Consider the following 56,575-nt stretch of genomic DNA (forward strand, 5'->3'; position numbering starts at 1 on the left):
GCTCCGGGGGGCCCGGGTGGGGCGGGGGCGGGCTCGGGTTGGGGCCCGGTGGGGGTGGCGTGGGCTGCGGTACCGGTTCCGGGGTCGGGACCGGGCTCGGGTAAGGATCCGGCGGGGTCGGGCCCGGACCCGGTGTCGGGCCCGGCGGTACCGGATCGGGGTGCGGGTTCGTCATGGTGTCCTCCGGGCAGTCACGGGACGTCGCCTCTGGACTACTCCCCCGCCTACCCGACGGCCGCCCGGCCACTCACCCGACGGCAGCACCGAACGGGTCCAGGTGGGTGGCCGACGGCATGGTGAGCGGCCGCTGACGAGACGCGGCCCGGGTGGCACCCGCGCACTCAGAACCGGCACCGATGGGCGACCACTCACTCGAACCGCCCGGAGTGGATCGCCGCTCGCTCAGAAACGGTCGGGGTGGGCGCGCAGCCAGTCCATCGCGGCCGACACCAGTCGGGGGTCGGCCGGCGGGGCCTCCTCGGGGTGGCGTTCGGCCCACTTCACGACGTACGAGCACAGCGGGGCCACCGGAACGCCCTCGCGCTCGGCGAGGGCGTACAGCTCGCGGGCGAGCGATCCGGCGATGCCCTTGCCCTCGTGGGCGGGCTCGACGATGGTGTGGACGGGGACCAGGGCGCGCTCGGGTGCTTCCAGGACGAAGTACTCGATGTGACCGACGACTTCACCGTGGCCGACGGCTTCCAGTCGGCCCGCCGCCCGGTCGTCGCGGATCTCGGTCTCGCTCATGGGCACGCACGCTCCTGGTCCTCGTCCTGGTCAGGCTCCTACGGCCTGCGGGCTGCGCTGCTGGTCCGAGCCGGGCACCGGTTCGGACGGGTCGGCGCCCAGGGACACGATCCGGTTGCCGGCGTCGACGTGCACGACCCGGGGCCGCAGCGCGCGTGCCTCCGCGTCGGTGACCTGAGCGTAACTGATGATGATCACAAGATCGCCGGGGTGGACGAGGTGGGCCGCGGCCCCGTTGATCCCGACGACCCCGGACCCGCGCTCGCCCTCGATGACGTACGTCTCCAGCCGGGCGCCGTTGGTGACGTCCACGATGTGCACCAGTTCCCCGGGCAACAGGTCGGCGGCGTCGAGGAGGTCGGCGTCGATGGTCACCGATCCCACGTAGTGCAGGTCGGCCTGGGTGACGGTGGCACGGTGGATCTTCGACTTGAACACTGTACGAAACATGAGGGAACTCCCGGTTCGTCTGCTCCCTGCCTGCTTTTGCAGGTCAAGGGCGATGCCCGGAGGCTACAACGTTTCGTATGCGCGGACATCTGCCGCCGGGTGTTCGAGGACTCACATTGACCCTTTGCCGACTTCTATGACGGCGCGCCAGTCGTCCCCGTGCGTGGTCACTCGGCCCGTCGGGGGCAAGGCTCCGAGTCCGCCTGACCAGTGAACGCACAGGTGCCCTGCCAATTCGAGAAGCATCTCGCTCACAGCACCGGCTAATCCAGGCGGGACACCTGATAGTGGCCGATGGACCAGTCGTCCCCTGTGCGGACGACGAGGACGGAGAGTTTCACGTCCAGCGGGGGCCGGTCCGTGAACGAGAACTCGACGGCGAGGTAGCCGAGGACGAGGTCGTCGGCGTGCCGCCTGGTCTCGAGGATCCGGTATGCCGCCTTCATGCCGAGGGGCTGGGAGTCGTAGTAGTCGGCGACGCCCTGGCGTCCGACGCTGTAGGGGTGCAGCCCCTGGAAGACGGCGTCCTCGGTGAAGAGGGCGGCGACGCGGTCGGGCTGGTGCGCGTCGACCGCGGCCTTCCACTGGTCGAGCACTCCGCTCAGGATCTCCGCGTCGTCGGTCGTGGCGGTCATGTCCACTCCTTGGTCCAAGACTCGGTGTACGGTCAGTGTCCGGCGCTCATGCCGCCGTCGACGTGCAGAATCTCGCCGGTGACGAACGGTGCCGACTCCAGGTAGAGCACTCCGTCGACGATGTCGCTCACTTCACCCATCCGGCCGACCGGGTGCAGGGCGGCGAGGAACTCGTGGGTCTCCTCGGGGTGCATGGGGGTCTTGATGGTGCCGGGCGACACGGCGTTGACGCGGATGCCTCGGGTGGCGTACTCGATCGCCAGGGACTTGGTGGCGGACTGCAGGCCGCCCTTGGTCAGCGAGGCGAGGACGGAGGGGACCCGGGCGTCCGGGCTGTCCACCAGGCTGGTGGTGACGCTGACGATGTGCCCGCCGCCCTGGGCGAGCAGGTGCGGGATGGCCTGCTGGGTGAGGTGGAAGAAACCGGCGACGTTGATGCCGGTCACGTTGGCGTAGTCCTCAGCCGTGTAGTCGGTGAAGGACTTCGCGACGAAGATGCCCGCGTTGTTGACCACGGTGTCGATACGGCCGAATCGCTCGAGTGCCGCAGTGACGACCCGCTCGGCGGTCGCCGGGTCCGCGATGTCGCCCTGAACGGTCAGAACGTCGGCATCGTCGACGGGGGCGATGGTGCGCGAGGTGGCCACGACGCCGTAGCCGAGCTTGCGGTAGCCCTGGACGAGGGCGGCGCCGATGCCCTGCGATGCGCCGGTGATGATCGCGACCTTCTGGTGCTGCGTGCTCATGATGACCTTCTCCTGAGGGGATGACCGGTCACTAGCCAACCGGTCGACTATTTGACCGTAGGCCGGGCGGTTCGGCAGTGGAAGGACCGGTTTCCTACCGCCTGGGAGGCACAGCCTCCCAGCGCACGTCAGCCCGGGATCGCGTACGGATCGTCGGCGGGCAGCCAGGCGTCCGGGGCATGGATCCCGAGGTCGCCGACGCCGTCGCACAGGGCGTCGACGGCGGCGAGGACTCCCGGACGGTCCTCGCTCTCGCGCCAGACCAGGGACCAGGTCCAGTAGACCTTCGGCGCGACGATCTCGCGGCGGACCAGGTCGGCCGGGAGCGGAGCGGTCTGCCCCTTGGGCGAGTTCAGGACGGGGCGGGTGCAGCGGCGGACGTGGTCGAAGAAGGCGGGGCCGGTGATGGCACCATCGGAGATCCGTACCGCACGGGCCCCGGTGACCTGCGTCAGTTCCTCGGCGTACACATTCCAGGACGCCCAGGAGGTGATGTCGTCGTCGATCAGTACATCGGTGTCCCGGGCCGCCACATCCGGTGGGTCGCTGGTGTCGCCGCCCTTCGCGACGGCGTAGAGGCGGTCGGCGCCGATCAGTCGCGCCCGCAACCCGAGCCGCTCGAGGTCCTCGGCGCGCACCCAGCAGACGGCGAGGTCGAGGCTGCCGTCGGCAACCCGTGCGGCCTGGGTGTGCGAGGGGGCGACCCAGGCGTCCAGGTGCACCTGGGCCACTGCGGCTGTCCGCGAAGTCAGGTCCGGCGGCAGCCAGTTGACGTAACCGAGCCGCACCGACTCCGAGCCCGACAGTCGGCCGGCCTCGCGCTTGAGGTCGTCGGCCCGCTCCAGCAGGGCACGGGTGTGCGGGAGCAGCGCGGCGCCGGCCGGGGTGAGGGAGACCGAGCGGCGGTTACGGTCGAACAGCCGGACGCCCAGGTCCCGTTCGAGCGCCTTGATCTGCTGGGAGAGCGAGGGGCCCGCGATGAGCAACCGCTCGGCGGCCCGGCCGAAGTTCAGTTCCTCGGCGACGGCGACGAAATACCGCAGCTGGCGCAGTTCCACGCGCGCCATGCTACGCGCGCTGAGAGGCCGCGCCTCTCAGCAGCGAGGCGGCCGGCGGTGCCGGCCTCGGTCGCACGAACGCCTCACCGACGTGCAGGCCGTCAGAAGGCGGACCTGTCACTCCGTGTCGATGCGTGCGGCTGGCCCTGCGAACGCTCGATCGCACCTGACACCCGTCGAAGTGGCGGACTGGGAGTTCTTGCCTCCCAGCAGGGAGTAAACAGGTCGTTGTCCCGGTACGGCTCGAAGGCGCACGATGGGCCCAGTCAGATCCGACGGTCGGCGGCCAGACCCCTGCCACGACCGGCTCGCCGACCGCTTCGGAGCATTCGCCGGCCAGCGCTCGACGGAGTACCGGCGTCTGCGCCGCGCACGGCCCGGAGGCATCCGATGAACCACAAACGCCCTGGACGGGGCCCGACCACCGTGACGGTATTCGTCTTCCCCGGGGTGCGGCTGCTCGACGTGACCGGTCCCATCGAGGTGTTCACCGCGGCCAACGAGTTCGGCGGTCAGTATCAGGTGCGGATCGCGTCCGAGGACGGTACGGGCGTGATCACCTCCGCCGGGACCCGCCTCGGCGTCGATGTGCGGGTCGATGATGTGCGGGAGCCGTACGACGTCCTGCTGATCCCGGGGGGTCCGGAATGGGAAACGCTGATCAAGGACGACGCGCTGTTGGATGCCGTCGGGCGGCTGCATGAGAATGCCCGCTGTACTGCGTCGGTGTGCACGGGAGCGTTCCTGCTGGCGGCGGCCGGACTCCTGGACGGGTCTCGCGCCACGACGCACTGGCGGCACGCACAGCAACTGGCCCTGCGTTTCCCGTCCGTACGGGTCGAACCCGACGCCATCTTCGTGCGGGACGGGCGGATGATGACCTCGGCAGGTGTCAGCGCCGGCATCGACCTGTCCTTGGCCCTCGTCGAAGAACACTTCGGTGCTGCGGTGGCCCGAGCAGTCGCCAAGGACATGGTCGTCTTCATGCAACGACCGGGGGGCCAGTCCCAGTTCAGCGCCCGCTCCCAGGTCCCGCACTCCCGCCACGAGACGCTCCGCCGCGTGCTGGACCAGGTCGCTGAGAAACCCGGGGCCAATCACACCGTGTCGGCCATGGCACGCAGAGCCGGCGTCAGCGCCCGTCACGTGACCCGGCTCTTTTCCGAAGAGGCGGGAACCACTCCGGCCCGGTACGTGGAGCAGGTCCGGTTGGAAGCCGCCCGGGTGCTGCTGGAGACGGGTGACGACGCCATGGCGGTGGTGGCGCGCCGTACGGGGTTCGGCTCACCCGAGTCGATGCGCAGGGCATTCGTGCGGCATCTGGGCGTGACGCCTGGCGCTTACCGGGCCGGCTTTCGCACGACCCGCCTGAGCACGAAGGACTCCGGATCCGAAGCAGTCTCGCCGTAGTCGAGGTGCAACGGCAGCGCCGGTGGGCCGGCGCTCACCTGGAGGCGCCTCGGTGGACACGGGGGCCGCCCCTGGACGACCGTGCTGCGTGCCATGCCCCCGCTCGGGATGTGGCACGGCAGACCGTAGTGGCCCGCTGACGTGCCCGGATGCCCGCGCCCCAGGTACTCGTGGCAGAGGCCTCGGCACTCGGGTGATCCTGCTGCTGAACCCGGCGCGCGAACGGCCCGGGTCTCACCTGCCTCACCACCTCCACCAGCCGGCCGGCCGGACTCCTCCACGGCGTCTCGGGGCGGGCGCCGACGACATACTGCTGCCGGCAAACGCCGCCGGAGTCACCGAGACATCCCGGTCGACCTCGCCCGTTGCAGACCACGGGCTGGACTCGCCGCAGCAGCCGCGCCCAGGCGCCGTCCGCCGACCACGGCCGGTGGCGTGGAGAACGAGCGGATCAAGTGACGTCACACGATCGGCCGGACAGCTCCTGGGTGTCCAGTCCCGGACCGAGGTGCCGGCGCATCAGCGCCTGCGCGGTCGTCTCGGCGGCGGCGAATTCGGAGCGTCCTGCGTCGGTCAGGGTGGCCTCGACCGTCCTGCGGTCTCCGGCACGACGATGGCGATCAATCAGTCCGGCCGCCTGCAGACCCCTGAGGAGGTAGGACATCCGGTCCCCGGATTCCTGGAGGAACGCCGCCAGCTGCGCAACGGGCACGGATCCGCTCGGGGCCTCGGCGAGCGCGCCGAGAATGAGGTGGTCATGGAGCGACAGACCGTGCCGCACCCGCAACTCGGCGTGCACGAGACCCAAGGTCCGCAGGATTCCTGGAAACTGCCGCCGCGTGGTGTCCGGCGCATCGTAGTCGATCATGTTCCTTCCCAGGGGGTCGGTTCTCCGGCCGCAAGCCCGCGGCCGCAGCAGCACAACCAGATTCCCTACCGACGCCGATCCCGGGCTGGACGGACACGAAGCCCTCGGATCAGGAAACGGCGTCACCCGCCCGCACTCCGACTGTGCGACGACGGCAGGCAGCAGGCCGCCACCCGGCCGATGTCCTGATGTGACGCCGTCGTGGCGCGCCCGGCCATCCGTCTCCGCACTCCCGGCGTCATAGCGTCGTCAGTGCGACGCGGTCGAACGGGTCGGCCTCCGCAACGGTTGCGAAGTCCTCCAACACCTGACACGCAGCCGGACGACCGCCATGGCCGCGTCCGCCATCCGAAGACTTCGCACAGGAAAGAAGGCGTCGCGCCATGGCGTCGCAATCAGACACCGCTCGGTCAGCGTCTCACGGACTGGACTTCGGGCTCAACGAATGGGTCGTGGACGAGCAGCGCCGGCGTTACCTCCACGACCCCGGCTCGGTCGACAAGACGTGGAGGGACTTCTTCGCCACCCTGGTGTCCCCGGCCGCCGCGGCCTCCCTGACCGCCTCGGCCCAACAGCACAAGGACACCGACGAGGCGGCGCTCAAGGCGGTACGGGTCGCGGCGCTCATCCACGCGTATCGCGTGCGCGGGCACCTGATGGCCGGAACGGACCCGCTCATGGCGCGGCCCGCCTCCGCACATCCGGAACTCGACATCGCCGCGTTCGGACTCGACGACGCGGACCGGGCGGAGGACTTCGCCGTGGACGGGTTCGCCGGGCGCGCCACGATGACACTCGACGAAGTGCTCGGCGCGTTGCGGGAGTTCTACTGCCGCACCACCGGGTTCGAGTACATGCACATCCAGGACGCCCGGGAACGCCGCTGGCTCCAGCAGCGCGTCGAGGGGCCGCAGCGCCGCCCGGACCGTGCCGGACAGCTGCGGATCCTCTACCGGTTGGGGGCGGCAGAGGCCTTCGAGACGTTCCTGCAGACCAAGTACGTGGGCCAGAAGCGGTACTCGCTCGAAGGCGGCGAGTCGGCCATCGTGCTGCTCGACGCCCTGTTGCTCCGCGCCATCGAGGACGGTGTCCAAGAAGCCGTCATCGGGATGGCGCACCGCGGCCGGCTCAACGTCCTGGCCAACATCATCGGCAAGTCGTACGGCCAGATATTCGACGAGTTCGAGGACGCGGTGGACATCCGGTCGGTCCAGGGCTCGGGGGACGTGAAATACCACCTCGGCGCGGAGGGCACCTACCGTGCCCTGGACGGCGGCACCATCGCCGTCTCGGTCGTGGCGAACCCCTCGCACCTGGAGATCGTGGGGCCGGTGGCCCAGGGCGTGGTGCGCGCCAAGCAGGACCGGGCCGGGGACCAGGGCGAGCCCTTCCCCGTACTGCCGGTCGTCCTCCACGGTGACGCGGCCTTCGCCGGCCAGGGCGTGGTCGCCGAGACCCTGAACATGTCGCAGCTGCCGGGCTACCGCACGGGCGGAACGGTCCACGTGGTCGTCAACAACCAGGTCGGCTTCACCACCCTGCCCGGCAACGGCCGTTCGAGCACGTACGCCACCGATGTGGCACGGATGGTGGAGGCCCCGATCTTCCACGTCAACGGCGACGACCCGGAAGCCGTCGACCGCGTCGCACGGATGGCCTTCGACTACCGCCGGACGTTCCACAAGGACGTCGTGGTCGATCTGGTCTGCTACCGGCGCCACGGGCACAGCGAGGTCGACGACCCGTCCGTCACGCAGCCGATGATGTACGAACGCATCGACGCCAAGGCTTCGGCGCGCACGCTGTACGCCGAGGCCCTCATACGCCGCGGTGACATCGGCGAGCGGCAGGCGGACAACGCCCGCCGCAACTACCAGGATCACCTCGAACGGGCCTTCGCCGAGACCCGGGCGCTGCCCGCTCCCGCACCGGCCGGAGACCTTCCTTGCGCCGACGCCGGACAGGCGGCCACCCAGCGGACGGCGACCGCGATCGACGAGGCGACAGCCCGTCGGGTCATCGCATCGCAGACCGACCTGCCGCAGGGCTTCACCGTGCACCCGCGTGTCCTGCCGCAGCTCCACCGGCGTACGGCGACGCTCGACACCGGCACCGTCGACTGGGCCACCGCGGAGACACTGGCGATCGGTTCGCTGCTGCTGGAGGGCGTCCCGGTACGGCTGGCCGGACAGGACTCCCGGCGCGGCACCTTCGGCCAGCGCCACGCCGTACTGACCGACCGGCGCACCGGCGCGGAGCACACGCCGCTGAACTCCCTCAGCCCGCGGGCCGCGAGCTTCGCACCGTACGACTCGATGCTGTCCGAACTGGCGGCGCTGGCCTTCGAGTACGGCTATGCGCAGGCCCGTCCCGAAGCCCTGGTGCTGTGGGAGGCCCAGTTCGGTGACTTCGCCAACGGCGCGCAGACGGTCGTCGACGAGTACATCGCCTCGTCCGAGCAGAAGTGGGGCCAGCGCTCCGCAGTGACCATGCTGCTGCCCCACGGCCTGGAGGGCCAGGGCCCCGACCACTCCTCCGCCCGGATCGAGCGCTTCCTGCAGCTGTGCGCGCAGGACAACATGACCGTGGCCATGCCCTCCCTGCCGGGCAACTACTTCCATCTGCTCAGGCAGCAGGCGCTGGACGGCCGAAGGCCGCTGGTGGTCTTCACCCCGAAGTCGATGCTGCGGTCGAAGGCGGCCACCTCCGCCCTGGCCGATTTCACCCAGGGCGGCTTCCGCCCGGTCCTGCCGGACGGCACGACGGACCCGGCCCGGGTCACGCGCGTGCTGCTGTGCTCGGGCAAGGTCTTCCACGACCTCGACGCCCACCGGCACGCCGCGGGCACGACCGACACGGCGATCGTCCGCGTGGAGCGCCTCTACCCGTTCCCCGACGAGGAACTCGCGGCGGAACTCGCCCGCTTCCCCGCGGCCGCGGACGTGCGGTGGGTGCAGGAGGAGCCGGAGAACCAGGGTGCGTGGTCGTTCGTCGCGCCGCGTCTGCACCGGCTGACCCGGCGCGGTGTGGAGTGCGTGAGCCGGCCCGAGGCGCCCGCGCCCGCGGTCGGCTCGGCCCGCCGACACGGCGTGGAGCAGAAGGCTCTCGTGACATCGGCCTTCCAGTGACCAGCGGCTCGCGCGGTGCGCATCGGCTGCCCACCGCGCGTATCCGTCGACACCACGGCAGCATCGAGGAGGAGCAGCGGCATGAGCCTGCTGGCGCGCATCAACCAGCCCGCGGACCTGAGGGGTCTGAGCCGTCCGGAGCTGGTCCGGCTGGCCCGGGAGATCCGCGGCTTCCTGATCCGTCATGTCGCGGCCACGGGAGGCCATCTGGGGCCCAACCTCGGCGTGGTGGAACTGACCCTGGCGCTGCACCGGGTCTTCGACTCCCCGCGTGACCGGCTGCTGTGGGACGTCGGGCACCAGGCGTACGTCCACAAGATCGTGACGGGGCGGGCCGGTGAGTTCTCCGGCCTGCGGCAGCGTGGCGGGCTTTCCGGATACCCCAGCCGGGAGGAGTCCGCGCACGACCACATCGAGCACTCCCACGCATCGGTAGCCCTGTCGTACGCCGACGGCATGGCCAAGGCCGCACAGCTCGCAGGAGAGTCGGACCGGCACATCGTCGCCGTCGTCGGCGACGGAGCACTCACCGGAGGGCTGGCCTGGGAGGCCCTCAACAACATCGCGGCGGCACCGGACCGGCCGGTGGTGATCGTCGTCAACGACAACGGACGCTCGTACGCGCCGACCGTGGGCGGACTCGCCCGGCACCTGGCGGCCCTGCGTACCCACGCCGGCTACGAGCGTCTGGCCGGCTGGAGCAGACAGGCGCTTGACGGTGCCGGAGCGCCGGGCCGGGCGCTGCACCGCACCCTGCGCGCGACCAAGGAAGGCATCAAGGAGGGCCTGAAAGCGGGCCTCGCAGAGGGGCGCGCGGAGGCCGTGACGCCGCACTCGCTCTTCTGCGAGCTGGGACTGCACTACCTCGGGCCCGTCGACGGCCACGACATCACCGCCCTGGAAGCAGCCCTGGAACGGGCGAAGGCCCATGGCGCGCCGGTCGTCGTCCACTGCGTCACGCGCAAGGGGCTCGGATACGCGCCGGCCGAGCAGAACGAGGAGGACCACCTGCACGGCATCGGCATCATCGACCCGCAGACCGGGCGGCCTCCGCGGCCCGGTGGTCTGACCTGGACGGCAGTGTTCGGCCGGGAGCTGGTGGAACTGGCCGACGCGCACCCGGACGTCGTCGCGATCACCGCGGCCATGCCCGGCTCGGTCGGTCTCGACGACTTCGCCGCACGCTACCCGGCACGGTTCTTCGACGTCGGGATCGCCGAGCAGCATGCGGTCGCCTCGGCCGCCGGGATGGCCATGGCGGGCCTGCATCCGGTGATCGCCCTGTACGGCACCTTCCTGAACCGCGCCCTCGACCAGGTGCTGATGGACCTCGCGCTGCACCGGCTCGGTGCGACCCTGGTCCTCGACCGGTCCGGAGTCACCGGTGACGACGGACCATCCCACAATGGGCTGTGGGATCTGGCGATGCTCCAGGCCGTCCCCGGTCTGCGCATCGCGGCTCCCCGCGATGCGCACGCGCTGCGGCGGCAGTTGCGGCAGGCGGTGTCGATCACTGATGCGCCGACGGTCCTGCGCTACCCGAGAGGCACGGTCGGCCCGGCCATCGCGGCGGTCGGCCGCGCCGGTGCGGTCGACGTCCTGCGCGAGGCCCCCGGCAGCGGCGGCGTCCTGCTGGTCGCTGTGGGAACGATGGCCTCGGTCGCTCTCGAAGCGGCGGAGCTGTGTGCCGAGCAAGGGGTGGCAATCACCGTGGTGGACCCACTGTGGGTCAAGCCGCTCCCCGACGAACTGCCCGCGCTCGCCGCCGAGCACGCCCTGGTCGTCACGGTCGAGGACGGTCTGCGCGCCGGAGGAGTGGGCACCGCGGTGGCCCAGGCCCTGCAGGAGGCCGGCGTCCACACCCCGGTACGTGCCGTGGGCGTGGCGAACGGGTTTCCTCAGCACGCCACCCGGGCCGAGATCCTCGCGGAAGCGGGTCTGACCGCTCAGGCGATCGCGCACACCGTCGCCCAGAACCTGGCTCGCGCGGCCGTCACCCCGGGACCCACCGGTCCCCGCTCCCACCCCGCGCCCAAAAGGCAGTGAATGCGCGAGCGCGTGCCGGTCGACCGGGTCCTGCCGGAAGGTCCGCGCCGGCAAGGAGCACTGCTCAAGGAGTGGCCGCGGGAGGCCGCACTATCCGTTCTCGCCTCGATGGCCAACCTCAACGCGGGCGTGCTCGCGTCCGGACGATGGGCACCGGCATCGTCTCCACGACCCTGTACGTCAACGACGCCGGCACCGACATACTGCGGTGGGCGGCCTTGGCCCGTTTCGCGGTACTGGTGCCCGCCTACGGCTGGCGGCTGCTGCGCCGGCGCGAGCGGTTCGTCGCGGATCTCCTCGGGCCGCGTGCCTTCGCGGTCGCCGGGGCGTTCCCGGCGTCCGGGACGCTGGGGTGGTGGTGCTGGACTACAGCATTCCGCTCGTGCTCATCGCCCCCCCTGAGGCGAGGCCCTCGCTCGACCAGGTGAACGGCACCTGGTTCCTTCGGTCGGTGCGACCGGAGTCGGTGGCGGTCGCGGCGGCATCGCTGGCCCGGGTGACCCCAGGAGACGTACTGGCTGTGCCGGCGGTGGTGTGCTGGGCCGTCGGCCTGGTGCGGTAGCTGCTGACCGTCGCACTGGTCCTGGCCCGGCTGCTGGACCGCCCGGTGCAGCCGGAAGGCCTCATGAGTCCGTGGCACCCGGGGCGCTGCCCTAGGCACGTGTTGCGGTGCGGCACGAACCCGGCTGCCCGTCGGCGGGCGGCCGGGTTCGCGCTGCGTCCGTGTCATGCGGAGCGGTGCACGGGACCTGTCAGCGGCGGGCGCGCTCACGCTGCCGGACGGTGTGGCGCAGGGAGTGCCAGGCGACCACCGCCCAGGCTGCGACGAGCAGGGCGTACAGGACGACAGCGATCCAGACGAACAGCTGCGAGCCGGTGCGGGCGGCGAGCGCGCTGGTGCCGGTGACGCAGGCACCGAGGGGGAAGATGAAGGACCACCAGGTGGGCGCGAAGGGCAGCCCCCTGCGGATCTCCCGTACGGTCAGCGCGGTGGCCAGCACCAGCCACAGCAGGGCGAAACCCCAGATCCCGAGCCCACCCAGGAGCGCTACGACCGCACTCCCGCGGGCGTACGGGTGGGGCAGCGCGCTCGGCGCCGCCGTGGCCAGCGTCCCCAGCGCCGTCACCGCCTGATCCAGCGCCCCCACACCGATCCACACCGTGGGCACCACCGCACCGGCGGGCGCCTCATGGTGCACCAGGCGGCTGTAGACCATGGCCAGCACCAGTAGGACCGCGATCAGGCCGAGACCGAGCATCGAGTAGCAGCACAGCAGCAGGGCCAGCCGGACCTGTCCGGCCGGCGCCCGCGGGACGAGCAGCGCGCCCGTCGCGGCGGAAACCATCGGCGGCACCACGGGCAGCAGCCAGCCGCCGAACGCCGCGTCCGGCGTGAACCGGTGCCGCGTGACCATCAGATACGGAACCGTGCAGGCGGTGGCAAGACCCAGCACCGTCCCGGCCGACCACAGCACCCAGTCCACAGCCACCGCCGCACCGTCCCCGATCAGCCGCCGGCCGAGCAGCAGCGTCCCTGCCCCGACGGTGAGCAGCGCCATCGGCGGCGCCCCGAAGAACTGGGCCAGTACCGGATCACCGGCATGCGCCCGCACCGCCCGCTGCCCGGTATAGCTGCCGGCGAGCACGATCAACAGCAGCGCGGTCCCCGCCCAGACCACCGTCGCGGCCTCGCCGAGCCCGGGGAAACCGCGCGGCAGGGTGGCAGCCGCGACGGCGACGATCCCGCTGCCCATTACGGCTGCGAACCAGCCGGGACCGAGTCGGCCCCGCTCCCGGCCGGTCGCCTCGTATGGCTGTTCACAGACACGCACGGCCGACCTCAGGGCCGGGTCGACCTGCGAGGGGGCCGCTGGGCTGGTATTGGGGTGGGGTGTCACGGCGCGGAGATGCCTTCTCTTCTCGTGTCGGATGCGTCACCGCCCACGATCAGCGACGGTGACCGGCCGACCCGCCGGACCGCACCCGGCAGCTGACGGGACGCGGCCGAGACCGTCGGCCCGTTGGCACCCTCGACGTTATGGCGAAGCACGGCTCCCGCCACAGAACAGCACGCGCCATGACGCCCTCACACCAGGACGTCGAGCACCGAGCAGGCCCGTCGCCGCGTCCCGGCCGGATGCCCCGATGTCCTTGTCCGAACGTGTTGTGGCCGCATATGCGGCCATGACCAGACGGACGACTGCTGAAAGCCGGTGAGGCGACCACGCACTGGCACTTCGCCGACCAGCTCGCTCTGCGGCACCCGCAGGTGACCGTAGAGACGGTGGCCGCGCCCCCGTCCGTGGGTGCCTCCCATACATGGAGCGCCAGTACTTCCTGGTCGGCGACCGACAACCGCCGCCAGGCGGCTACCACGTCCATCCGCTCCTCGGTCCGGGTCAAACCGTCGTGGCTGTCATCGCCGCCGTTCTCCATGACGCGCACCGCGGCAGCCGTCCCGCGCTACTGCCCGCGACGGGCGTTGAGCATCGTGTTCCGCGCGGTGCCGAAGAGCCGCGGACGTCGGTCCTCCGGCAGATCGCCGCGACGACGCCACGCGGCGAGGAACGTCTCACCGACGAGGTAGCAGGGGCCGTACCGACCCTGATCCGACGTCAGCCGTGAGATCCCGACACACATGCACCCGCACCAAGCCGCAGGGGCGAACCGGTCAAACACCTGGTCCCCTCCCTGGCCGAGCATCCGGTGTCGGCGACCAGGCACATGGGAGCCCCGCCGTCGGCCTCGCGGTCCTTCCCGCAACGGCGTGGCGGGTCAGGCTCGAAGGTCCGTATCCGAGCGCCTCACGGCAGCTTCTCGGGCCATGGCTCGGCGCAGGGGGAGCGCTGGGACGGTGGGGCGCCGGATCCGGTGTCCCGGAAGCTCGACAGGAGGCAGCACCTTGACAGAGAACCGGGCGGTCCCGGTCGCGACCGAGGCCGATCACGAGCAGTTGGCGTTCGATGCGCCGGGGGCGGCATCGGCAGGGCGACTCGCCTTGCCCGAGCACTTCTTCGACCGGCCCGCCCTCGAGGTGGCTCCCGAACTCCTGGGTGCTCTCGTGGTCTCGCGCTCGCAGCGCGGCGTGACGGCGGTGCGTATCACCGAGGTGGAGGCATACGAGGGGCCGGACGATCCGGCCTCGCACGCGTTCCGGGGCCCGAACCGGACCAATCGAGCGGAGTTCGGGGCCCCGGGGACCTTCTATGTGTACCGGACGCACGCGGTGCACCGGTGCCTGAACGCCGTCTGCGGGCCGGGGCGGCGTCCCGCTTCGGTGCTGCTGCGGGCCGGCACCGTCGTGGAGGGAGCAGACGCGGCGCAAGAACGCCGGGGGCCAGGGGTGCGGCCGCGCGACCTGGCGCGTGGCCCGGCCAACCTCGCACGGGCGTTGGGCATCGCCGATCTGCGTCATGACGGACAGTCAGCATGCGATGTTGCGGCGGAGTTGTTCCTCGCGGAGCCCTCTGGGGGTGTCGCGTCCGCGCGGGTCGGTCGAGGGCCGCGGACGGGAGTGGGCGGCCCTGCTGCTTCATACCCCTGGCGCTTCTGGATGCTGGGCGAGTCGAGCGTCAGCCCCTATCGGGCCCACCCGGGGTCCCGCCGGCGGACGAGGGCGAGGGGCTGACCCCTCCGCCCTCCTGGGACACCTCGGGTGCCAAGGCGCGCAACGACGACCGAAAGTGCGCCTTCGCCGTCCTTATCCGCGGCCACGCACACCCGCCGCCTGCGAGTTGAACACCTCGGAAAATGTCCGTGCGCCGGGACCGCTTGCGACTTCGCCTCCCAAGACGGCGTCTGGGGGCACGTCGGCGGCCCGGCCGAACAGAAAGCGATCAGTGATGACTGGGACCAGTCCCACTCCCGAACCGGATCCGCGCCGGTGGCGCGCGCTCGGGATCATCTGCCTGGTGCAGGTGATGCTGCTTCTCGATGTGACCGTGGTCAATGTCGCACTGCCCCCCATCCAGCACGATCTCGGATTCACGACCACGGGCCTGGCATGGGTCGTCAACGGCTACACCGTCACCTACGGTGGGCTGCTGATGCTCGGCGGGCGCCTGGGTGATCTGCTCGGCCGCAGACGCCTCTTCCTGACCGGCTTGGCGATTTTCGCGCCGTCGTCGGCGAGCGCCGGAGTGGCCCAGCAAGCCGGTGTACTGATCGCCAGCCGCTTCGTACAGGGCGTCGGTGCGGCACTCGTCAGCCCGGCGGCCCTGTCCCTGGTGACGCTGCTGTTCACACAGCGGCAGGAAAGGGCACGGGCCATGGCGATCTGGAGCGGCCTGGCCGGAGTTGGTGTGGTCCTGGGCGTCGTCCTCTCGGGCGTCCTGACCACCATCGCCTCCTGGCGTTGGATATTCTTCATCAATCTGCCCATCGCCGCGTTCGCGTTCTTCGCCACCTTCAAGCTCGTCTCCGAGAGCCGGGCCACCAACCGCGGTCGGCCCGACGTCCTCGGTGCGATGACGGTCACCCTCGGTCTGCTCCTGATCGTGTTCGGCCTCCTGGAGAAGGCCGGCCACGCATGGTTCTCGTTCCCCGTGCTGGGCTGCGTCGGAATCGGTGTGCTCTGCCTGATCGCTTTCGTGTTGGTGGAGACCCACGTGGCCCAGCCCCTGGTGCCCCTCGCATTCCTGCGCTCACGTAACCGGAGCATCGCCAACATCGTTCGCATCTGCTACTACGTCGGCTTCGCCACCCTCTTCTTCTCGCTGAGCCTGTACGTCCAGCGCATACTGCACTTTTCCGCGCTGGCGACCGGATTCGCCTTTGTACCGTTCGGGTTGGTCATTCTCTTCAGCGCCACCGTGCTGGCACCACGCCTCCTTCCCCCGTTCGGTCTGCGAGCCCTGAACGGAGGAGGGCTCGCGGTCACCACCGTCGGCTACCTCCTCCTTGCCGGACTGAGCAGCCACGGCACCTATGCGGTCGACGTACTGCCCGGACTCATCCTCGTGCCGCTCGGCGGCGGCCTCGTCCTCGTCGGATCCACTGTCGCCGGAGTGGACGGCGCCACCGGTGAGGACGCGGGCATCGCCACCAGCATGAACAACGCGTCCATGCAGATCGGCAGCGCCATCGGTCTGGCTGCCCTGGTCTCACTGGGCACCGGCCACGCCGCCGTGCTGCAGCGTGCGGGCGCCGACCCGTCGACCGCTGCCGTGCACGGATACGCCTTCAGCTTCACCATCGCCGCCGGCCTGACGGCCTTCGGCGCGTTCCTCGGCTTCGCCGGAATCCACCCGACGCCGACCGAGACTCCGACGGCGAGGACCGACGCCAGACAGCGCGCGGTCTGACGTGCGCCGAGCGCTCACAGACCAGTACTGCTCACATCTCACGCACAGGCAGGACGACAGGCATGACCGCGAACGACCATCTCGACTACTTCAAGCCGCAACTCGTCGTCATCCCTTGCGGCAGCCGCAAACTGGGCTCGCCCGCGCGCTCCGCAGACATGTACGTAGGTTCCTACCATCGGGCGTGCCGCAAGGCCGCCGATGCACTGCACCCTGACCGGGTGCTCATTCTCTCCGCACGCCACGGGCTCCTCGATCTCGACGACGTCATCGAGCCGTACGACACACCCCATGGTGCAGCCGACGCAGTAACGAGCCAGGCCCTGCTGGAACAAGCAACCGTGCGTGCCATCGTGGGCCTCGACTCCGTGGTGGCCCTCGGCGGTGCACGGCACATCAGCCTGCTGCGCTCCGTCTGGCCGCACGTCCACACGCCGTTGGCCGGAGCACGCGGCATGGGTGAGCAAATGGCCCGGCTTGCGGCATTGCGCGAGGGGCGGGCACTGCATCTGACGTGACGCCTCGTGCGGCGGCCGCAAGCCCGCGCCGGCTTGTGCCGAGGCGTATGGCACTACGGGGAGCCGTCCATCACGCGGCCCACTTGTTGACCGGCCCCGCAACGTCAGGCAGCAGGTGGGCGGGGCGCCAGGTGGTGCTGGCCTCTTGCTCCACGGGGGACCCCGGGGTGTAAGCAAATCCTGGGGTCGGCGACCGTCGGCCCGGGAACCCGTGAAGCGGTGATGCAGGAGCGGGCGGTTGTGCAGGCCGTCCGTCGGCGACCCGGCAGTCCGGGGTGACGATGTAGGACACGGTGTCGGCGATGCCCTCGGGGCACAGCAGCTCCATGCCCTGGACCTGGCGCCCGATGGCCTGCGGCGCGCCATCGCGGAGATGGGCGCTCAGCTCGGTGTCCACGGTGGACGGATACGGGGTCCGCCAGACGCCGCAGGAGGCCGCCCGGCGCATCAGCCACGCCACACTCGCGGTCGGACCAGATAACACCCGCAGGATGTATCAACAATAAGGTGCACAGGTTCAACGAGCTAGCGCTTTTCACAGGGGCTGGACGCCGTCTGGCGAGCAATGCAGGAAATCCTCCGGAAATCGGCTTGCCCGGTTTATTTCGCGAACCGTCTGAGATATTCTTTGGAATTATGGTGCATACTGGTGCTGGCAGAGTCGTTTCCCTCGACGCCCACCGTCATCGGGCAGCCGTGTCGCCATGATCTGGGAAATAGTGGTCCTGGGTTTTGTACTCAGTCTCGACAATCTCCGAGTATCGATCGCGCTCGGCACGCTCCCATTCGGTTTGAAGCGCGCGGTGCAGGTCGCGCTGACCTTCGGGCTGTGGGACGCGATCATGCCCCTGGTCGGGATGTTGATCGGCCGCCAGATCGGGGAGTCCGTCGGGGACGTCGCCGATGTGGTGGGCGCGGCCGCGCTCGGCGGATACGGTCTCTACCTCGTCATCTCGTCCTTCCGGAACCCCGAGCCGGACGAGCTGGACCACCCGTGGGCGTTGTTCGGCATCCCGTTGACACTGAGCCTGGACAACTTGCTCGCCGGGGCGAGCCTGGGGGTTCTTGGGCTCTCGCCGTGGTTCTCGGCCGCCGTCTTCGGCGGCATGACGGCAGTGTTGTCGCTGGTCGGGCTGCAACTCGGGCGGGCCGCGGCACGCCTCATCCGGATCCGCTCGGACCTGATGAGCGGGGTCGCCTTGATCATCGCCGCCGCGACCCTGCCGTTGTGGTTCGTCGACTGACCCGCTCCACCGGGAGGCAGGCCGGCCTGCGAGCAGAGGAGCAGCGGAAGAGCGCAGACCCGCGAGTCGGCATGGAGGGCCTCGACCGCCCCGGCCACCAGATCGTTACCGGGCGGCAGGCGGCAGACCCGGTCGATGCGGACGTGGCACCAGCGGAAGGCCGTCATCCCGCGAGACGGCATCAGCGCCCTCGACCGCCCCGGCCACCAGATCATTACCGGGCAACAGGCGGCCGACCCGGTCGGTGCGGGCGTGGGACCAGCGGTAGGTCGTCGTCCCGCGAGTCCGCGTTGGCGGCCTCGACCGCCCTGGCTACCAGGTCGTGGTCGGGTGACAGGTAACAGACCGGGTCGGTGCGGGCGGCGTCGCCGGTGAGCAGGAACGCCTGGCAGCGGCACCCGCCGAAGTCCACCTCCCGGCGCGGGCAGCTCCGGCAGGGTTCCGGCATCCAGTCGGTCCCGCGGAACGCGGTCATCACGGGGGCCTCGGCCCAGATCCGCTCCAGCGAGTCCTCCCGCACACTGGCCCGCGGCAACGGCAGGGACTGGGCGGCCGGGCACGGCAGAACGTCGCCGTTGGGCGTCACGGTCAGCTGCCGGGAGGCCCAGCCGCCCATGCAGGGCTTCGGGTAGCGGCTGTAGTAGTCGGGGATGACGTAGATGATGTCCATACGGCCCCGCAACCGCTCGTCGGCGGCCCGTACGACGGCCTCGGCCGCTTCGAGCTGGGCCCGGCTCGGCAGCAGGGCGGCACGGTTCCGCCAGGCCCAGCCGTAGTACTGGGTGTTGGCCAGCTCCAGCCGGTCCGCGCCCACCTCCTCGGCCAGAGCGAGCACGTCGGCGACGCGGTCGATGTTGTGCCGGTGCAGAACCACGTTCACGGTGAGCGGCCAGCCCAGCTCCTTGGCCACACCCATCGCCTCGATCTTGCGCCGGAAGGACGGGATCCCGGCGATCCGGTCGGACACGGTCGGTTCGTCGGCCTGGATGCTGATCTGTACGTGATCCAGACCGGCGGCCCGCAGCTGCTCGGCCCTCGGACGCGAGAACCCGAGGGCGCTGGTGATGAGGTTGGTGTAGAGGCCCAGGGCATGGGCGTGCGCGACGAGCTGCACCAGGTCGCGCCGCAGCAGCGGTTCCCCGCCGGACAGGTGGCACTGGAGAACTCCCAGGTTCTCGGCCTCGGTCAGCACCCGCAGCCACTCGTCGGTGGTCAGCTCGTCCTGGTAGTCGGCCAGGTTCAGCGGGTTGGAGCAGTAGGGGCAGGCCAGCGGGCAGCGGTAGGTCAGCTCGGCGAGCAGCCCGAGGGGGCTATCCATCGGTGAGCTCCAACCAGCGCCGGGCGACGAGCCGGGCCAGGAACTGCCTGACCTCGTCGTCGGGGACGGTCTCATAGCGTGTGCCCAGTTCGCCCACGATCTCGTCCACGGTGTGCCGTCCGTCGCACAGTTCGAGGATGGCCGCGCCGCTGCCGTTCAGAACCACCACCGTCTCGGGGTGCAGCAGGACCTTACGCTGCCTGGTGCGGCAGAAGGTGAGCCGGACATGGGCCGCCAACCGGGGCCGGTCCAAGCCGGACACCCCGACGCCGGGCCGGGTCGTGCTGCTGCTCTGGGTCGTGCCGGTATGGGTCGGGTCCATGGTGGTCACTCCACGTAGGCCTGGTCGATGGCGTCCATAAGGCTCCACAGGACATCGCACTTGAACGACAGCGCGTCGACGGCGCGCGCCTGGGACTCGGCGGAGAGGCAGTGCGCGGTGACCACCTCCAGGGCGTGCTCACAGTCGCGGGGGGCCTGCTCCAGGCGGGCGCGGAAGTAGGCGAGGCCCTCGGGGGCGATCCACGGGTACCACCGCTCGAACGCGGCGAGCCGCGCCGCCATCAGGTCGGGCGCGAACAGCTCGGTGAGCGAGGACGCCACCGCCTCCACCCACGGGCGGGTGCGGGCGAAGTTCACGTAGGCGTCGACGGCGAACCGCACGCCCGGTACCAGGTGCCGGTGGTCCCGGACCTCCTCACGGGTCAGCCCGGCGGCCTCGGCGAGGCGCAGCCACGCCTCGATGCCGCCCTCGCCCACGGCAGTGCCGTCGTGCTCGACGATCCGTCGGATCCAGCGACGACGGACCTCCACGTCGGGGCAGTTGGAAAGGATCGCGGCGTCCTTGCGGGGGATGTTCTCCTGGTAGTAGAAGCGGTTGGCCACCCAGCCCCGGATCTGCCGGCCGCTCAGCCGGCCGGCGTTCATCCGGACGTGGAACGGGTGTTGGTCGTGGTATCGCCGCGAGTGGGCCCGCAACGTCTCGACGAAGCCGTCGGCGCCGGTTGTGATGGTTGTCGTCGTCACGCCTCTACCCCTGGTACCTGAAGGCCGTCTGGCCATTTCCGTGCGGCTCTCCTCCGAGGAACGCCGCTCGAGCACCACACCCGGCGAACGAGCCGTCGGGCGGCGCCGGACCAGGTCCGGCGCCGCCCCGCATCCGCTAGTCCTCCAACCGAGCGAGGTACATGGTCACCTCGGCCGCGACTGTGATCTCGTCGAACTCGGGCGTCTCCCACACAGCGAGCTGAGACTCCATGGATTCACCTCCTCTCTGCCGGAACCACGGCAGGCTCCGGTCATGCGCTACGACGGTTCCGGAAGGGCGAACACGATCAGGGCGCTTCCGTGCCCCGCGCCGAGCATGCCGGGGAGGAATCCCTCGGCCCATCCGCCCCATCCGACCGGCACGGCCACGTACTGCCTGCCGTCGACCATGTAGGTGGTCGGGCTGCTGTGGTGGCCGCTTCCGCACTGGAACTGCCACAGCAACTCCCCGGTGCGGGCGTCGAGCGCGTTGAACTCCCCGGAGGGCTCACCGGCGAACACCAGGTCACCGCCGGTGACGAGCGTCGAGGCACACATCGGAAGGTCGTTGCGCCAGCGCCACTTCTCCTCGCCGCCTGCGTCGAACGCGCTGATGGACCCCGCCATGTCCTCGATGTCCACCTGAACGCCCGCACCCCAGTACGGAATGCTCTCCTTGAACTCCCGCCGCCGCCGGGTGGCCGTGGCACCGGTGTCCTGGACCGGGACGTAGAAGAGCCCGGTCTTCGGACTGTAGGCCGCATGGGTCCATTCCTTGGCACCGGCCGGACCCGGGTAGAAGTGGACCGGTTCTCCCTCCTTGTCCGGGTACACCTTGGCCGTCACCTGGCCGTCCCTCGTGATCGCCCCCCATGTGATGCGGTCGACGAAGGGAGTGATCCCGACCCTCGCGCCGTTCGTGCGGTCGAGGACGAAGAAGTAGCCGTTCTTGTCGAAGTGTCCGAGCAGTTTGCGTCCGTCCTGCTCGAACAGGATGCACTCGCCTATGCTGTCGTAGTCCCACACGTCGTGCGGGGTGCACTGGTAGTGCCAGCGGATCTGACCGCTGTCCACGTCCACGGCGATGATGCTGTCGGTGAACAGGTTGTCGCCCTGGCGGACCTCTCCGTCGAAGTCGGGCGCCGGGTTGCCGGTGCCCACGTACAGCAGGTTCGTCTCCGGGTCGAAGGTGCCGGTGATCCAGCAGTTCGCCCCGCCCCGGGCCCAGGCCTCGCCGTCGGCGGGCCAGGTCTCCGAGCCGGGCTCCCCGGGCTTGGGCACCGTGTAGCAGCGCCACTGGTGCTCGCCGGTCTCGAGAGCGAACGCGTCGAGGTGGCCGCGTACGCCGAACTCACCGCCGGAACTTCCGACGATGACCATGCTCTTCACGACCAGAGGGGCGAGCGTGGCGCTCTCCCCGGCCCGGACGTCCCCGTAGGTCTTGTCCCAGACCCGCTTGCCGGTGGTGGCGTCGAGCGCGATCACACGCGCGTTCGCCGTGACGAAGAAGACCTTCCCCTGGGCCACGGCGACCCCGCGGTTCACGTTCCCGCAGCACAAGGACACGTCGAAGGGGACCGCGTGCTTGTACCGCCAGATCTCCACACCCGTCTTGGCGTCGAGGGCCCAGACCCAGCCGTCCCAGCCGGAGAGGAACATGACCCCGTCGACGACGATCGGGGCGGCCTCGAACGAGTAGGTCGACGCGCCCGCGATCAGTCCGGTCGTGCCGGCCTGGAAGACCCAGGCGGGGACCATGCGCTTGACGTTGTCCGTGTTGATCTGGTCCAGCGGGCTGTAGCGTTGCCCGTTGTAGTCGCCGTAGTAGGTCAGCCAGTTGTGGGGCTCCTGGCGGGCGTTGAGTATGCGCTCGTAGTCGACACCGGCCACTACCGGCGGCGCTACGTCTCCACCGGGGGTCTTGTAGTTCAGGGTTCCCTGATCGACGGCCTCACCCGCGTCGACGTAGTCGGCGTAGTCGACGGTCATTTCCTCCACCTCCTGCTTCTGCCTACGGCCGCGGCTGTTCGGGACGGTCGAGGCGAGCCTCCGGCGGAGCGTCTCCCAGGACCACGATGGACCCGGTCAGCCCCCGGCCCTCGTCATTGCCCGTGGGCGAGCCGAACCAGTAGTAGCCCGGACCGTCGAGGTTGAGGTGCGCATGCCCGTGCGAATGGTTCACCAGCCAGATGAACTTCCTGTCGCCATTGCTCGGCAGAAGTGCGCAGTGCGTGTTCTTGTCGTCATTGACGAGCTCCAGCTCGATATCGCCTCCATGGGGCATGACAAGAATTGAAGGATCCCAGGACAGCTCGTCCGGGTGGATCCGAATTGTGGCCTTCATACGGCCGTCCGGTTCCTCGGTGGCCTGCCCTATGCTTCCTGTTCCCAGCACTTGACCCAGCGCTGCTTTGTTCTGTGTGGCCAACCCCAGCTTGTCCAGCAGGTCGGCACGCTCGTGCGCGGTCGTCGTCATCGGGGCTTCTCTCCCCTCATCCGATTCCCTGTGTTTTCCCTCTTTGCGTCGCGTGCCGCCCGGCCGTAATCGGTACTCAAGGAGCGCGCCACGCCGAATGAATAACAGCGGAAAGGATGTGAAATCTGTACTAAGAAACACGCTACGCCGGACGGATCACACCGACAAGGCACGTCCTGGTTCGGGCCGGCTCATGCCGTTCATCCGCGACCATCTGCCGTTCGCAACCGATGTGCCACCGTTGAGAGCAGCCGAGCCGCACCGCGACGCGTCGATCAAGCGAGGTCGTACCGATCGAGGTTCATGACCTTGGCCCATGCGGCGACGAAGTCCCGCACGAACTTCTCCCGTGCGTCGTCGCTCGCGTAGACCTCCGCGACGGCACGCAGCTCGGAGTTCGAGCCGAAGACGAGGTCGACGCGGCTACCGGTCCACTTGACCTCGCCGGTGGCGCGGTCGCGCCCCTCGAAGGTTTCCGCATCCGCGGATGTCGGCGTCCATTCCGTGCCCGTGTCGAGCAGGTTCACGAAGAAGTCGTTGGTCAGCGACCCGGGCGTCGAGGTGAAGACACCCAGCGGCGACTGCCGGTGGTTGGCGCCCAGCACCCGCAGGCCACCCACCAGGACGGTCATCTCGGGCACGCTCAGGTCCAGCAGGTTCGCGCGGTCGACCAGCAGGTGCTCCGACGGCAGCCGGCTGCCCTTGCCACGGTAGTTGCGGAACCCGTCCGCGGTCGGCTCGAGCGCGGCGAAGGACTCCGCATCGGTCCACTCCCGCGTCGCGTCCGTGCGTCCCGGACTGAAGGGGACCTGGACGTCGTGGCCGGCGGCCCTGGCGGCCTGCTCGACGGCGGCGGCTCCGCCGAGCACGATGAGGTCGGCCAGCGAGATCTTCTTGTTCTCGGTCTGCAGACCGTTGAAGGACTCCTGGATCTCCTCCAGTGTGCTCAGCACCCGTGCCAGCGTTTCGGGGTCGTTGACCTCCCAGCCCCGCTGCGGCTCGAGGCGGATGCGCGCGCCGTTCGCCCCACCCCGCTTGTCGCTGACGCGGAACGTCGAGGCCGACGCCCATGCGGTCGAGACGAGCTGGGCGACGGACAGCCCGGAGGCGAGGACCCGGCTCTTGAGCGCGGCGATGTCCGCAGCCCCGACGAGCGTGTGGTCCACGGCCGGGACCGGGTCCTGCCAGAGCAGCGTCTCCCGGGGAACCAGCGGTCCGAGGTAGCGCTGGATCGGGCCCATGTCGAGGTGCGTCAGCTTGAACCAGACCCGGGCGAACGCGTCCGCGAGCTGGTCCGGGTTCTCCAAGAAGCGTCGCGAGATCGACTCGTAGACGGGGTCCGACCGGAGCGCGAGGTCCGTCGTCAGGATCGTCGGGGCGTGTGTCGTCGACGGATCGTGGGCGTCCGGCACGGTGCCGGCCCCGCCGCCGTCCCTCGGGATCCACTGCCACAGACCGGCGGGGCTCAACTCCAGGTCCCACTCATAGCCGAACAGGGTCTCGAAGAAACTGTTGTCCCATCTCGTCGGGGTAGGTGTCCACGTACCCTCGAGCCCGCTGGAGATGGCGTCCCTGCCCTTCCCAGTGCCGTAGCTGCCCTTCCACCCCAATCCCTGCTCCTCGAGGGGGGCGCCCTCGGGTTCGGGGCCGAGGAAGGCGACCGGGTCGGCCGCGCCGTGGGTCTTGCCGAACGTGTGACCGCCCGCGATCAACGCGACGGTCTCCTCGTCGTTCATTCCCATGCGCCGGAACGTCTGGCGAATGTCCCGGGCCGCGGTGACCGGGTCCGGGACGGTGTTCGGGCCCTCCGGGTTGACGTAGATGAGGCCCATCTGGTCGGCGGCCAGGGTGCTCTCCAGCTCCCGGACGCCGTCGTGACGTTCGTCGCCGAGCCAGGCGTGCTCGGGACCCCAGTAGACGTCCTCGTCGGGCGCCCAGACGTCCGCCCGGCCGCCGGCGAAGCCGAACGTCGTGAGGCCCATCGTCTCCAGGGCGCGGTTGCCCGCGAAGATCATCAGGTCGGCCCAGGAGATCTTGCGGCCGTACTTCTTCTTCACCGGCCAGAGCAGCCGGCGCGCCTTGTCGAGATTGCGATTGTCCGGCCAGCTGTTCAGCGGCGCGAAACGCTGCATGCCGGCGCCGGCGCCACCACGGCCGTCGGCGATGCGATACGTACCTGCGCTGTGCCACACCATTCGGATCACGAGCGGCCCGTAGTGGCCGAAGTCGGCCGGCCACCACTCCTGCGACGTCGTGAGCACCGCGTCGACGTCCCGCGCCAGAGCGTCCAGGTCGAGCGTCCGGAACTCCGCGGCATAGTCGAAGTCCTCGCCCATGGGGTCGGCCATGGCGGGGTGTTTCCGCAGAATCGCCAGGTTGAGCCGGTCCGGCCACCAGACGCGGTTGCTCGGGCCCCCCATCGCGTGACCGCGGTGCTCCGCGGGGGCGGTCAGGCCGAGGCCGCCCGCGCCTCCGGCGTTCATCCCGCCGTCATGGGCATCCGGACTGTCAGACACGGGACTCCTCCTTCCGGGAACAGAGGTCGTACCGGGGCACTCAGATGCCCAGCGCACGACGCAGGGCCGGCGCGTGCCGCCGGGAAACCGGCACCATGGCGTTCGCCCGGTCGTCCATGACCAGGGACAGCTCGCCCTTGAGCCCGCGCTCTATCTCGTTGACGCGGCCGAGGTTGACCACATACCGGCGGTGAACCCGCAGGAAGCCGGCATCCGCCAGCTCACCTTCGAGTTTGTCCAGACTCGAAGGTGAGCTGGCTCGCAATCGCCCCTGGTCGGTGGAGAGCCAGACGTCGTTCGCCTGCGATTCGGCGAAGGAGACTTCCGGCAGCCGCAGCAGCACCATCCGGTTGTCCCGCACCGCGACCAGCCGGCGCGGCTGCGCTCCGAGGTGCACGACCGGCTCCGCCTGGGGCAACTGCGCCCCGTCGGTGACACCGAAGGAGACCAGGTTCCCGATGAGGCGTCCGGATGAGAAGACGGGTCGGATGCTGATCGACGTCGGCTCGTCGGCGAGGTGGGCGAAGATCTGCGTCGAGCCGACCCAGTCAGGATTGTGGACCGCCTGCCCAGTGGCATACCGGGCGGCGGTGATCAATTCAGGCATCCCGGGGTTCCATCGCAGCGTGGGGTCGACCGCCGGGGTGCATGCCGGGACACCCAGGAGCACGCTTGCCATGTCGTCGGCGATCACCACCTTGCCCGCGGTGTCGACCGCGGCGAGTGCCGCACTGGACTGTGCTCTGGCCTGGGTGTAGGCCGCGACCAACTCGGCACCGCTGTCCCGGGCTCGCCTCTTCAGGGGGCACTGAGTCATGGCGGCCGCGTTCGCCAGCCAGCTTTCCGTCGACGCGGGAAGCCGGCTGCGCCAGCGGCAGACGTTCAGGACCGCGATCGGTTCTCTGGTCACCACGTCGCGCACCGCGATGCCCGCGCCGACCCAGTCGTGGAGCACCTGGCACCAGTGCTCCGCACCCCTGATCGTCACCGGGCCGTGCGCCTCGAGCGCCGTGCCCATGCCGTTCGTGCCGACCGCGCACTCGGACCAGCAGAACCAGGGCGCCAGATTGGGGTCGCCGGCTCTGGCGAGCGTGGCTTGGTCACCCCACTCGGCCAGGATCCGGCCGGTGGCATCGGTGACGGTGATGACGCCACCGAGGTTGCCCACTTCGTGCGCCAGGGAGGCAGCGCGAAACCCCAGCTCAGCGAATACGACATCGCGCTCCGGCGTATGGTCGAGCTCCGCGACGGCCACCGGGGCCTCTGTGCGGTGAGGATCGACCCGGTACTGCTCTCGGCAGCGATGCCAGGAGATCGCCACCAGGGGCCGGACGTCCGGGACCTCGTCCTCGCCCTGCACGAACCGTTGCCATGCCGCGAGCACGGTGCCGCCGTCCAGGTTCGCCGAGCTGCGCTCAAGCCGATGTACATCGCTCATGGTTCAGAACCACCCTGGTCCATCCCCGACACTCGACGGACGTGCGCACCATGCGCGCCGGTCGCCGCTCGTCGCGGCCGGGTGTGCGGCGGACCGGGCCCTGCGTCCCGCGTCTTCCTGCTTCGTCACTCGTTCCAGGCTGTGTCACCGCACTCCCCACCCTAGGTACCGTTGTCGGCCTGCGCACGTCCCTCTTCAGGCCGCGCGACCGAAAATGCCGCCGGCGGGCTTCGCCCTGCGTCCGCTGCTCCGACCTCTTCTTCAGAGAAGCGTCGAATAGCCCTCATTTCGACCACCCGCGTACTCCTGAGCCGCCCTTCCGTGAGTCGGCATGGTGGCTGGACGCATAGCCGACCCCATAACTATGGTGCCCCGCCACATGTGCCCCTGACCTGCATCTTCCTACCGTGTGCCGACACGTACCCGTCCCCACCGCACACGAGGAAGTGGCGCACATGGCCTCCGGAACCACCGCTCCCCCACCCCCCGCCAGCCTCCCCAGAATCGTCGCCGCCAGCCTCATCGGGACCACCATCGAGTGGTACGACTTCTTCCTCTACGGCTCCGCCGCCGCGCTGGTGTTCAACAAGCTGTTCTTCCCGGGCTCCGACCCGCTCGTCGGCACGCTGCTGTCCTTCCTGACGTACGCCGTGGGCTTCGCCGCCCGGCCGCTCGGCGCGCTCGTCTTCGGGCACTACGGTGACCGGCTGGGGCGGAAGAAGCTGCTGGTGCTGAGCCTGCTGCTGATGGGCGGGGCCACGTTCGCCATCGGCCTGCTGCCCACGCACGCCACCGTCGGCACCGCCGCTCCCGTGCTGCTCACAACCCTGCGGCTGGTGCAGGGCTTCGCGCTCGGCGGTGAGTGGGGCGGTGCCGTCCTGCTGGTGTCGGAACACGGGGACGCGCGGCGGCGCGGCTTCTGGGCCTCGTGGCCGCAGACCGGCGCGCCTGCCGGGCAGTTGCTCGCGACCGGTGTGCTGTCGCTGCTCACCGCCGTACTGTCCGACGACGCCTTCGGCACATGGGGATGGCGGATCCCGTTCCTGCTCTCCGGTGTGCTCGTGCTCGTCGGTTTGTGGATTCGTCTGTCTGTCGATGAATCGCCCGTCTTCAAGGAGGCGCTGGAGCGGGCCGAGGCGCGGCGGGACGGCGCGCAGGAGAAGCTGCCGCTCGTCTCCGTGCTGCGGCACCACTGGCGGGACGTGCTGGTGGCGATGGGCGCCCGCATGGCGGAGAACATCAGCTACTACGTGATCACCGCCTTCATCCTCGTCTACGCCACCACCTCCGCCGGCGTCTCCAAGCAGACCGCCCTCAACGCCGTACTCATCGGCTCGGCCGTGCACTTCGCCGTCATCCCGGCCTGGGGCGCGCTGTCCGACCGCGTCGGGCGGCGGCCCGTGTACCTGCTGGGCGCGGCCGGTGTCGGGCTGTGGATGTTCCCCTTCTTCGCACTCGTGGACACCGGTTCGTTCGGGTACCTGATCCTCGCCGTCACCGTCGGACTCGTGCTGCACGGCGCCATGTACGCGCCCCAGGCGGCGTTCTTCGCCGAGATGTTCGCGACGCGGATGCGGTACTCGGGGGCGTCCATCGGCGCGCAGTTCGCCTCCGTGGCGGCCGGCGCGCCCGCCCCGCTCATCGCCACCGCGCTGCTCGCGGACTACGACAGCTCCACCCCGATCGCGCTGTACGTGATCGCCGCCGCCGTGCTGACCCTGATCGCGGTGGGTCTCGGGCGGGAGACGCGGCACCGCGATCTGGCCCAGATCGACGGGGAGGGCGGGGAGCCCTCCACGGCGAGCCCGGCGGCCGAGGCGCGCACCGTCTGAGCGGCGCCGTCGCCACCCGCGCCGTGGTGGCCGGCCTTCTCCGGCACCGTACCGACGTACTGACCGGCCCCCGCGCGGGGGCCGGTCAGTGCCGTCCAGGGGTCGCCAGCCGGTGCAGGCGCAGGGCCAGTTGGATCTCCAGGGCCCGGGCGGGCGTCTGCCAGTCCTCGCCCAGCAGGCGGCCCACGCGCTCCAGCCGCTGCGCCACCGTGTTCACATGGACGTGCAGCGCGTCCTTGGTGCGTGCCGGGCTCATCCCGCCCTCGAAGTAGGCGTCCAGGGTCCGCAGCAGTTCCGTGCCGCGCCGCTCGTCGTACGACACCACCGGGCCGATGGTCCGCTCGACGAACCCGGCGATGTCCCGTTCGCCCGCGAGGAGCAGGCCGAGGAAGCCGAAGTCCTCGGCCGCCGCGCCGTCCCCGGCCCGGCCCAGCAGGTGCAGCGCGTCCAGGCAGCGGCGGCCCTCGGCATAGGCGGCGGCCACGGTCTCGGGGTTCCCGGCGAGGTCGGTGACGGGTGCGGAGGCACCGACCGTGACCGGCTGGTGGACGGCCGTGCCCAGATGGCGGGCGGTGCGGCGGGCCACGTCCGTGGCGGTGTCGCCGGCGCCGAGCGGCAGCAGCAGGACCGTGCCGCCGTCGCGGGCCGCGGCCAGGCCGTGCCGGGTGGCCGCGAGGTGGGACGCGGCGGACCAGAGCCGGCGGCGGGCCGCGGCCTCCTCGTCGGCGTCGGCCGCCGGGCCGTCGAGGCGGGCGGCGAGGACGACGTGGGTGGCGTCCAGGTCGGCCTGGAGGCGGCTGGCGCGCTCGCGCAGCAGGCGTGGGTCCCGGTCGCGCGCGTCCAGCAGATCGTCCAGCAGTTCGCCGCGCACGCGCTGTTCGGCATCGGCGGCGGAGCGGCGGGCGAGCAGCAGCAGGGAGGTGACCATCGCCGCGCGCTCCAGGGTGCGCTGGTCGACGGGGTCGAGGCCGGGGTGGCCGCGCAGGACCAGCGCGCCGAGGAGCTCGCCGCCGGCGGCCACCGCGGCGATCCAGTCGCTGCCGTGCCGCACCGCGTGCCCCTCGGCGCGGGAGGCCTCCAGCGCCTCGGCCGGTGCCGCCGTGGCCTCGGTGAACTCGACGGTTCCGGCCAGGACCTGGGAGACGGCTGCGGCCACGTCGTGGACTCCGCCGCCGCGCAGGACGAGTTCGGCGAGCCGGTCGTGGACGTCGGACGCGCGCTCGATGACGGCGCTGCGGTCACGGATGATCTCGTTGGCGTGCTCCAGGCCGGCCAGGGCGGCGCGGGTCTCGGTGAGCAGGTTGGCGGTGTCGATGGCCGCCGCGGCGAGCGCCGCGAAGGAGCCGAGCAGGGCGATCTGCTCGCGTTCGAAGACCCTCGCGCGCCGGTCCGCCGCGAACAGGACGCCGATCACGTGCGGGCCGAGCATCAGGGGGACGCCGAGGATGGCGACCAGGCCCTCGTCGCGGACGCCGGCGTCGATGGTGAGGGTGTGCTGGAAGCGGCCGTCCTGGAAGTAGTCGTCGGTGACGTAGGGCCGCGCGGTCTGGGCGACGAGTCCGCCGAGCCCCTCTCCCATGCCGAGGCGAAGCTGCTGGAAGCGGGCGGAGACGGAGCCCTCCGTGACCCGCATGTAGGTGTCGCCGCGGGCCGGGTCGTTGAGGCTGAGGTAGGCGACGTCCGTGCCGAGCAGGGAACGGGCGCGCTGCACGATCGCCTGCAGGACGGCGTCCAGATCACGCAGTCCGGCGAGGTCGTGCGCGGTCTCGAAGAGCGCCGACAGCTCCGCCTCGCGCCGTCGGCGGCCCTCCAGCTCCGCGCGGACGCGCAGGGCGAGCAGCCTGGCCTCTTCCAGGGCGGCGATGCGGTCGGCCGGCTCGCCCTCGGCTCGGGCGCGCAGCACGGGCTGCTCGTAGGCCTCGGCGGAGGCGTCGCGGGCCAGCAGGTCGAGGTACGGGGCCTCGGCGCTGCCGCTGGGTGCCGACTGCAGGTGATCGCGGGACATGGTCACAGGATTCCGTATGGGCCACGCGGCCCGGCAGCCCTGTGGAAAACTCCCGGAGCCGGTGCCGCCGGGCCGGTCAGTGGGCCGTCCACCCGCCGTCCAGGACGAGTGAGGTGCCGGTGACGAAGGACGCCTGCGGGCTGCACAGGTAGGCGACGGCCTCGGCGACCTCCTCGGGTTCGATGAGCCGCCGTACGGCGCTGTCCTTCAGCAGGACCTCGGAGAGCACGCGGTCCTCGGGGATGCCGTGCGCCTGCGCCTGGTCAGCGATCTGCTTCTCGACCAGTGGGGTGCGCACATAGGCGGGGTTCACACAGTTCGAGGTCACCCCATGGGCGGCGCCTTCCAGGGCGGCCGTCTTGGACAGGCCTTCGAGGCCATGTTTGGCGGACACATAGGCGGACTTGAAGGCCGAGGCACGCAGACCATGCACGGAGGACACATTCACGATCCGGCCCCAGCCTTGCGCGTACATGTGCGGGAGGGCGCCTCGAATGAGACGGAAGGGTGCCTCCAGCATCACGGTGAGGACCGTGTGGAACACCTCGGGCGGGAACTCCTCGATGGGCCGCACGAGTTGCAGCCCGGCGTTGTTGACCAGCACATCGGTGCCCGCGGCGGCGCGTTCGGCGGCGTCCAGGTCGGTGAGGTCCACGACCACGGGTACGACGGTGCCCGCGAGGTCGCCGGTCCGCTCCGCCTGCTGGGCCAGCTCGGTCAGGCCGGCCGCGTCCCGGTCGACGGCGCGCACCTCGGCCCCGGCGGCGGCGAGCCGCAGCGCGCAGGCGCGGCCGATGCCGCTGGCGGCACCGGTGACGAGGGCGGTGCGGCCGCCGAGGTCGAGGCTGAGGGGCTGGGATCGGGGGCCGGGACCCGGCAGGGGGGTGGGCGAGGTCATGTGCCGACCCTAAGCGGAGCCCCACGGTCACCACATGTGGTGACCACCCATACTTCAGTCGGCGGTCATAGGGTCAAACCATGTGGGTGCATCCGACATGGCTTGCTTGATCCGGAAGAGCCCGAACTCATGCAGTTCGGGCAGCGCGTCGACCGCGAACCAGCCGACCTCCAGCGACTCGTCGTCGTTGACCCGGGCCTCGCCGCCCACGGCCCGGCAGCGGATGGTGATGTCCATGTACTGGCACGTGTCGCCATTGGGATAGGTCACCGGTTCCAGCGCCTGGACCAGGACGACCCGCTCGGCGACGCAGTGCACGGCCGTCTCCTCGAAGACCTCCCGCACCGCACAGGCCGCGGGCTGCTCGCCCGGCTCCGGGATGCCGCCGATCACCGACCACTTGCGCGTGTCGGTCCGCCGGCCGAGCAGCACTCTGCCCTCGTCGTCGAAGACGATCGCGGTGACTCCGGGGAGCCACAGCAGCTGCTGACCGGCGGTGGCCCTGAGCGTGCGGATGAATTCGGGAGTAGCCATGATCCCGACCCTAACGGGCCGGCGCGCCACGTCAGGGCCGGTTCCGGGCTCGTATGACGGTCATACGGCCGTCGTACGACATGCGTACGGCACGCGTACGGTTACGCGTCACCGGCGCGCCGGGCGCGCAGTCCGGACCCGATCGCCCAGCCGATCCCGCCCGCCGCGACCAGCACCAGGGCGATCTCCGGGAGGATGCCCAGCTCGGTGGCGGGGGTCGTGGACGTGCGCAGCGGCACCTTCTGGACGAGATAGGCGGGCACGAACATGCCGGTCTTCTGGGTGATCCGCCCGTCCGGCATGATGACCGCGCTGACCCCGCTGGTCACCGGCACGGTCACGGTGCGGCTGTGCTCGACGGCGCGGATCCGGGACATGGCGAGCTGCTGGTAGGTCATCTCGCTGCGGTCGAAGGTGGCGTTGTTGCTCGGCACGGAGATCATCTCCGCGCCGTGCGTCACCGTGTCCCGCACGTCCCAGTCGAAGGCGGCCTCGTAGCAGGTGGCGAGGCCCACCTTGACGCCGTCGATGTCGAACACACCCGGCTTGACGCCCCGGCTGAAGTCCTGGTGGACCATCTCGGTCCAGCTCTTGTTGATCGCGCCGACCAGCGAGCGCAGCGGGAGGTACTCGCCGAAGGGCTGGATCTGCCGCTTGTCGTAGGTCTGCGTCGGTCCCTTGACCGGGTCCCACAGGATCTGCTCGTTGAGCAGCTTGCCGTCCCGCTCGACCACGCTGCCGACGGAGACGGGCACGCCGATGTCCTTGGCCGCCTGCTCGATGACGGCGGCGGCGTCCGGGTACTCGAAGGGGTCGATGTCGGAGGAGTTCTCCGGCCACAGGACGTAGTCCGGCTTGGCGACCTTCCCGGCCCTGACGTCGGCGGCGAGCTTGTGCGTCTCGCGCGCGTGGTAGTCGAGCACGGCCCGCCGCTGGGCGTTGAACTCCAGCCCGGCGCGCGGCACGTTGCCCTGGATGAGCGCCACGGTCGCGGTGCCGTCCTCCGCGGCGTCGCTCACCAGCGCGCGGGCGGCGAACGCGCCCACCACCGGTACGGCCACGCTGAGCAGCGCGGCGGTCGCGGCGGCGCGCCGCACGACCCGGTTCCGGCGCCGCTCGGCGATCAGCCGGCCGGCCTCGTACAGGCCGAAGCCGCACAGGACGACCGCGAAGCCGAGCACGGGGGTGCCGCCCACCGCGGCGAGCGGCAGGAAGACCCCGTCCGCCTGGCCGAACGCGACCTTGCCCCAGGGGAAGCCCTGGAACGGCACGCGCGCGCGTGCCGCCTCGCCCGCCGTCCACACGGCCGCGGCCCACACCGGCCAGGCGGGCAGCCTGGAGACGGCGGCGACGCCCGCACCGACCAGCGCGACGAAGACCGCCTCGATGGCGACGAGCGCCAGCCACGGAAGGGGGCCGACCTCCACGCTGGTCCACACCAGCAGCGGCAGCAGGAAGCCCAGCCCGAAGAGGTAGCCGAGGCCCAGGGCGGCCTTCCAGCTCCGGCCGCGCAGCACCCAGCCGAAACCGGCGAAGGCGGGCAGGGCCAGCCACCACAGGGGGCGTGGCGGGAAGCTGACGTAGAGCAGCACTCCGCAGAGCGCGGAGGCGGCGGCCGGGACCAGGCGCAGCAGCCGGCCGCCGCGCGCGCCGGGGGCGAGGCGCGGTCGGAGCTGGTCCGGCTGGTCCACGGAAGTTGCGGTGACGGTCACCCGGGTGAGTGTACGGCGGGTGGCGTCACGGCCGACAGCGCGGTCGGGGGCCGGTACACCGGCGTTCGCCGCTGGTGGGCGGCCTGTTCCGGCGGTGCTCGGCGGTCCTTGTCACGCGCCGGAATCACGGTGTTGCTCCGCGCCTCGTCCCCAAACCGGTCATGAGCCGTTACGGTGTGCCCAGCTTCGGCGGCGCGGCCGGACCCGGCGCGCGGTCGTGGCCTGCCACAGGTCGGGGGACCGGGTACGAGGGGCGACGGGTGGGGTCGACGGGGACGGGGTCCGCGACCGGTGCGTACGGTGCGGATGCCCACAGCACGCGAAGAAACGTTTCCGACGGGACGGGCATGATCCTGTTGGGGGCCTGTGCCGGGTGGTCGCTGATCACCGCGGCGGCCCATGACGGACGGCCCGAGGGCATGCTGCTCGCGGTGCTCGCCGTGGCCGCCGGGTATGCCGCGGGCCGGGTCTCCGGTGCGCTGTTGCCGGTGGCCGCGCCCTGCGCCGGTGCCGTGGCGGGACTCGCCCTGGCCGTGACGCTGCCCGAATTCTCCCCCGCTCCCTGGTACGCCGCCCCGCTCGGGCACGCCGGTGCCACGGCCGCCCTGCTGGCGCTGGCCACCGGGGCCGCGTGCTGTGCCGCCTGGGCGACGGCCGTGCCGGCCCTCCGACTGGCGCTGCGGGCGCTGGCCTGCGCCGTCGTGGCGGCCGGGGCGGTGCTGGGATCGACGGCGGGCTGTGTGGCCAGCGCGGCGGTCCTGCTGTGCTCACTCGCCGCCGGCTCGGCGCGCAGCCGGGGCGCGTGGCTCGTGGGGACGGCCATGGCGGCGGGCCTGGTGGCGGCGGCGATCTGGGCGGTCGCCGGGGACGCGCTGCCCGGCGGCCTCGACGGGGCGCTCGAAAGCCGGTTCAGCGCGCACCGGATCGGGTTGTGGCGGGACGCCCTGTGGCTGGCGGACCGCAACAGCGGTCTGGGGATCGGCCCCGGCCGGTTCGGTGACCTGACGCCGGGGGCACCGCGGACCCTGCTGTCCGACGGCAAACCGCACTCGGCTCCCCTGCAACAGGCGGCCGAACAGGGTCTCGTCGGGGTGTTCCTGCTGCTCGCCGTGTTCTGCTGGGTCCTCCACGCGCTGTGGCGCGCCCCGCGCCCGACCCCTGTGGCCCTCACCGCGGGCGCGGCCCTGACGGCGCTGGCCGTCCTCGCCACGGTGAGCAACGCCCTCAGCTTCACGACGGTGACGTCCGGCGCGGCCCTCCTGGCCGGCTGGGCCACGGCCCGCCCGTGGGCGGGCGAGACGGCGACGCCGAGACCTTGAGCGGGACTCTGTGGGCGCTATGGGCACGAACTCCTGGCGCGGGCGTCCCGGCGTAACGGGTCAGGCCGCCGTACCCGGCTTGATCGTGCGCAGGCGGTCCCGGATGACCCGCACCGCCGATTCCGCGTTGTCCACGGTGATCGTGAACGTGTGGCCGTCCCACAGGCGCAGCACGATGCCCTCGCCACGGCGTACGACGACCGCGGTGCCCTTCTCGGGGCGCCAGCGGTAACCCCAACCACCCCAGTGCCGGGGGGTGACGAGAGCGGTGAAGTCGGCGCCGGCCACCTGGGAGAGCGGGATGCGGCGGCGCGGCAGGCCCATGTGCCCGCAGCGCACTTCGACGCACTCCTTGTCGAGCTTGAGGTCGACGTGCACGAAGGCGAGCGTGCCGAACAGGACCAGCAGGCCGGCCGCGATGCAGCCCACGACCGACATCACGAGCGGGGCGATGCCGGAGCCCCAGGCCGAGTCGACGGCCAGCTCGATGCCGAGCGCCATGCAGGCGGCGCCGACCAGTGCCAGCAGCCACTGGACCCGGTTGGTGGCGCGTCCCGTCCAGACGTCCGGGCGCGGGGTGTCGTCGGCGTCGGGGTGGTCCCTCATGTGTACGAGGTTACTCAGGTTTCGCAGCGCGGGTAGGGCGTGGCACAGGGTGACTGGCCCGGCCGGGGCACGGCGGACCGCACCGCCGGGCCGGTTCCGCGCCGTTCAGCGGACGGGGCTGACGGCCTGGAGGAAGCGGCCTTCCGCGTAGGACAGCGCCGTCTCCGGGAGGGGCGCCTGGCGACCGCTCAGCAGCACCGTGAGCGTGGTGTCGGCGGTGCCGGCCGGAACCGACTCCGCTCCGATCCGGCGCAGGGCCTGGGCGGCCACGGCCCCGGCGGTGCCGTGCAGGATGAGCGGCGGGCGGCCGGGCTGCTGGACGGCCGCCCTGATGCGCTCGGCGACCAGCTCGTAGTTGGTGCAGCCGAGGACGAGCGTGGTGACGTCGTCGGGGGTGCGGGCGGCGGCCGAGGCGATGGCGGCGTCGATCGCCGCCGCGTCCGCGTGGTGCACGGCGTCCGCGAGGCCGGGGCAGGCCACCTCGGTCACGGCCACCCCCGCGGCGAACTCCTCGATCAGGCCGCGCTGGTAGGCGCTTCCCGTGGTGGCCGGGGTCGCCCAGATCGCGACGGGCCCGCCGCCCGCGGCGGCCGGCTTGATCGCCGGTACGGTACCGATGATCGGCAGGTCCGGCTCGAAGCGGGCCCGCATCGCCGGCAGGGAGTGCACCGACGCCGTGTTGCAGGCGACGATCAGGACATCGGGCTCGTGTGCGGCGGCGGCGTCGGCGACGGCGATGGCCCGCTCCGTGATGTCCTCCGGGGTGCGCGGTCCCCAGGGCATGCCGTCCGGGTCCCACGACAGCACGAGGTCCGCGTCGGGTCGCAGTCGACGTACCGCGGCGGCGGCGGGCAGCAGGCCGATTCCGGAGTCCATGAGCGCGATCTTCACCCGGCCACGATAGACGATGCGTCCTTCTGAGCCGGTCGGGTGGGGCAGACTGCGGCCGTGAGCGCCTTCCTCTGGATCACCGTCGTATCACTGGCCGCCTGGTGCTGGCTGCTGCTGGGCCAGGGCTTCTTCTGGCGCACGGACGTCCGGCTGCCGCGGCGCCGGGACCCGGACGTGTGGCCGTCGGTCTGTGTGGTCGTACCGGCCCGCGACGAGGCCGCCGTGCTGCCCGACAGCCTGCCGTCGCTGCTGGCGCAGGACTACCCGGGGCGGGCGGAGGTCTTCCTGGTGGACGACGGCAGTACGGACGGCACCGGGGACCTGGCCCGCGAGCTGTCCCGGCGGCACGGCGGGCTGCCGCTCACGGTGGGATCGCCCGGGGAGCCACCGGCGGGCTGGACGGGCAAGCTGTGGGCGGTGCGGTACGGCATCGGGCTGGCAGGCGCGCGTGACCCCGAATACCTGCTGCTGACGGACGCCGACATCGCGCACGCGCCGGACAGCCTGCGCGAGCTGGTGGCGGCGGCCGACGCCGGCGGCTTCGACGTCGTGTCACAGATGGCGCGGCTGCGGGTGGCGAGCCTGTGGGAGCGGCTCGTGGTCCCGGCGTTCGTGTACTTCTTCGCGCAGTTGTACCCCTTCCGGTGGATCGGCCGGCCGGGCTCGCGCACCGCCGCGGCGGCGGGCGGCTGTGTCCTGCTGCGCGCGGACATGGCGGAGAAGGCGCGCATCCCCGAGGCCATCCGGCACGCCGTCATCGACGACGTGGCGCTCGCGCGCGCGGTGAAGGGCTCGGGCGGTCGCGTCTGGCTCGGGCTGGCCGACCGGGTGGACAGCGTGCGTCCCTATCCGCTGCTGCGCGACCTGTGGCGGATGGTCTCGCGCAGTGCCTACGCGCAGTTGCGGCACAGTCCGTTGCTGCTCCTCGGTACGGTCGCCGGGCTCGCGCTGGTGTACCTGGTGCCGCCGGCCGCCGTGGCCGTGGGCGCGGCCGGCGGAGCCGCGGAGGTGGCGCTCGTGGGGGCGGCGGCGTGGGCGGTGATGGCGGGGACGTACGTGCCGATGCTGCGCTACTACCGGCAGCCGCTGTGGCTCGCCCCGCTGCTGCCGTTCACCGCCTTCCTCTATCTGCTGATGACGGTCGACTCGGCCGTGCAGCACTACCGCGGGCGCGGGGCCGCGTGGAAGGGCCGCACCTACGCCCGCCCGGACGCCGTCGCGGACGAGGGCTGAGCCGGGTCACTTGCGGCCGGGCGTCCAGTTCATGCCCCAGCCGTAGGCGCGGTCTATGGTCCGCTGCGGGCTCGATCCGCGTTCCGGCACCAGATACCGCGCCTCGCGCTGGACGAGCAGGTCGTCGCCGGTGTTGGTGATCAGCGCGAGCGCGCACACCGGGGAGTCGACGGTGCACTCGTCCAGCGAGAAGTCGATGGGTGCGCCGTGCTGCGGCTGGAGGGTGACGGTGGCGTGCAGGTCGGCGAAGGAACGGGCGCCCTCGTAGATGGTGACGAAGACGAGGATGCGCCGGAAGTCCTGCTTGTGGTCGAGGTTGATGGTGAGGTTCTCGCCGGCCGTCACGGCTCCGGTGCGGTCGTCGCCGTCGAGGTGGATGTACGGCGGCCGGTGGAGCGAGCCGAAGGCGTTCCCGAGGGCCTGTACGACTCCCTTGCGGCCGTCGGTGAGTTCGTACAGCGCGCACAGGTCGAGGTCGATGTCGCCACCGCCGCCCCAGCGGCCCCAGCCCGTGGACTGTTTGCGCGTCTGCCAGTTGAGGTTCACCCGCATCGCGCCTGAGGTGCCGCCCTGCTTGGCCAGCGAGACCGAGGGGGCCGCCTTGGTGAGAGTGACCTTGGAGAGGCGCACGGGCTGGGCCGGGGGCGGCGGGGCGGGGGCCGTGGCGGGGCGGGGCGGGGTGGTGACCGGGGCCGGCGCGGCGGGCGGTGCGGTGTGCTGCGGTTCGTCGACGGTGATGCCGAAGTCCGTTGCCAGGCCTTCGAGTCCGCTGCTGTAACCCTGGCCGACGGCACGGAACTTCCAGCCGCCCTGGCGGCGGTAGAACTCGCCGAGGACGAAGGCCGTCTCGACGGTCGCGCCGGGGCTGTCGAAGCGGGCGACCACCTGGCCGGAGGCGGCGTCGGTCACCTCGATGCAGAGGTCCGGGACCTGCCCGAAGGTTCCGCCGTCGGCGGAGGCGGCGAGGACGATCCGTTCGACGGCGCCCTCCACGCGCGCGAGGTCGGCCCACAGGGTGTCGGTGACCCGTCCGCCGGCCGTCCGCTTGCCCTCGTGACGTACCGCGCCGGAGGAGTGCGCGGGCTGGTTGTAGAAGACGAAGTCCCCGTCGGAGCGCACCTTTCCGGCGGTGAGCAGCAGCGCCGAGGCGTCGGCGTCCGGGATCCCCGGGCCGGAGCGCCAGCCCACTTCGACGCGCAGCGCCGTGGTAGGCACCGGTGTGTTGGATCCTTTCGGCATTGACATGTCCGCCCCCATCACGCGTCGGCTTCCGGGTCTCGCCCGTCCGTGTCATCCCTACCCGCACAACCTATTCCCGGGTACGTCGCACGCCCATGAGCGGCGCGGGAAGATCACCGGTCAACCGCCGGTAACCCGGGACGAACTCGGCTTTTACATGATCCAAACATGGATCGGCGTCCCTTTTTGCCAAGTTCGCTCGTATTGGGGATCCCAGGCTCCTACCGACACGGAAAACAACCCTCTTATCGGTCTCCCCAACCAGCACATCGTGGGCTTAACTTATGTGCCATGACCTCCCCCCGCTCCACTTATGGTGGCGGCTACTACTCCGCCTCCTTCCCGGACACCCCGATCTACGACTCGCTCGTCGCCGAGCGAGGCACCCCGCAGATCGCCCCGATCCGGGTCCCCGCCGCCTACGACACGGGCAGCAGCCTGCCCGCTCTGCCGTCGGCCCTCCCCGCCCTCCCGGCGGCCCCGGCCCAGCAGCAGCCCCCCGCCTACGGCTACCCGCAGCAGCAGCCCGCACCGCTGCAGCAGGCGCCCACGGCCTACATCCCGCAGCAGGCGAGCGCCCCGCGCGGCTACCCCGGTCCCCAGGCCCCGCAGCAGCAGCGGCCGATGGCTCAGGGCAACGGGTACGAGGCCATGCGCCCGGCCGCGCCGCGGCCCGCGCCGGCTCCCTACCAGGACCCGTACAACAACCAGCAGTACCGCGGTTACTGACCGCTGGCGCCCCGGCCGCCGGTGCCGCCTGGCACGATGGACGGCATGGAATACGCCGAAGTGGAGTCGATCCACGTCCACCCGGTCAAGGCGTTCCGGGGCGTCTCGCCCCGGGAGGCCGTCGTGGAGCCCTGGGGCCTGGCCGGTGACCGGCGCTGGACGCTGATCGACCACGGGGGAAAGGTCGTCACGCAGCGCGAGCAGCCGCGTCTCGCCCTGGCCGCCGCCGAGCCTCTGGCCGGCGGCGGCCTTCGCCTGTCCGCGCCCGGTCGGCCCCCGCTGACCGTGGAGGTGCCGGAACCGACGGCGACCGTGCCGATGAACGTGTTCGGCACCAAGGTGGAGGGAGTCCCGGCCGACCCGGCCGCGCACGCCTGGTGCAGCGCCTACCTGGGACACGAGGTCCGTCTGGTCCACATGGACGACCCGGCCACCCGTCGCCCGGTCGACCCCGAGTACGCGCTGCCCGGCGAGATGGTCAGCTTCGCCGACGGCTACCCCCTGCTGGTCACCACGGTGGCCTCGCTGGACGCCCTCAACTCCCTCATAGCGCAGGGGCCGGACGCCCACGAGGGCCCGCTGCCCATGAACCGGTTCCGGCCGAACGTCGTCGTCGCGGGCACCGAGCCGTGGGCCGAGGACCACTGGACGCGGATCGCCGTCGGCGAGGTGGTCTTCCGGGCCCCGAAGCCGAGCGGACGGTGTGTGGTGACCACCACCGACCAGGCCACGGCCGTACGCGGCCGGGAACCGCTGCGCACCCTGGCGCGTCACCGCAGGATCGACGGCAGGCTGCTGTTCGGTCAGAACCTGGTGCCCCTCTCCCCCGGCACGATCAGGGTCGGCGACCCGGTGCGGGTGCTGGGGTAGGGACCGGCTCGCGCACGGCCGCCGGTGATGATCCGGCGGACCGGGAACCGGGGGGCGGGTGCCGGTCGTTGAGGGGGCGTGAGAAATTCGTGAGGGGCCGGGTGCGTCAGGTACCGCGGCGGACGTGAGGCGTTCTCACCCGGTCCGGTCCGGGGGCGAGCGCCGATGCCGGGGATCGTGACGGACCGGAAGGGGGTGGGGACATGCGAGCGCTCAGTGGGCTGTGGCGCTGGCGGCACAATCCGCTGTGCCGCCCGACCGACCTGGCCGAGGCATGGGTGGCCCTGGTGGCTCTGCTGCTCATCGCCGTGGCCGCGCCCGTGACCGGCTGCCTGGTCGGTGCCGCCGCCCAGGACTCGCTCCAGCGGTCCGTACGACAGCAGCAGCACACACGCCGTCTGGTCACGGCCACCGTGGTGCGGGACATCGGCGGGGCCCTCCCGGAGACCGACCCCGACGCCACCTCCGCGCGGGACACCGGCAGCCGTGTCCTCGCGGACTGGACCGCGCCGGACGGCACCCGGCAGCACGGCCCGGTCCTGGCGGACCTCAAGTCCCCGCACCGAGGAGACCACTTCCGGCTCTGGACCGACCCGCACGGCCGAATAGCGACCCGCCCACTGGACTCCGCCACGGCGACGACACACGCCGTGCTCGCCGGAGTCGGCGCGGCCCTGCTGACCGGGGCACTGGTCGAGGGCGGCCGCCGCCTGACCGTCTGGCGCCTGGTCCGCCGGCGGTACGCGCGCTGGGACCAGGCCTGGGACCGGGCGGGCCCGGACTGGGGCAAGGCGGGCACCGGCATCTGACGGCCTTCCTGCTCTGGTCAACCCGCCCTGCACGCACGCGCTACGGTGGACCGGCCGAAGCGCATTCGGCGACAACCCGCGGGTGAGCGAACCCCGGGGCGCACAGGTCTCCAGGGGCGCGGACGCGCTGACGGCCCGGGGGCCGAACACGGTCGCGGTCCGGGCACCGGCGGCAGCGCCCCGGCGGGCAGCGAGCCATCAGTACGACGAGGTGGGGGCACAGCAACGCCATGGCACAGGGCACGGTCCAGGTGACGCACACCGGTACTTCGCGGTGGCGGCGCCGCACGGGTGAGTACGCTTCGCTCGCCGCCGCCCTGGAGGCCGCCGCAGACGGCGACGTCCTCACCATCGCCCCCGGCACCTACCGGGAGAACCTCGTCGTCCAGCGGGCGGTGACACTCCGTGGGCCCGAGGGCTCACCCGGCTCGGTGCGGATCGCGCCGGTGGACGGGGTCCCGCTCACCGTGCGGGCCTCGGCCGTCGTGCAGGACCTGCACGTGGAGGGGCAGGACGCGGCGGCGCCCGCGCTGCTGGTCGAGGAGGGCACTCCTGAACTGCTGGACGTGCGGATCGTCACGCGGTCCGCCGCCGGTATCGAGGTGCGCGGCGGCGCCCGCCCGACCGTGCGCCGGTGCACCGTCGACAACCCGGCCGGCATCGGCATCGCCGTACTCGACGGCGGGGGCGGGGTGTTCGAGGAGTGCGAGGTCGTCGCGGCCGGGCAGGCGGGCGTCGCGGTGCGTGGCGGGGGCCATCCCCGGCTGGAGCGCTGCCGGGTGCACCACGCCTCCGGTACCGGGCTGACCGCGACCGGCGAGAACTCCTCGCTGGAGGCGGTGGGATGCGAGATCTACGAGGTGCGCGGCTCCGGGGTGCAGGTCACCCAGCGGGCCACCGCGCACCTGACCGACTGCGAGGTGCACCGCACCACCGCCGACGGCATCACCCTGGACACCGACGCGGTGCTCACGCTCGCCGACTGCCACCTCCACGACATCCCGGAGAACGCGGTCGACCTGCGCTCCCGCTCGGTGCTCACGCTGACCCGCACGACCGTCCGCCGGTTCGGGCGCAACGGCCTGTCGGTGTGGGACCCGGGGACCCGGGTGGACGCCAACCAGTGCGAGATCTTCGACAGCACCGGCGACTACCCGGCGGTGTGGGTGAGCGACGGGGCCACCGCGGTACTGGACTCCTGCCGGGTGCACGACGTGCCGGACGCGCTGTTCGTACTGGACCGCGGCTCCCGCGCGGACGTCGTGGACAGTGACCTGTCGCAGGTGCGCAACACGGCCGTGTCGGTGAGCGACGGGGCGACCGCACAGCTGGACGACTGCCGGATCAGGGAGGCGGCCACCGGTGCCTGGTTCCGCGACCACGGCAGCGGCGGCACGCTCAACAACTGCAGCCTGGACGGCACCCAGACCGGTGTGATCGTCACCAAGGGCGCCGACCCCACCATCGAGCGGTGCACGGTCGACTCCCCCGCGGAGGCCGGTTTCTACGTCTCCGCGGGCGGCCGGGGCAGCTTCCTGAACTGCCGGGTCACCGGCAGCGGCGGCTACGGCTTCCATGTGATCGACGGTTGCCGTACGACGCTGCGCAAGTGCCGTACCGAGCGGTGCGCGCGCGGCGGGTACGAGTTCGCCGACGGCGGCCCGGACGCGGGGTCCGGGACGGGACCGGTCGTGGAGGACTGCACCAGCGACGAGAGCGGCGGGGTCCGGGCGCCCTCGGTCCGGGAGGCGGCCGTGGAGACGGTGACGCAGTCCGCCGGCCTGCTGGGCGCGCTCCCCGGGCAGCGGGCGGCGGAGCAGGCGCCGCCCGTCGCCGTCGCGGAACCGGAGAAGCCGCAGCGCACGTCGAAGGACGTGCTCGGGGAACTCGACGCGCTGGTCGGCCTGGAGAGCGTCAAGCGCGAGGTGCGGGCGCTGACCGACATGATCGAGGTGGGCCGGCGCAGACAGCGGGCGGGACTGAAGGCGGCCTCGGTCAAGCGGCATCTGGTGTTCACCGGCTCCCCCGGCACCGGCAAGACGACGGTCGCCCGGCTCTACGGCGAGATCCTCGCCTCGCTGGACGTGCTGGAGAAGGGCCACCTGGTGGAGGTGTCCCGGGTCGACCTGGTCGGTGAGCACATCGGTTCCACGGCGATCCGCACCCAGGAGGCCTTCGAGCGGGCGCGCGGTGGTGTGCTGTTCATCGACGAGGCGTACGCGCTGTCCCCGGAGGACGCCGGGCGTGACTTCGGCAAGGAGGCCATCGACACGCTGGTCAAGCTGATGGAGGACCACCGGGACGCGGTGGTGGTGATCGTCGCCGGGTACACCGCGGAGATGGAGCGCTTCCTCTCCGTCAACCCGGGCGTGGCCTCCCGCTTCTCCCGCACCATCACCTTCGGCGACTACGGTCCCGAGGAGCTGCTGCGGATCGTGGAGCAGCAGGCCGACGAGCACGAGTACCGGCTGGCGCCGGGCGCGTCCGAGGCACTGCTGAAGTACTTCACGGCGATCCCGAAGGGCCCGGCGTTCGGCAACGGCCGCACCGCCCGGCAGACCTTCGAGGCGATGGTGGAACGGCACGCGAGCCGCGTCGCCCAGCTGCCCGACCCGACCACCGACGAGCTGACCCTGCTCTACGCGGAGGACCTGCCGGACCTGCCCTGAGCCGTCGAGTACGTCAGGCCTCGGCCCGCGGCCCCGGCTCCGGTCGCTGGCCCGGCACCTCCGGACGCAGTCGGGCCAGCAGGCGGGCGCGTTCGCGGGTGAAGGCGGGGTCCGACTGGTAGTCGGAGTGGCCGAGGATCGGGGCCGGCAGCGGGTGGTCCGGGGTGCGGCCGTAGACGAGGGGGTCCCGCAGGGGCTCGTGGTCCACGTCGGGGGCGGTGTCGTCGGGGACGCGCACGGGGCCGCCGATGGGGTCGGTGCGGCGGTACAGGTTGCGCCAGCAGTCGATGTCGTGGTGCAGGGCGGCCAGGGCCGGCGGGCCGAAATGGGCCGGGAACCAGCGGCCGTACAGGCGCTCCAGCGGGGAGCCGTAGGTGAGCAGGGCTACCCGCGCGCGTACGGACGGCGGGAGCTGCCAGGCCGCGGCGGCGGCGAGGACGCTGCCCTGGGAGTGGCCGGACAGCACCAGCCGGCCTCCGGTGCGCCGGGTCCAGGTGGCCATGCGCCAGGTCAGGTCCGGGACCGCGCGCTCGGCGTAGCAGGGCGGCGCGAACGGGTGGGCGGCGCGCGGCCAGAAGGTGCCGACGTCCCAGAGGATGCCGATGGTGCGCCGGGCCGAGGCGTCCTTGTGGCGCGCCTGCCCCAGGTCACGAACAGCAGGAAGCCGAGGCCGACGAGCCAGGAGCCCAGCGCCTGCGAGGTCTCGGCCACGGCCTGGAGGAGGTGGTGGGCGCGGTGGGCCGCCCCGTCGGGCGTCTTCCTCGTGGCCAGGGCTCCGGTCAGTGCCACGGAGCCCAGGACGAGGGTGGTGGCCGTGAGTACGGCGACGACGAGCGGCACCCGGTCGGTGAGGGTGGCCATGGCCCGGGCGTGGGCGATGGCGCGGGTGCGGGACGGGTCCTCGGGCTCGCCGGGGTGCTCGCGGCGGACCCGGTCGCGTTCGGCGCGGGCGAGCCGGGCGGTGTGCAGGGCGAGCCCGGCGGCCAGGAGCAGCAGGACCGCGAGGAGCGCCGGGATGACGGACGCCTGCCAGGTCAGCAGGACGGGCGGACCGGTGAGCAGGGCGCGGGTGCCGTCCAGCCAGTCGGCGACGCGCTGGGCGACCCCGCCGGAGATCACGCCGCCGAGCGCGCAGGCGAGCAGGGCGACGGCGGGACCGCCGAGGCCGCGCATTCCGGCGCGCGGGTCGGGGCGGCGCCGGTGCAGGTACCCGGCCACGGCGGCGAGGACGACGACGAGCAGGCCCTGGGCCAGCATGAGGGCGCCGAAGGAGAGGTCGCCGGGCAGCCGGCCGGTGGACCGCCAGCCGGGCCGGGACCAGCCGGCGTACACCAGCCCGAGCAGCAGCAGGGCGAGCGCGGCGAGCGGCAGGCGGCGGACGAGGTGCCGGTCGAGCCGCTGGTCGAGCCGCCACTCGCTGCGGCCCCGGCGGCAGACCACCGCGACCACCGCCGCCCCGCAGACGAACAGGGCCGCGGCCAGCAGCAGGCCGAGGACGTCCAGGACCGCGGGGCCGCCGGGCCGGTGGTCGAAGCGGGCCGCCGGGGCGGTGACGGCGGCGGCCACCGTGAGCAGGCCGGCCGCGGTGTGCGCCGCGCGCAGCCGGGCGACCAGGCGACGCCCGTACCAGAACCCGGGCCGGGCCAGCGCACTGCCGTGGACGGCGACGCCTGGGTCACCGCTGTCCGCCCCGGGTCCCCCGCAGACCGCGACGGGTCCGCCGCCGTCCGAGGCCGGTCCGCCACTCCGCGGCTCCCGCCCGCCCCCGGCCGGCTCCGGTCCCCCGCCGGCCGAGGCGGATCCGTCGCCATCGGCCTCCGGTCCACCACTCCCCGGGACCGCTCCACCGCTGGCCAAGGCGGGGCCACCACTCCCCGCGCCCCACCCGCCCCTGGCCGGCTCCAGTCCGCCGTCGGCAAGCTCCGGTCCGCCGCCGGCCGACCGAGGCCCCCCGCCGGCCGGCTCCAGTCCCCCGCCGGCCGAGGCGGATCCGCCACCTTCGGTCTCCGGTCCACCACTCCCCGGCTCCACTCCACCGCTGGCCAAGGCGGGTCCACCACTCCCCGCGCCCGACCCGCCCCTGGCCGACTCCGGTCCGCCGCCGGCCGACCGAGGTCCACCGCCGGCCGGCTCCAGTCCTCCCCTGGCCGGCCCTGGTCCGTCGCTCCCCGGCTCCGGTCCACCCTCGTCCAGGGCGGGTTCGCCGGCGGCCGGGCCCGAGTCGGGGGACAGCGGCCGGTGGGATTCGTAGGCGCGCCACGTGCGGTGGGAGAGGTACCAGAGCAGGGCGGTCAGCGTGGTCGGCAGTGCCGCCGCGAGGGCCAGCCGGCGGCCGGGGGCGCTCCACCAGCCGCCGGCGGCGGGGGACAGGAAGCCCAGCCAGGAGTGGCGGCGGACGCAGGCCTGGACGCCCGCGCACTGCCAGGCGACCAGGTCGAGGGCCACCTCGCAGGCGGCGGCCACCAGCAGCACGGTCAGGGTGAGGGCGGACAGGCGCACCAGGAGGCCGTAGAGCCGGACCACGCGCGGTCGGCCGGGTGCCGCGGGGCGCATCCAGTGGGCGAGGTTCACCACCATGAACGGCAGCAGCAACAGCCACAGAGCGCGGCTGCCGTCGCCGGAGGTGAGATTGCACCAGACGTACGCCTCCCGGACCGGTCCGCTCCGGGGCTGGCGCCCACGCTCTCCCTCCGCCTCTCCCCCGTCCGGGGCGGCCGCGGCGTCCTCGGCACGCCGGAAGACGGCGGCCGTGTCGTCGCCGGTGACCCGGACCGTGCGCGGGTCGCCGAGCATCTTCTCCGGTGTGGTCCCGCCGACCCCGTGCACCAGCAGTTCCAGCTCGGTCTCCGGTGGCTCCCCGGGCCGGCCGACGTACGGCACGGCAGGGCGCTGGTCCCGCTGCCCCGCCGGACGTTCCTGCGCGCGTTCCACTGTTCTCGCACTTCCCCCGTGACGCCCTGACGTCTGTGTCGTGCGCGCCTCAGGATCTCGGATCCGGCGGTCGCGTACACCTCTCGTCACGGAATCTCCCCGAACCGTGTGACGGCGGACGGGTCACGACGCGGTGGCGCAACCGGCGCCGACCCGTGAAAAGATGGGACGCCCGCGCACTGCCGGACAGATGGAACTTCCTGGTCGGAGCCGGTGCGCCGGGCGTGTCGGACGGATGGCGGCGAAAGGACCGGAGCGTACGTGAGCGAGAATCAGAACCTCCTCGCGGAGCAGCGCCGCGCCCTGATCCTGGACGAGGTCCGGCGCCGGGGCGGGGTGCGGGTCAACGAACTGACCCGCAAGCTCGGTGTCTCGGACATGACCGTGCGCCGCGATCTGGACGCGCTGGCCCGCCAGGGCGTGCTGGAGAAGGTGCACGGCGGCGCCGTGCCGGTGGTCGAGGCGAGCACGCACGAGCCGGGGTTCGAGGCGAAGTCGGGGCTGGAGCTGACCGCCAAGGAGGACATCGCGCGCGCCGCGGCCCGGCTGGTCAGCCCGGGGGCGGCGATCGCCCTGTCCGGCGGTACGACGACGTACGCGCTCGCGCAGCACCTGCTGGAGGTGCCCGACCTGACCGTGGTGACGAACTCGGTGCGGGTCGCGGACGTCTTCCACTCGGCACAGCGCACCTCGGGGCAGTGGCAGGGGGCGGCGACGGTGGTGCTGACCGGTGGGGTGCGCACCCCGTCGGACTCGCTGGTGGGGCCGGTGGCCGACCAGGCGATCGCCGCGCTCCATTTCGATCTGCTCTTCCTCGGGGTGCACGGCATATCGGTGGAGGCCGGCCTGTCCACGCCGAACCTCGCGGAGGCCGAGACCAACCGGCGGCTGGTGCATTCCGCGCGCCGGGTCGTGGTGGTCGCCGACCACACCAAGTGGGGTGTGGTGGGCCTGAGTTCGTTCGCCGCGCTGGAACAGGTGGACACGCTGGTGACCGACGCCGGACTGCCCGCCGAGGCGCGCGCGGAGATCTCCGAGCACCTGCGGGTGCTGGTGGCGGGCGAGTCCGGGGAAGAGGACGGCACAGACATCTGAGAGCCCGTCAGCTAAGGTGACGATACTCGGTCAACCGCCTGCGGGAGTGTCACGAGGGGGATTCGTCCATGGCTCGTCGTCTTCGCCCGGTGGACCTCGGCTTCATCGGGACCGCGCCCGTCCGCCTGGTCTTCGCACGGAACATCTCCGCCTCGCCCGAGGAGGTCTTCCGCGCGCTCGCCGAGGACGTGCCCGGCTGGGCCGAGTGGTTCGCGGCGGTGACGCGCGCCCGGGCCACCGACGGCGGCGCCGGACGGGAGGTCCGGCTTCGGGGCGGGGCGCGGTTCGCGGAGACGGTGCTCGTCACGAAGGCGCCCGAGGTGTACGCCTACCGCGTGGACAGCACCAACGCGCCCGGGGCCCGTGCCCTGGCCGAGGAGTGGCGCCTCACGCCTCGGGGCACGGGCACCCGGGTGCAGTGGACCTTCGCCGCTGACGGGACGGCGCCGTTCCGGTTCCTCCTCACGCTGGCCCGGGCGGGCCTGGGGCGCGCCTTCCGTGACGCGGTGACGTCCTTGGACGGGTACGCGTCCCGGCGGTGATCAGTCGCCGCGGACGTGGTGCGCCTCGGACACCACCGCTGCCATGAGTTCCGCGTCCAGCGCCGAGACGTCGGCCAGGCGGGATGCGGCGGACAGCGAGTTGAGCAGAACCTTGGTGACGCGCAGTGCCGCCGGGGGGCGGCGGACGATGGGCTTGGCCCAGGCGTCGACGGCCGCGTCCAGTTCGTGAGCCGGCACGACCCTCTGCAGGATGGACAGGGAGTGGGCCTCCGCCGCGGTGAACGCCCGGCCGGTGAGGACGAGTTCGCGGACGCGGGCGGCTCCTACCTCATTGATGAGGCGGGGCAGCAGGCCGCCCCACGCGGTGGGGAGCCCGAGGGCAAGTTCGGGCAGCCGGAAGGTCGCGTCCTCGGAGCCGACCCGCAGATCGCAGGCGAGTGCCAGGGCCATGCCCGCCCCGACGGCCTTGCCGTGGACGCGGGCGATGGTGACGGCCGGGTTCCCGGTCAGGGCGTCGCAGACGCGCCGCGCCTTGGTCCCCGACACGCGGATGCCGCTGCCGGTGGGGTCGGCGGCGAGGTGCCGGGCGAACTCGCCGCGGTCCCCGCCGAGGCTGAAGTCGGCGCCGCTTCCGGTGAGCACGAGCACGCGGACGGCCGGGTCCTGGTCCTGAAGGACCGCCAGGAGGTCGTCCAGCAGGGCGTCGGTGACGGTGTTGCCGTGCTCGGGGGTGTTGAGCTCGATGGTGAGGACCGGGCCCTCCCGGTGGGTCCGCAGGGTCTGCCGTACGGGGCCGGCCGGGAGAGCCGTCAGGGGGAGGGCGGTCATGTCGTCGCTTTCGGGGGAGTCAAGTCGTCGTCGCTTCGGGGCGGATCGTGTCGTCAGGTGCGGAAAGGACGCCTCCGGGGGGTCACGCCGTCACCGTCAGGGAGGTGACGCGCCGGAAGACCATCCGGCTCGCGTACGTCGGGGCCGCGGTCGGCCGCAAGGTGGGGAATCGTTCCAGCAGCTCACTGAGCAGCAGGCGGGCCTCCAGACGGGCCAGGCCCATGCCGAGGCAGTAGTGGGCCCCGCCGCCGAAGGTGAGATGGGCGCCCTTGCGGCGGATGTCGAACTCGTGCGGGTTCTCGTTGCGGCGCGGGTCGTGGTTGGCGGCGCCGTAGAGGACGTGGACGGTGGTGTCCCTCGCGATGGGGACGCCGGCGAGGACGGTGTCGTCGGCGGCGTACCGGGAGTTGAGGTGGATCGGCGGGTCGTAGCGCAGCACCTCGTCGATCGCGTCGTCGATGTGTTCGGGGTGCCGGCGCAGCCAGTCGGCCCGGGCCGGATCCCGGGTGAGGAACCAGACGGCGTTGGTCAGCAGCGTCGCGGTGGTCTCCAGGGACGCGATGGTGATGAACATCGTCAGGTCGTAGAGCGTCTGGTCCGCCGCCGCGCGGTCGTCGGGGTACTGGGCGTCCCAGTAGCGGATCCAGCCGGAGAGGACATCGTTGCCAAGGTGGCGGCGCCGGTCTGCGATCAGGCGGGTGAAGTAGGCCCTCATCTCCAGGGTGGCCTGGGCGGAGACGGCCAGTTCGCTCTTGGTGGGCAGGAGTTCCTGGGCGTGGACCTGCCGGTGGGTGAAGTCCAGGATCCGCGGGTAGTGCTCGGCCGGGATGGCGAGCCACTGGCCGACGGTGTGGATCGGGAGCCGGTCGCCGACCGTGTCGACGAAGTCGGCCTCGCCGTGGGTGCGCAGCCGTAAGGCGAGGCGGTCCAGGAGCCGGGTGACGTGGCCGGCGATCCGGGGCCGCATGGCCTCCAGGGTGCCGCGGTCGAAGAGGTTGCCCAGAGCGCGCCGTTGGAAGGTGTGCACGGGCGGGTTGAGGCGGGAGAGAGTCCGTGTCATCTCCCGTGTCGCCGGCTGCCGCCAGCGCGTCGGGTCGGGCTGGCGCTCCTGCCAGTCGAAGTCGGGGACGAGCCAGTTCCTGCCGCGCAGGACCTGGCTGCACGCCTCGAATCCGGTCACGAAGTAGCCGCCCCAGGGCGCGGGCACCACATCGCCGAGTGCGCGCAGTTCGTCCCAGACGGGGAGGGGGTCGGCCAGTCCTTCGCCGGACCTCAGACGACGAAGGAGGGGGATGACGACTCGGCGGTCGGGGGTGGTACCGCGTATGACGCCAACGGCGGTCACGCGAAGCTCCTCTGTGGCTGGGCGCTACCGTTACCGCCGGAACCTACCCTTCCCCTCTCCTTCGTCATGCGCCTGACAGTGTTGCTCCTGTCACATGCCGCACATCAGACCCGGAAAATGTCCAGGAAACTGCTCCAGAATCCCTTCTTCCGGGCCGGTTCCTGGCGGCCGGCGGAAGCGATGGAGGCCGGAGCCGTGGGCAGCGGCTGCTCCCCGCCGGCGGAGACGGTCCGGTTCTGGAGGGCGGAGACCATGCGGGTGGCCGGGGTCGGGCTGAAGGCCACGGGCAGCGCGACCAAGGCCCGGTGGAACGGCCCCGGCCGCCATTCCAGTTCCTTCTCGGGAACGGCCAGCGTGAGGTCGGGCAGGGCGTTGAGGATCTTCTCGATCGCGGTGATGGCGATGACCTGCGCCGGGTCCTTGGCCGGGCAGGCGTGCGGACCGGCTCCCCAGGCCAGGTGGGCTCCCTTGCCGTGCTTCCGGCGGGCCTCGGCCAGCGCGGGATCGCTGTTGGCCGCGGCGAAGCTGATGACGACCGGCGTGTTGGCCTCGGCCACCACTCCCCCGAGGTCCACGTCCTGCACCGGGTAGTGGGTGGCGTAGTTGGCGATGGGCGTCTGGTTCCACAGCACGTCGTCGATGGCCTCCCCGACCAGCAGCCCGGAGTCGCGCCCGCTGGTGTCGGGCGACAGCAGCAGGAGCAGGGCGTTGCCGATGAGGTTGCGCTCGGGTTCCACGCCGGCGCCCATCAGCATGACGAGCTGGTCCTTGAGTTCCTCGTCGGTGAGCCCGGCGGGGTGCTGGATCAGCCAGGAGGTGACGTCGTCGCCGGGCCGGCGGCGCTTGAGGGCGATCAGCTCCATCAGGCAGGCGTTGAGTTCCTCGTTGGCGCGCAGGGCGTCCTTGCCGTCGAAGATCGCCGACATGGCACTGGTGAGGGTGTCGCCGATGTCCGCCGGGCAGCCGAAGAGCTTGTTGAACAGCAGCAGCGGCAGCAGCTTGGCGTAGTCGTTGAGGAGGTCGGCCCGGCCTCGCTCGCTGAACTGGTCGATGAGGTAGTCGGCGATGGGCTCGACGTCACGGCGGATGCGGGTGATGTTGAGCCGGGCCAGGCTGTCCGTGACGGCCTTGCGCAGCCGCAGGTGCACGGCGCCGTCGGTGAACAGGCAGTTGGGCCGGTACGCCATCATCGGCAGCACCGGGCTGTCCAGCCCGATACGCCCTTCGTTGAGTGCCTTCCACCGGCGGGCGTCCCGGGCGAAGAGCGTGGAGTTCTGCAGCACGCGCAGCGCCATCTCGTGGCCGACGACCAGGGTGGCGTCGACGCCGGGGGCGAGTTCGACCGGTCCGGCCGGAGCGTGGGCGCGCAGCCGGTCGTAGACCAGGTGCGGGTCGGCGGCGAACGCCGCGTCGTGCATGGGGCATCTGGCGCCGGCGGGGGCGGGGGCTGACTGGCGGTCCATGAAGTTCCTTCTGCTGGCTCCGGGCCGAGGGTCCGGGCGGATGGTTCCGGACCGGGGCCGGGGGTCGGGTCCGGGCCGGAGACCGAGGACGGTTCCGGACCGGGGGCCCGGCGTGGGTCCGGGTCCGGGCCCGGGCCGAGGGTCCGGGGCGGAGGCCGGGGGTCGGGTCCGGGCCGGGGATCGGGGGATGGGGGTGTCAGGCGACCGCGGACGGTCGTGTCAGGCGGCTCGGGTGAGCAGGTGACGCACGAGCGCGATCAGCGCGAGGGCGGAGGACTGCCGGTCGCGGGCGTCGCAGTAGACGACGGGGGTGTCCGGCAGCAGGTCGAGGGCCTCGCGCACCTCCGCCTCCTCGTACACCTTGCCCGCCTCGAAGCTGTTGACCGCGATGGCGTACTCCAGGCCGTACCGCTCGACGAGGTCGATGACGGGGAACGTCTCCTCCAGCCGGGCGGGGTCGACCAGGAGCAGTGCTCCCAGCGCCCCGCGGGCCATGTCCTCCCACAGCTGCATGAAGCGCTGCTGTCCGGGGGTGCCGAACAGGTACAGCACGAGGTCGTCGCTGAGCGTGAGCCGGCCGAAGTCCAGGGCCACGGTGGTGGTGGTCTTGTCGGTCACGCCCCTGAGGTCGTCCACGTGGAGCGACGCCTGCGTCATCTTCTCCTCGGTGCGCAGCGGGGTGATCTCCGACAGGGAGCCGATGAAGGTCGTCTTGCCCACGGCGAAATGCCCGACGACCAGGATCTTCGCAGCGTTGGTCACCGCGCTGGAGACGTAGATGGAGCCGGGGGCCGTCTCAGCCGATGAGGGATTGGAGTCCATTCAGAACCTTTTCCAGGGTCGCTCTGTCAACGTTCTGAGCCCGGGGCGGCTCGGCGCGGCGCAGGAGGTGTCCCTGCTCGAATAAATCGGTCAGCAGCAGCCGGGCCACCCCCACCGGCAGTCCCAGGTGGCCGGCCACTTCGGCGACGGACAGATAGCCGCCCGCGCACAGCTTCCAGATCGCCATCACCTCGGGGCCGGCTCCCAGCGGCGGTGTCCGGTCGGGAGCCAGGGTGACCAGGGTGTGCAGCGCCAGGTCGTCCGAGTCCGGCAGCGTACGGCCGCCGGTGATGACGTAGGAGCGGACGAAGTCGCTGGTGACGGAGGCTTCCTCGTCGGGGGTCGTCATGCGCCGGCACCGTTGTCCGAGCGGGGCGCCACACTCATCGCCTTGCTCAGGCCCGCGACCGTCTTCTGCATGCGGAAGGACATGGCCTCCATGTCGACGTCCAGCGCGGCGGAGACGGCGAGGTACGAGCCCTGGCCGGCGGCGATCAGGAAGATCCAGCCGCCGTCGTACTCCAGCAGCGTCTGCTTCCAGATCCCGTGTCCCGCTCCCACGAAACCGGCGACGGCCCGGCTCAGCGACTGCATGGAGCTCATCGCGGCGGCGTTCGTCTCGGCGTCGTCCCGCCCGATGTCGTCCGAGCGCTGCAGCAGCAGGCCGTCGCCCGAGACGAGGATCGCGTGCCGGGCTCCACGGACCTCGAGCACGTCGTTCAGCACCCAGGACAGGTCGATGTTCACTTGTTGTCAGGTCCTTCCGTGGTGTTCGTGGTGCGCCCAAGCTGTGTTCCACGCGCGAACGCCCCGAGCCGCGACGCCGTCACCTCGCTGGCCGGCTCGGACGTTCCTTCCTGACCGGCGGCGTCGAGCGCCGGGACCACCGTGACGGGGCCGTTGCGCCGCCGGCGTTTGGGCAGACCTCCCGTGGTCGTCCCCACCACGTGGGTGGGGCCCACGACCGGGACCGGCGCCAGCCGCTGGGGGGCCGCCTCCGGGCCCGTGGTGTCCTGGGCGTCGGCCGCGGGGGCGGGCGCGTCGGCCGCGAGGAGACTTTCGGGCACACGAATCACTGCACGCACTCCGCCGTAGGGGGACACGGAACCGACGGAGACGGCGAAGCCGTAGCGGGCGGCGAGCATGCCGCACACGGCGAAGCCGAACCGCGGCGGATCGCCGAGACCGGTGATGTCGACGGGACCGTCGACCGAGAGCAGGGCCGCGGCCCGGTCCTTGGTCTCCTGGTCCATGCCGAGGCCGGCGTCGTCGACGATGAAGCACACACCGGTCGGTACGGTCTGGATGTTGACCTCGACCGGGGTGCCGGGCGCGCTGTAGTTCGTCGCGTTGTCCAGCAGCTCGGCCAGCACGACGGCCACCGGCTCGACCGCCTTGCCGACGAGGGAGACGTTCACCTGCGAGTGGACGCTGACCCGGTTGAAGTCCTTGATCCGGCCCTGGGCGCTGCGGGCCACGTCGTAGACCGTGGCGGCACCCTCGCGCCGGCCCAGCCAGCCGCCGCACAGCACGGAGATGCCCTTGGCGCGGCGGCCGAACTGGCTGCCGGTGTGGTCGACCGTCATCAGGTCGGCCAGGACCTCCGTGGTGTCGCCGTACTTCTTCAACAGGCTGTCGAGGAGTACCTGCTGCTCCTCGGCGAGCGACTGGAGCGTTCCCATCGCGGACTTCAGCACCGCCTTGGTCGCCGCCTCCGCGTCCGCCCGGACGTCCGCGAGGTCGCGCTGGTGCTGGGCGCTCAGCGTGGCGATGTGCGCGTGGAGTTCCCCGACATCGCCGCGGGCCTCCCCGAGTCCGGCCTCCAGGTCCTTCTTCGTTCTTCGGAGCGCCATGTTGGTTCTCCGGGCCCGCATCACCGCGACGACCGCAGCGACGAGCACCACCAGCAAGATCCACAACAGTGGATCCTGAGTCAATGACGTCATGAGACTCTCTTCAAGTCGCATCGCGCCGGGAACGTGAACAGCGCGACGGTGCCTTCGAGACTGTCCCCCAGACGCGTTCATGACACGCCGTCAGTCCACTGAAAAGTGGGATGATCTTATCAGTTGCTTAGGTGCAACCGGCTTGCCCGGGGCTCCAATTGAGACGTCACCAAACCCTCACAGCCCGGCCACCAGCCTGTCGCACGGCGACCGCCCGGGGATGGGAGGGGGCGGCTCAGTCCGGCCACACGCCCGTGGCCAGGAACGTGTCGATCGCGGCGGCGTACGGCGCGATGTCCAGGCCCTGCTCCGCGAGCCACGTGTCCGCGTAGTACTTGTCCAGGTACCGGTCGCCCGGATCGCACAGCAGCGTGACGATGCTGCCCGTACGCCCCTCGGCCACCATCTCGGCGACGATCTTCAGCGAGCTCCACAGGCCGGTGCCCGTGGAGCCGCCCGCCTTCCGGCCGATGGCCGCCTCCAGGGCCCGTACGGCGGCGACGCTGGCCGCGTCCGGGACCTTCATCATCCGGTCGATCGCGCCGGGCACGAAGCTGGGCTCCATGCGCGGCCGGCCGATGCCCTCGATCCGGGAACCGCAGTCGCAGGTGACCTCCGGGTCACCGGACGTCCAGCCCTCGAAAAAGCAGGAGTTGTCCGGGTCGGCGACACAGATCCGGGTGTCGTACTGCATGTAGTGGACGTAGCGCGCGAGGGTCGCGGAGGTGCCGCCGGTGCCCGCCGTGGCGACGATCCAGGCCGGCTCCGGGAACCGCTCCAGCCGGAGCTGACGGAAGATCGACTCGGCGATGTTGTTGTTGCCGCGCCAGTCCGTCGCGCGTTCTGCGTAGGTGAACTGGTCCATGTAGTGGCCGCCCGTCTCCACCGCGAGGCGGGCGGACTCCTCGTACATCTTCCGGGAGTCGTCCACGAAGTGGCACTGTCCGCCGTGGAACTCGATCAGGCGGATCTTCTCCGCGCTCGTCGTGCGGGGCATGACCGCGATGAAGGGCACGCCGATCAGCTTCGCGAAGTAGGCCTCGGAGACCGCCGTCGAACCGCTGGACGCCTCGATCACCGGACGGCCCGGACGGATCCAGCCGTTGCAGAGGCCGTAGAGGAACAGGGAACGGGCGAGCCGGTGCTTGAGGCTGCCGGTGGGATGGGTGGATTCGTCCTTGAGGTACAGGTCGATACCCCACCGCTCGGGCAGCGGGAAGCGCAGCAGGTGCGTGTCCGCCGACCGGTTCGCGTCGGCCTGAACCTTGCGGACGGCCTCTTTCAGCCAGTCACGGTAGGCGGGGTCACTGCGGTCGACGTCGAGGGTGGCGCCGGTGCTGATCTGGGGAGTGATGCTCACGGCGGGGCT

The 56,575-nt window shown here is 71.6% G+C and carries 51 protein-coding genes; 18 read left to right on the forward strand and 33 right to left on the reverse strand.

Translation table 11 applies throughout. The annotated features are described in order from the left end of the window. Positions 1–402 precede the first annotated feature (402 nt). The 5 genes from OO52_RS32565 to OO52_RS32585 form a co-directional block, all read right to left on the reverse strand. Positions 403–747, reverse strand: a complete 345-nt coding sequence (locus tag OO52_RS32565) for a GNAT family N-acetyltransferase (protein WP_030651799.1) — start codon at positions 745–747, stop codon at positions 403–405. 30 nt (positions 748–777) lie between these two features. Beyond that, positions 778–1,197 (reverse strand): aspartate 1-decarboxylase, encoded by a 420-nt coding sequence (panD, locus tag OO52_RS32570; RefSeq protein ID WP_030651803.1) that lies wholly within the window; start codon positions 1,195–1,197, stop codon positions 778–780. Positions 1,198–1,460: 263 nt separating this feature from the next. Further along, entirely contained in the window at positions 1,461–1,832 is a 372-nt protein-coding gene (locus OO52_RS32575) for a nuclear transport factor 2 family protein (protein ID WP_030651808.1), read from the reverse strand. Positions 1,833–1,864: 32 nt separating this feature from the next. After that, a complete protein-coding gene (locus OO52_RS32580) occupies positions 1,865–2,578 on the reverse strand; it encodes an SDR family NAD(P)-dependent oxidoreductase (protein ID WP_030651821.1) in 714 nt (237 codons plus the stop codon). A 128-nt stretch (positions 2,579–2,706) separates the two neighbouring features. Next, positions 2,707–3,645, reverse strand: a complete 939-nt coding sequence (locus tag OO52_RS32585) for a LysR family transcriptional regulator (protein ID WP_030651824.1) — start codon at positions 3,643–3,645, stop codon at positions 2,707–2,709. 381 nt (positions 3,646–4,026) lie between these two features. Here OO52_RS32585 and OO52_RS32590 point away from each other — a divergent pair, with 381 nt between their 5' ends. Continuing rightward, positions 4,027–5,046, forward strand: coding sequence for a GlxA family transcriptional regulator (locus OO52_RS32590; RefSeq protein WP_030651827.1), 1,020 nt, complete (start codon positions 4,027–4,029; stop codon positions 5,044–5,046). A gap of 451 nt (positions 5,047–5,497) precedes the next feature. Here OO52_RS32590 and OO52_RS46185 read toward each other — a convergent pair whose 3' ends face one another. Further along, positions 5,498–5,914 carry a MarR family winged helix-turn-helix transcriptional regulator gene (locus OO52_RS46185; protein ID WP_051818759.1) on the reverse strand — a complete coding sequence of 139 codons (417 nt, stop codon included), beginning with the start codon at positions 5,912–5,914 and terminating at the stop codon, positions 5,498–5,500. 383 nt (positions 5,915–6,297) lie between these two features. Here OO52_RS46185 and OO52_RS32600 point away from each other — a divergent pair, with 383 nt between their 5' ends. The 3 genes from OO52_RS32600 (at position 6,298) to OO52_RS46190 (ending at position 11,650) form a co-directional block, all read left to right on the forward strand. Further along, positions 6,298–9,042, forward strand: coding sequence for a multifunctional oxoglutarate decarboxylase/oxoglutarate dehydrogenase thiamine pyrophosphate-binding subunit/dihydrolipoyllysine-residue succinyltransferase subunit (locus OO52_RS32600; protein ID WP_078877445.1), 2,745 nt, complete (start codon positions 6,298–6,300; stop codon positions 9,040–9,042). Positions 9,043–9,123: 81 nt separating this feature from the next. Next, the gene (dxs, locus tag OO52_RS32605; protein WP_030651836.1) at positions 9,124–11,088 is read left to right on the forward strand and encodes a 1-deoxy-D-xylulose-5-phosphate synthase; all 1,965 of its coding nucleotides are present in this window, start codon (positions 9,124–9,126) and stop codon (positions 11,086–11,088) included. Positions 11,089–11,443: 355 nt separating this feature from the next. Further along, a complete protein-coding gene (locus OO52_RS46190; protein ID WP_158712584.1) occupies positions 11,444–11,650 on the forward strand; it encodes a hypothetical protein in 207 nt (68 codons plus the stop codon). 190 nt (positions 11,651–11,840) lie between these two features. Here the strand turns inward: OO52_RS46190 and OO52_RS32615 are convergent, their stop codons facing one another. Next, the gene (locus OO52_RS32615; RefSeq protein ID WP_106972099.1) at positions 11,841–12,842 is read right to left on the reverse strand and encodes a TDT family transporter; all 1,002 of its coding nucleotides are present in this window, start codon (positions 12,840–12,842) and stop codon (positions 11,841–11,843) included. A 565-nt stretch (positions 12,843–13,407) separates the two neighbouring features. Between OO52_RS32615 and OO52_RS51050 the strand changes: the two genes are divergently transcribed. The 4 genes from OO52_RS51050 (at position 13,408) to OO52_RS32635 (ending at position 16,909) form a co-directional block, all read left to right on the forward strand. Beyond that, positions 13,408–13,713, forward strand: a complete 306-nt coding sequence (locus tag OO52_RS51050; RefSeq protein ID WP_158712585.1) for a hypothetical protein — start codon at positions 13,408–13,410, stop codon at positions 13,711–13,713. A gap of 199 nt (positions 13,714–13,912) precedes the next feature. Next, positions 13,913–14,716, forward strand: coding sequence for a DNA-3-methyladenine glycosylase (locus OO52_RS32625; protein WP_078877446.1), 804 nt, complete (start codon positions 13,913–13,915; stop codon positions 14,714–14,716). Positions 14,717–14,822: 106 nt separating this feature from the next. After that, entirely contained in the window at positions 14,823–16,391 is a 1,569-nt protein-coding gene (locus OO52_RS32630; protein WP_158965143.1) for an MFS transporter, read from the forward strand. Positions 16,392–16,453: 62 nt separating this feature from the next. Next, entirely contained in the window at positions 16,454–16,909 is a 456-nt protein-coding gene (locus OO52_RS32635) for a DUF6884 domain-containing protein (RefSeq protein ID WP_030651848.1), read from the forward strand. A gap of 70 nt (positions 16,910–16,979) precedes the next feature. On the opposite strand, the gene OO52_RS52215 is transcribed toward OO52_RS32635, so the two are convergent. After that, the gene (locus OO52_RS52215; RefSeq protein WP_199820050.1) at positions 16,980–17,306 is read right to left on the reverse strand and encodes a hypothetical protein; all 327 of its coding nucleotides are present in this window, start codon (positions 17,304–17,306) and stop codon (positions 16,980–16,982) included. Between the two features lie 307 nt (positions 17,307–17,613). Between OO52_RS52215 and OO52_RS32645 the strand changes: the two genes are divergently transcribed. Next, positions 17,614–18,153 (forward strand): manganese efflux pump MntP, encoded by a 540-nt coding sequence (locus tag OO52_RS32645; protein WP_030651854.1) that lies wholly within the window; start codon positions 17,614–17,616, stop codon positions 18,151–18,153. Positions 18,154–18,367: 214 nt separating this feature from the next. Here the strand turns inward: OO52_RS32645 and pqqE are convergent, their stop codons facing one another. From pqqE to OO52_RS32685, 8 genes are all read right to left on the reverse strand, one after another. Further along, positions 18,368–19,471, reverse strand: a complete 1,104-nt coding sequence (pqqE, locus tag OO52_RS32650; protein ID WP_030651857.1) for a pyrroloquinoline quinone biosynthesis protein PqqE — start codon at positions 19,469–19,471, stop codon at positions 18,368–18,370. After that, positions 19,464–19,793 (reverse strand): pyrroloquinoline quinone biosynthesis peptide chaperone PqqD, encoded by a 330-nt coding sequence (gene pqqD / locus OO52_RS32655; protein ID WP_037630156.1) that lies wholly within the window; start codon positions 19,791–19,793, stop codon positions 19,464–19,466. The genes pqqE and pqqD overlap by 8 nt, the downstream gene beginning before the upstream one ends. A 5-nt stretch (positions 19,794–19,798) precedes the next feature. After that, positions 19,799–20,497 (reverse strand): pyrroloquinoline-quinone synthase PqqC, encoded by a 699-nt coding sequence (gene pqqC / locus OO52_RS32660; RefSeq protein ID WP_030651863.1) that lies wholly within the window; start codon positions 20,495–20,497, stop codon positions 19,799–19,801. A 136-nt stretch (positions 20,498–20,633) separates the two neighbouring features. Continuing rightward, positions 20,634–20,729, reverse strand: coding sequence for a pyrroloquinoline quinone precursor peptide PqqA (gene pqqA / locus OO52_RS50055; RefSeq protein WP_030651866.1), 96 nt, complete (start codon positions 20,727–20,729; stop codon positions 20,634–20,636). A 47-nt stretch (positions 20,730–20,776) separates the two neighbouring features. Next, the gene (locus tag OO52_RS32670) at positions 20,777–22,486 is read right to left on the reverse strand and encodes a PQQ-dependent dehydrogenase, methanol/ethanol family (RefSeq protein ID WP_030651869.1); all 1,710 of its coding nucleotides are present in this window, start codon (positions 22,484–22,486) and stop codon (positions 20,777–20,779) included. A gap of 22 nt (positions 22,487–22,508) precedes the next feature. Continuing rightward, positions 22,509–22,973 carry an MSMEG_3727 family PQQ-associated protein gene (locus OO52_RS32675; RefSeq protein ID WP_030651877.1) on the reverse strand — a complete coding sequence of 155 codons (465 nt, stop codon included), beginning with the start codon at positions 22,971–22,973 and terminating at the stop codon, positions 22,509–22,511. A gap of 275 nt (positions 22,974–23,248) precedes the next feature. Further along, on the reverse strand, positions 23,249–25,489 hold the full coding sequence (gene katG, locus OO52_RS32680; RefSeq protein ID WP_030651879.1) for a catalase/peroxidase HPI: 2,241 nt from the start codon (positions 25,487–25,489) through the stop codon (positions 23,249–23,251). A 40-nt stretch (positions 25,490–25,529) separates the two neighbouring features. Then, on the reverse strand, positions 25,530–26,927 hold the full coding sequence (locus OO52_RS32685; RefSeq protein ID WP_030651882.1) for a DNA-binding protein: 1,398 nt from the start codon (positions 26,925–26,927) through the stop codon (positions 25,530–25,532). A gap of 455 nt (positions 26,928–27,382) precedes the next feature. Here OO52_RS32685 and OO52_RS32690 point away from each other — a divergent pair, with 455 nt between their 5' ends. Continuing rightward, complete coding sequence (locus OO52_RS32690; protein ID WP_030651886.1) at positions 27,383–28,759, forward strand: MFS transporter; 1,377 nt, start codon at positions 27,383–27,385, stop codon at positions 28,757–28,759. 85 nt (positions 28,760–28,844) lie between these two features. On the opposite strand, the gene OO52_RS32695 is transcribed toward OO52_RS32690, so the two are convergent. From OO52_RS32695 to lnt, 4 genes are all read right to left on the reverse strand, one after another. Beyond that, positions 28,845–30,764: a helix-turn-helix domain-containing protein gene (locus OO52_RS32695; protein ID WP_030651889.1), complete on the reverse strand. Its 1,920-nt coding sequence runs from the start codon at positions 30,762–30,764 to the stop codon at positions 28,845–28,847. 76 nt (positions 30,765–30,840) lie between these two features. Beyond that, positions 30,841–31,662, reverse strand: a complete 822-nt coding sequence (locus tag OO52_RS32700; RefSeq protein WP_030651893.1) for a 3-hydroxybutyrate dehydrogenase — start codon at positions 31,660–31,662, stop codon at positions 30,841–30,843. A gap of 54 nt (positions 31,663–31,716) precedes the next feature. Then, the gene (locus OO52_RS32705) at positions 31,717–32,196 is read right to left on the reverse strand and encodes an NUDIX hydrolase (protein WP_030651900.1); all 480 of its coding nucleotides are present in this window, start codon (positions 32,194–32,196) and stop codon (positions 31,717–31,719) included. Positions 32,197–32,297: 101 nt separating this feature from the next. Next, complete coding sequence (lnt, locus tag OO52_RS32710) at positions 32,298–33,908, reverse strand: apolipoprotein N-acyltransferase (protein WP_030651903.1); 1,611 nt, start codon at positions 33,906–33,908, stop codon at positions 32,298–32,300. 347 nt (positions 33,909–34,255) lie between these two features. Here lnt and OO52_RS32715 point away from each other — a divergent pair, with 347 nt between their 5' ends. Beyond that, entirely contained in the window at positions 34,256–35,227 is a 972-nt protein-coding gene (locus tag OO52_RS32715) for a hypothetical protein (RefSeq protein WP_030651905.1), read from the forward strand. Between the two features lie 60 nt (positions 35,228–35,287). Here OO52_RS32715 and OO52_RS32720 read toward each other — a convergent pair whose 3' ends face one another. Both OO52_RS32720 and OO52_RS32725 read right to left on the reverse strand, forming a co-directional pair. Then, on the reverse strand, positions 35,288–35,833 hold the full coding sequence (locus OO52_RS32720; RefSeq protein WP_030651907.1) for a hypothetical protein: 546 nt from the start codon (positions 35,831–35,833) through the stop codon (positions 35,288–35,290). Between the two features lie 105 nt (positions 35,834–35,938). Beyond that, complete coding sequence (locus OO52_RS32725; RefSeq protein WP_030651911.1) at positions 35,939–36,724, reverse strand: glutamate racemase; 786 nt, start codon at positions 36,722–36,724, stop codon at positions 35,939–35,941. Positions 36,725–36,763: 39 nt separating this feature from the next. Here OO52_RS32725 and OO52_RS32730 point away from each other — a divergent pair, with 39 nt between their 5' ends. After that, positions 36,764–37,957, forward strand: a complete 1,194-nt coding sequence (locus OO52_RS32730) for a glycosyltransferase (protein WP_106972100.1) — start codon at positions 36,764–36,766, stop codon at positions 37,955–37,957. Between the two features lie 6 nt (positions 37,958–37,963). Here OO52_RS32730 and OO52_RS32735 read toward each other — a convergent pair whose 3' ends face one another. Further along, complete coding sequence (locus OO52_RS32735; protein WP_037630146.1) at positions 37,964–39,214, reverse strand: TerD family protein; 1,251 nt, start codon at positions 39,212–39,214, stop codon at positions 37,964–37,966. A 273-nt stretch (positions 39,215–39,487) separates the two neighbouring features. On the opposite strand from OO52_RS32735, the gene OO52_RS32740 reads away from it, so the two are divergent. The 4 genes from OO52_RS32740 (at position 39,488) to OO52_RS32755 (ending at position 44,273) form a co-directional block, all read left to right on the forward strand. After that, complete coding sequence (locus tag OO52_RS32740) at positions 39,488–39,925, forward strand: DUF6643 family protein (protein WP_030651918.1); 438 nt, start codon at positions 39,488–39,490, stop codon at positions 39,923–39,925. Positions 39,926–39,970: 45 nt separating this feature from the next. Continuing rightward, the gene (locus tag OO52_RS32745) at positions 39,971–40,795 is read left to right on the forward strand and encodes an MOSC domain-containing protein (RefSeq protein WP_030651921.1); all 825 of its coding nucleotides are present in this window, start codon (positions 39,971–39,973) and stop codon (positions 40,793–40,795) included. Positions 40,796–40,998: 203 nt separating this feature from the next. Next, a complete protein-coding gene (locus tag OO52_RS32750) occupies positions 40,999–41,604 on the forward strand; it encodes an Rv1733c family protein (protein WP_030651922.1) in 606 nt (201 codons plus the stop codon). Between the two features lie 230 nt (positions 41,605–41,834). Further along, complete coding sequence (locus tag OO52_RS32755) at positions 41,835–44,273, forward strand: right-handed parallel beta-helix repeat-containing protein (RefSeq protein ID WP_030651924.1); 2,439 nt, start codon at positions 41,835–41,837, stop codon at positions 44,271–44,273. Positions 44,274–44,286: 13 nt separating this feature from the next. Here the strand turns inward: OO52_RS32755 and OO52_RS53130 are convergent, their stop codons facing one another. After that, the gene (locus OO52_RS53130) at positions 44,287–44,775 is read right to left on the reverse strand and encodes a DUF2974 domain-containing protein (protein WP_234339896.1); all 489 of its coding nucleotides are present in this window, start codon (positions 44,773–44,775) and stop codon (positions 44,287–44,289) included. An 8-nt stretch (positions 44,776–44,783) separates the two neighbouring features. Beyond that, a complete protein-coding gene (locus OO52_RS53135) occupies positions 44,784–47,204 on the reverse strand; it encodes a hypothetical protein (protein WP_420711452.1) in 2,421 nt (806 codons plus the stop codon). Between the two features lie 261 nt (positions 47,205–47,465). Here OO52_RS53135 and OO52_RS32770 point away from each other — a divergent pair, with 261 nt between their 5' ends. Next, positions 47,466–48,299 carry a DeoR/GlpR family DNA-binding transcription regulator gene (locus OO52_RS32770; protein ID WP_030651926.1) on the forward strand — a complete coding sequence of 278 codons (834 nt, stop codon included), beginning with the start codon at positions 47,466–47,468 and terminating at the stop codon, positions 48,297–48,299. 68 nt (positions 48,300–48,367) lie between these two features. After that, positions 48,368–48,841, forward strand: coding sequence for an SRPBCC family protein (locus OO52_RS32775; protein ID WP_030651927.1), 474 nt, complete (start codon positions 48,368–48,370; stop codon positions 48,839–48,841). On the opposite strand, the gene OO52_RS32780 is transcribed toward OO52_RS32775, so the two are convergent. The 8 genes from OO52_RS32780 to OO52_RS32815 form a co-directional block, all read right to left on the reverse strand. Beyond that, on the reverse strand, positions 48,842–49,630 hold the full coding sequence (locus OO52_RS32780; RefSeq protein ID WP_030651928.1) for an enoyl-CoA hydratase/isomerase family protein: 789 nt from the start codon (positions 49,628–49,630) through the stop codon (positions 48,842–48,844). It abuts the gene before it with no gap. 82 nt (positions 49,631–49,712) lie between these two features. After that, positions 49,713–50,975, reverse strand: a complete 1,263-nt coding sequence (locus OO52_RS32785; protein ID WP_030651931.1) for a cytochrome P450 — start codon at positions 50,973–50,975, stop codon at positions 49,713–49,715. 104 nt (positions 50,976–51,079) lie between these two features. Then, on the reverse strand, positions 51,080–52,438 hold the full coding sequence (locus OO52_RS32790; protein WP_030651935.1) for a hypothetical protein: 1,359 nt from the start codon (positions 52,436–52,438) through the stop codon (positions 51,080–51,082). Positions 52,439–52,657: 219 nt separating this feature from the next. Further along, complete coding sequence (locus tag OO52_RS32795) at positions 52,658–53,260, reverse strand: GTP-binding protein (RefSeq protein WP_030651938.1); 603 nt, start codon at positions 53,258–53,260, stop codon at positions 52,658–52,660. Beyond that, entirely contained in the window at positions 53,235–53,609 is a 375-nt protein-coding gene (locus OO52_RS32800) for a DUF742 domain-containing protein (RefSeq protein WP_030651941.1), read from the reverse strand. Before OO52_RS32800 ends, OO52_RS32795 begins: the two co-directional genes overlap by 26 nt. Continuing rightward, a complete protein-coding gene (locus tag OO52_RS32805) occupies positions 53,606–54,007 on the reverse strand; it encodes a roadblock/LC7 domain-containing protein (RefSeq protein ID WP_030651943.1) in 402 nt (133 codons plus the stop codon). The genes OO52_RS32800 and OO52_RS32805 overlap by 4 nt, the downstream gene beginning before the upstream one ends. Continuing rightward, complete coding sequence (locus tag OO52_RS32810) at positions 54,004–55,206, reverse strand: ATP-binding protein (protein ID WP_030651946.1); 1,203 nt, start codon at positions 55,204–55,206, stop codon at positions 54,004–54,006. Before OO52_RS32810 ends, OO52_RS32805 begins: the two co-directional genes overlap by 4 nt. A 235-nt stretch (positions 55,207–55,441) precedes the next feature. Next, positions 55,442–56,566, reverse strand: a complete 1,125-nt coding sequence (locus OO52_RS32815) for a PLP-dependent cysteine synthase family protein (RefSeq protein ID WP_030651949.1) — start codon at positions 56,564–56,566, stop codon at positions 55,442–55,444. Positions 56,567–56,575: the final 9 nt, after the last annotated feature.

The organism is Streptomyces flaveolus, from assembly GCF_000716535.1.
GTDB classification, from domain to species: domain Bacteria; phylum Actinomycetota; class Actinomycetes; order Streptomycetales; family Streptomycetaceae; genus Streptomyces; species Streptomyces flaveolus_A.

Excerpts from the sequence above, each read along its gene's own strand:
- OO52_RS32565 (WP_030651799.1), bottom strand. The coding sequence starts at position 747 with ATGAGCGAGACCGAGATCCGCGACGACCGGGCGGCGGGCCGACTGGAA.
- panD (WP_030651803.1), bottom strand. The coding sequence starts at position 1,197 with ATGTTTCGTACAGTGTTCAAGTCGAAGATCCACCGTGCCACCGTCACC.
- OO52_RS32575 (WP_030651808.1), bottom strand. The coding sequence starts at position 1,832 with ATGACCGCCACGACCGACGACGCGGAGATCCTGAGCGGAGTGCTCGAC.
- OO52_RS32580 (WP_030651821.1), bottom strand. The coding sequence starts at position 2,578 with ATGAGCACGCAGCACCAGAAGGTCGCGATCATCACCGGCGCATCGCAG.
- OO52_RS32585 (WP_030651824.1), bottom strand. The coding sequence starts at position 3,645 with ATGGCGCGCGTGGAACTGCGCCAGCTGCGGTATTTCGTCGCCGTCGCC.
- OO52_RS32590 (WP_030651827.1), top strand. The coding sequence starts at position 4,027 with ATGAACCACAAACGCCCTGGACGGGGCCCGACCACCGTGACGGTATTC.
- OO52_RS46185 (WP_051818759.1), bottom strand. The coding sequence starts at position 5,914 with ATGATCGACTACGATGCGCCGGACACCACGCGGCGGCAGTTTCCAGGA.
- OO52_RS32600 (WP_078877445.1), top strand. The coding sequence starts at position 6,298 with ATGGCGTCGCAATCAGACACCGCTCGGTCAGCGTCTCACGGACTGGAC.
- dxs (WP_030651836.1), top strand. The coding sequence starts at position 9,124 with ATGAGCCTGCTGGCGCGCATCAACCAGCCCGCGGACCTGAGGGGTCTG.
- OO52_RS32615 (WP_106972099.1), bottom strand. The coding sequence starts at position 12,842 with ATGGGCAGCGGGATCGTCGCCGTCGCGGCTGCCACCCTGCCGCGCGGT.
- OO52_RS51050 (WP_158712585.1), top strand. The coding sequence starts at position 13,408 with ATGGAGCGCCAGTACTTCCTGGTCGGCGACCGACAACCGCCGCCAGGC.
- OO52_RS32625 (WP_078877446.1), top strand. The coding sequence starts at position 13,913 with ATGGCTCGGCGCAGGGGGAGCGCTGGGACGGTGGGGCGCCGGATCCGG.
- OO52_RS32635 (WP_030651848.1), top strand. The coding sequence starts at position 16,454 with ATGACCGCGAACGACCATCTCGACTACTTCAAGCCGCAACTCGTCGTC.
- OO52_RS32645 (WP_030651854.1), top strand. The coding sequence starts at position 17,614 with ATGATCTGGGAAATAGTGGTCCTGGGTTTTGTACTCAGTCTCGACAAT.
- pqqE (WP_030651857.1), bottom strand. The coding sequence starts at position 19,471 with ATGGATAGCCCCCTCGGGCTGCTCGCCGAGCTGACCTACCGCTGCCCG.
- pqqD (WP_037630156.1), bottom strand. The coding sequence starts at position 19,793 with ATGGACCCGACCCATACCGGCACGACCCAGAGCAGCAGCACGACCCGG.
- pqqA (WP_030651866.1), bottom strand. The coding sequence starts at position 20,729 with ATGGAGTCTCAGCTCGCTGTGTGGGAGACGCCCGAGTTCGACGAGATC.
- OO52_RS32670 (WP_030651869.1), bottom strand. The coding sequence starts at position 22,486 with ATGACCGTCGACTACGCCGACTACGTCGACGCGGGTGAGGCCGTCGAT.
- OO52_RS32675 (WP_030651877.1), bottom strand. The coding sequence starts at position 22,973 with ATGACGACGACCGCGCACGAGCGTGCCGACCTGCTGGACAAGCTGGGG.
- OO52_RS32685 (WP_030651882.1), bottom strand. The coding sequence starts at position 26,927 with ATGAGCGATGTACATCGGCTTGAGCGCAGCTCGGCGAACCTGGACGGC.
- OO52_RS32690 (WP_030651886.1), top strand. The coding sequence starts at position 27,383 with ATGGCCTCCGGAACCACCGCTCCCCCACCCCCCGCCAGCCTCCCCAGA.
- OO52_RS32695 (WP_030651889.1), bottom strand. The coding sequence starts at position 30,764 with ATGTCCCGCGATCACCTGCAGTCGGCACCCAGCGGCAGCGCCGAGGCC.
- OO52_RS32700 (WP_030651893.1), bottom strand. The coding sequence starts at position 31,662 with ATGACCTCGCCCACCCCCCTGCCGGGTCCCGGCCCCCGATCCCAGCCC.
- OO52_RS32705 (WP_030651900.1), bottom strand. The coding sequence starts at position 32,196 with ATGGCTACTCCCGAATTCATCCGCACGCTCAGGGCCACCGCCGGTCAG.
- OO52_RS32715 (WP_030651905.1), top strand. The coding sequence starts at position 34,256 with ATGATCCTGTTGGGGGCCTGTGCCGGGTGGTCGCTGATCACCGCGGCG.
- OO52_RS32720 (WP_030651907.1), bottom strand. The coding sequence starts at position 35,833 with ATGAGGGACCACCCCGACGCCGACGACACCCCGCGCCCGGACGTCTGG.
- OO52_RS32735 (WP_037630146.1), bottom strand. The coding sequence starts at position 39,214 with ATGGGGGCGGACATGTCAATGCCGAAAGGATCCAACACACCGGTGCCT.
- OO52_RS32740 (WP_030651918.1), top strand. The coding sequence starts at position 39,488 with ATGACCTCCCCCCGCTCCACTTATGGTGGCGGCTACTACTCCGCCTCC.
- OO52_RS32745 (WP_030651921.1), top strand. The coding sequence starts at position 39,971 with ATGGAATACGCCGAAGTGGAGTCGATCCACGTCCACCCGGTCAAGGCG.
- OO52_RS32750 (WP_030651922.1), top strand. The coding sequence starts at position 40,999 with ATGCGAGCGCTCAGTGGGCTGTGGCGCTGGCGGCACAATCCGCTGTGC.
- OO52_RS32755 (WP_030651924.1), top strand. The coding sequence starts at position 41,835 with ATGGCACAGGGCACGGTCCAGGTGACGCACACCGGTACTTCGCGGTGG.
- OO52_RS53130 (WP_234339896.1), bottom strand. The coding sequence starts at position 44,775 with ATGGCCACCTGGACCCGGCGCACCGGAGGCCGGCTGGTGCTGTCCGGC.
- OO52_RS32775 (WP_030651927.1), top strand. The coding sequence starts at position 48,368 with ATGGCTCGTCGTCTTCGCCCGGTGGACCTCGGCTTCATCGGGACCGCG.
- OO52_RS32780 (WP_030651928.1), bottom strand. The coding sequence starts at position 49,630 with ATGACCGCCCTCCCCCTGACGGCTCTCCCGGCCGGCCCCGTACGGCAG.
- OO52_RS32790 (WP_030651935.1), bottom strand. The coding sequence starts at position 52,438 with ATGGACCGCCAGTCAGCCCCCGCCCCCGCCGGCGCCAGATGCCCCATG.
- OO52_RS32795 (WP_030651938.1), bottom strand. The coding sequence starts at position 53,260 with ATGGACTCCAATCCCTCATCGGCTGAGACGGCCCCCGGCTCCATCTAC.
- OO52_RS32800 (WP_030651941.1), bottom strand. The coding sequence starts at position 53,609 with ATGACGACCCCCGACGAGGAAGCCTCCGTCACCAGCGACTTCGTCCGC.
- OO52_RS32810 (WP_030651946.1), bottom strand. The coding sequence starts at position 55,206 with ATGACGTCATTGACTCAGGATCCACTGTTGTGGATCTTGCTGGTGGTG.